Below are 57,671 nucleotides of genomic sequence, written 5' to 3' on the forward strand. Positions count from 1 at the left end.
ATGACATCGTTGTCGATGACATCGGCAGGCGTGACATCGGCGACGACGTCGTCGTGATGGGCGGCCATCGCGAGAGCAACCGGATGCGCACGCTTGATCGACGGATCAACCGTGGGTTCGGAGTGCTCGGAGGCGCCCGCACTTACGCCCGAAACGGCGTTGTCGGACTTGTCGCGACCACGTCGCTTCCGTGGGGTGCTGGAGTCTCCCCGCGACGAGTTGGACTTGGATCCGTCGTCCGGCTTGGTCTCGACCGGGAACGGATGGACGATGATTCCTCGGCCCTGGCAGTGCTCACAGTTCGTCGAGAACGCTTCCACCAGGCCAGTTCCCAGCTTCTTACGTGTCATCTGGACCAGCCCGAGCGACGTCACCTCCGACACCTGATGACGCGTCCGATCGCGCCCCAGCGCTTCGGTCAGCCGGCGGAGCACGAGGTCACGGTTCTGCTCTAGAACCATGTCGATGAAGTCGACGACGATCATTCCGCCGATGTCACGCAAGCGCATCTGCCGAACGACCTCTTCGGCAGCTTCGAGGTTGTTGCGGGTGACCGTCTCTTCGAGGTTCCCGCCTGCGCCGGTGAACTTGCCGGTGTTGACGTCGACGACGGTCATCGCCTCGGTGCGATCGATGACGAGGGTCCCGCCCGACGGCAGCCAGACCTTTCGGTCCAGTGCCTTCGCCAGTTGCTCGTCGATCCGATGCGCCTCGAAGACATCCGGCTGGCCGGGCTCCACGACGTGGCGCTGAAGCTTCGGCAGCATGTCTGCGGCAACGGTTTCGATGTAGTTCGACGTGGTCGTCCAGGCTTTCTCGCCCTCGATGACCAGCTTGACGAAGTCCTCGTTGAACAGGTCACGGATGACCTTGACGAGAAGATCGGGCTCTTCGTACAGAGTCTGTGGCTGGCTGCCCTTGCTCGACTCTGCCTTGGCCGATGCCTCTTCGATCGTCGCCCACTGTGCTTGCAGCCGAGTGACGTCGCGTGCGAGTTCCTCCTCGCTGACCCCCTCGGCGGCGGTGCGAATGATGACCCCGGCCTCCGCAGGCACGATCTCGCGCAGAATTTCCTTGAGGCGCTTGCGTTCGGTGTCGGGGAGCTTGCGGCTGATGCCCGTCGAGCTGCCGCCGGGGACGTAGACGAGGTAGCGACCGGCCAGCGAGAGCTGGGTCGTCAAGCGGGCGCCCTTGTGCCCGACAGGATCCTTGCTCACCTGCACCAGAACTTGGTCACCCGGCTTGAGCGCCTGCTCGATCTTGCGCGAGTTACCGCCCAGACCTGCGGCGTCCCAGTTGACTTCACCGGCGTACAGCACGCCGTTACGACCGCGTCCGATGTCGATGAACGCCGCTTCCATGCTCGGCAGCACATTCTGCACACGTCCGAGGTACACGTTGCCGACCATGGAGGCCGACGCGCTGCTCGTGACGAAGTGCTCGACGAGAACTCCGTCTTCCAGGACAGCTACCTGGGTGGTATCGCCACCGTGGTCAGGGAACGACTTCTCGCGGACGACCATTACCCGGTCGACGGATTCACGACGAGCCAGGAACTCCGACTCGGTCAGGATCGGCGGTCGACGGCGACCGGCATCTCGCCCGTCGCGGCGACGCTGACGCTTCGCTTCCAGACGGGTCGACCCGCTGATTCCCTGAACCTCGTCTTTGGTACGTGGCTTGTTGCGGGGCTCCCGCTCGTGGACCACCGTGTTCGGCGGATCGTCCTCGGACGACGCAGCGTCGGATGAGGTCTCTCCAGAACTGCGACGACGACGCCGACGACGACGGCGACGGCTCGACCCGTCCGATTCGTCCTGGTCGTCGTCGGTATCGTCCGCGGACGCGTCCGCCGTGGAATCCTCGGCGTCCGTCTCGGCGGGCGGAGTCGACTCGTCCTCGCCCGATGAGTCGGCCGCTTTGGCTCCCCCGCGCGATCGACTGCGCCGACGCGAGCGGCGTTCGCCACTGGGCTTGTCCTCGCTACTGGACTCCGAATCGGTCGACGAATCCTCGTCGGCCGATGCTTCTTCATCCGACACCGGGGCTGCGTTTTCGGCGGACGAATCCTGGCCGTCGGAACTTGATTGGCTCTCGTCGTCGTTGTCGCCGTCCTCGGAGGTTCCATCGCTCGACTGGTCGCCGCGACCGCGACCGCGGCCACGTCGTCCTCGCCTGCGACGTCGAGGCTGTGACTGGTCGTCGTCCCCGTCGTCGTCGTGACCAGAGGAATCCGACTCGGCATCGCCGTCGTCGGTACCGGCGGGCTCGTTATCGGCACCGGTCTTCTTGTTCGCGTCGCTGGAGTCGGTCGCGCCACTGCTTCCAGCGTCGGGCGCAGCGGTGACGGTCAGGTCCGGAGCAACGCCTTCGGACTCGGCCGTTGCGCTCCCTGTCGGCTCGGACGCAGCGTCGGTCGCGCTGGTGTCGACCGCCGGGCCCGCCGCCTTCTTGCTGCGCCGACGTGCACGCGGAGCCTCGACGACAGCTTCGGGCTGCAGGAACAACGGGCCGGTGAATGCGGGTCGGTCACCGGGCGCACGCTCGGTGGTCACAGCGACGTCTTCGGTGGAAAACAACCCGGTCGGCTCGGCCACCGCCGGCTTGGATACTGCCGGCTTGGATACTGCCGGCTTGGATACTGCCGGCTTGGATTCTGCTGGCTTGTCGACAGCAGGTTCCTCGACGGCAGGCGGATCGGCTAGGACCGGTCCGGCAGCAGAGTCTTCGGGCGCCGTGAAGGCCGAGTGCACGGTCTCGGCGACGTCGCGGTTGAGGCTGGATTGTGCGCTGCGCGCTTCGATGCCGAGGTCGACGAGCTTGGCGAGCACCTGCTTACTGGTGACACCGATGATCTTTGCCAATGCGTGCACACGCAGGCGGTCGGGGAACGACGGAGTTGCCCCGGCGGACGCATCAGCGCCACCTGCAGAACTTCCCGTGTTCGAATTCTGTACATCTTCGGGCGGGGCTTGATCGGCCACGTATGTCTCCTCGGGCCCCCGGGCGCGTCCACCTACTGGGTGTGACGCGGCCACGCGAGGGCAATCCTTGTGTCCTGACGAAAGGTTTGACGTCAGTGTCGTCTGGTCTTGCTCCGCACCTGGTGCACTGTCCACGGCAAGTGGCCGGTGCGCCGAGCACGGTGCCTGGCTGGATGGCTTTTCAAGTCCTTCGAGTACGAGCGCCTGATCATCAAGCATGCCTGAGGCGGTGAGGGTGTCCCCTCGCCGTCGGCAGCGATGACGGGCATCGCACTGTCCGTCAGTCATCCGGTTGCTGTCACGAGAACGCCACTGTCGTGGCGTTCGATCGTCCTGCTGGTGTAGAAGTCCTGCGTATCTAGAGGTACTGGGCTGAATTTACTGCTGAAGCGTGTCCTTCGGTGGAACCAAACTGTGAAGCAACCTTCACGAGTATCCCACACCGGAGTGGTGGTCCCGCCATACCGCCGAAGAATGCACTATCGGCGGCGTGGCGGGCTGTGTCGTCCGAGGATCAGGACAAGCCGGGGAACCAGAGCGAGATCTCGCGTTCCGCAGACTCGACCGAGTCGGATCCGTGCACGAGGTTCTGCTGCCCGTCGAGCGCGAGGTCGGCGCGGATCGTGCCCGGCACTGCTTTCCCTACCGGATCGGTACCGCCCGCGATCTGCCGGAACGCCGCGATGGCACGCGGGCCTTCCAGCACCGCCGCTACGACCGGACCCGAGGTGATGAACTCGAGCAGGTCAGGGAAGAACGGCTTGCTCTCGTGTTCGGCGTAGTGGGCACTGGCCAATTCGCGCGGAACGGACTTGAGCTCGAGTGCTGCGATGCTCAGTCCCTTCTTCTCGATGCGGCCAAGGATTTCTCCCACGTAGCGGCGGGCAACTCCGTCGGGCTTGATAAGTACAAGGGTGCGCTCAGTCACGACAACAGACAGTAGTGGACGGTCGGTAAGCGTCGCTCGTCAGTATCACTCTCGCTGGCCATCACTCTCGCTGGCCATCACTCTCGCTGTCCGTACAGCTGGCCACGCTCGATCCGACGGGTGATGTCCCGGCGCAAGTAGAGAAGGTACAGCCACACGGCCCCGAAGATCAGCCCGACAATTCCGATCGACAGGTGGATGAACACCCCGAGCAACACGAGCACCTGAAGTGCGAGATTGATCTGCATGCCTTGCCTGCGGCGCTGCATACCGCTGGCCAGGACCATCAACACAGCAAGCCCGACGATGTAGAGCGTGGAGAACCAGCTCAGGCCGCCACCGACCGTCGCCACGACCGGCAACGCCAGCAACACGACGATCATCTCGAGGATGAGGGTGCCCGCGCAGACACCCCGAAATCCCTTCCACGGATCGTTGGTGGGGGGTTTGAACCTGGGCGCGTCGGTATCCGAGCCGTCCTGACTCATACGGGTTCCTTTCCGAACAGACTTCTCGCAGCACCGGCCGTCACGACCGAGCCGGTCACGATCACTCCAGCACCCGATACAGCCTCGCCGGGATCCCCCACTTCTTCGGCCAGCCCGATGGCCGTCTCCACGGCATCGGCGAGCGTCGGAGACACAACGACACGTTCGTCGCCGAACTTGGCCACCGCGATGTTCGCCAGCTCTTCGACATCCATGGCTCGCGGTGATCCGTTGTGCGTGACCACGATCTCGTCGAACACCGGTTCGAGGAGGGTGAGCATGGCATCGACGTCCTTGTCACCCATGACACTGACGACGCCGACAAGCTTGCGAAAGTCGAACTCCGCAGCCAGGGTTGCGGCGAGTGCTCGCGCCCCGTGAGGATTGTGGGCCGCGTCGACGAACACCGTCGGCGCGTTGCGGACCCGTTCCAATCGTCCAGGATTGACGATGGATGCGAAAGCTGCCTGCACGATCTCCACATCGAGTTGCCTGTCTGCGCCGGCACCGAAGAACGCTTCGACAGCAGCGAGCGCCAGGGACGCATTGTGCGCCTGGTGCTCACCGTGCAGCGGCAGAAAGATGTCGGTATAGACACCGCCGAGACCCTGCAGTTCCAGTTGCTGGCCGCCCACCGCGATTCTGCGGGCGAGCACCCGGAACTCCGATCCCTGCCGAGCGACTGCAGCATCGGCCTCGACGGCAGCGCGAAGGAGCACCTCGGCGACCTCAGGCTTCTGCTCGGCGATGATCGCGACGGTGTCGCGGGGCACCAGTCGTTCGGGAGCCTTCTTGATGATCCCGGCTTTCTCCGCCGCGATGCCGGCGAGATCCGAGCCGAGAAACTCGACGTGGTCGACGTCGATCGGAGTGATCACCGCGACTTCGCCGTCGACCACGTTGGTCGCGTCCCAACGTCCGCCCAATCCGACCTCGACGACGGCCACCTCGACGGGAGCCTCGGCGAACGCCGCGAAGGCCATCGCCGTGGTCACCTCGAACTTGCTCATCCTCGGTCCGCCCGCGGCCTCGGACTTCGCATCGATCATGTCTACGAACGGGGCGATCTCGTTGTACGTGTCGACGTAGAGCCGAGGAGAAATCGGTGTGCCGTCGATACTGATGCGTTCGGTCGCCAGCTGGAGGTGCGGACTCGTCGTTCGACCCGTCCGACGGTGGAAGTGCGTCAGCAAGGCATCGATCATGCGTGTCACGGAAGTCTTGCCGTTGGTACCTGCGACGTGAATCGACGGATACGCCTTCTGCGGCGAACCGAGCAGGTCCATCAATGCTGCGATCCGCGAGATGCTCGGCTCGATCTTCGTCTCGGGCCAACGCTTGTCGAGTTCCGCTTCGACGAGCGCCATCTCGGCGAGGTCGACCGGGCCCGGATCGACGCTCGGTGTGTCGAATTCGCTCACGACTGTCCCATCGCTTCGAGACGGGCTTGAATGCGCGCGATCTCCTCGGTGGCGATCTGCTGGCGAGAACGGATCTTGTCGACGACGGCATCCGGCGCCTTGGCGAGGAACGCCTCGTTTCCGAGCTTGCCGGTCGTCTGGGCGAGCTCCTTCTCCGCCGCCGCGAGATCCTTGACCAGCCTTGCCCGTTCGGCGACGAGATCGACCGTTCCCGAGGTGTCGAGTTCCACCGTCACGGTTGCCTGCGACAGACGGACTTCGACCGACGCCGTTGCATTGAAATCGTCAGCGGGTTCGGTGAGTTTCGCGAGCGCACGGGTTGCGGGAACCTGTGCGAGGAGGTCGGCCGCCTCGATCCCGATGAGCGCGGCGGCGACCTTCTGCGACGGTTTGAGTCCCTGGTCGCTACGGAACCGGCGGATCTCCGTGATGAGCTTCTGCATGTCGGAAACGCGTTGTGCGGCAATCGCATCAGCTTCGATCTCGGATGCGGTCGGCCAGGATGCGACCACGATGGACTCTCCCCCGGTCAACACCTTCCACAGCGTTTCGGTGACGAAAGGAATGACCGGATGCAGCAGCCGCAGCAGTGCGTCGAGCACGTTTCCGAGCACCGCCCGAGTCGATGCCGCCTGCCCCTCGTCCGAGAACTGCACCTTCGCGATTTCGAGGTACCAGTCGCACACCTCGTCCCAAGCGAAGTGATAGAGGGCCTCGCATGCCTTGCTGAACTCGTATCGCTCGAAAGCAGTATCGACCTCTGCCCGAACGTGTTCGAGACGATCAAGTATCCACCGGTCGGCGTCGGTCAGCTCCTCGCGCGCCGGAAGCTGCGCCGGCGCAGCGCCGTTCATGAGCGCAAACTTCGTCGCGTTGAACAGCTTGTTGGCGAAGTTGCGGGAGGACTGCGCATGATCCTCGCCGACCGACAGGTCCGCTCCGGGATTGGCTCCGCGGGCGAGGGTGAATCGCAGCGCGTCCGCACCGAAGCGGTCCACCCAGTCCAGTGGATCGATGCCGTTGCCGCGTGACTTGGACATCTTCTTGCCGTGCTGATCTCGGACGAGGCCGTGCAAGAAGATGTCTGTGAACGGAACCTGACCGCCCCTCTCCCCGGCGGTGACCGACGCGTCGGAGGACACGTAGGTACCGAACATCATCATCCGAGCCACCCAGAAGAACAGGATGTCGTATCCGGTGACGAGAACCGACGTCGGATAGAACTTCGCGAGGTCGTCGGTGGCGTGCGGCCATCCCATCGTCGAGAATGGCCACAGACCGGACGAGAACCACGTATCGAGGACGTCTGGGTCCTGTTCCCACCCTTCCGGAGCAGTCTCGTCCGGGCCGAGGCAGACGGTTTCACCGTCGGGTCCGTACCAGATCGGAATGCGGTGTCCCCACCACAGCTGGCGTGAGATGCACCAATCGTGCATGTTGTCGACCCAGGCGAACCAACGCGGTTCCTGACTTGCCGGGTGAATGACTGTGTCGCCGTTGCGAACCGCGTCGCCCGCGGCCTTGGCCAGACCGTCGACCTTGACCCACCACTGCAGCGAGAGTCTGGGTTCGATCGACTCACCGCTTCGCTCGGAGTGGCCGACACTGTGCAGGTACGGACGCTTCTCCGCCACGACCCGGCCCTGCTCGGCGAGAGCTTCGCGGACCTTCACGCGAGCCTCGAAGCGATCGAGACCGTCGAATTCGGTTCCGGTGTCGGCGATTCGGCCGGCCTTGTCCATGATCGTCGGCATCGGCAGGTTGTGCCGCACGCCCATCTCGAAGTCGTTCGGATCGTGCGCAGGGGTGATCTTGACTGCGCCGGTACCGAACTCGGGGTCGACGTAGTCGTCGGCGATGATCGGGATCTGTCTGCCTGTGAACGGGTGCGCGAGGGTCGTGCCGACGAGATGGCGGTATCGCTCGTCATCCGGGTGCACCGCCACGGCCGTGTCGCCGAGCATGGTCTCCACTCGAGTGGTGGCGACGATGACGTGCGGCTCGTCGTCGTTCAGCGATCCGTAGCGAAGCGAGACGAGCTCGCCTTCGACGTCCTCGAACTTGACTTCGATGTCGGAGATCGCCGTCTGCAACACCGGGGACCAGTTGACGAGCCGCTCGGCCCGGTAGATGAGACCGTCGTCGTACATCCGTTTGAACATGGTCTGCACGGCCTGGGACAATCCGTCGTCCATGGTGAAGCGCTCGCGGTTCCAGTCGACACCGTCACCGATGCGACGCATCTGGCCCAGAATCGTTCCACCCGACTCGTGCTTCCAATCCCAGACCTTGTCGATGAACAGTTCGCGGCCGAAGTCCTCTTTGGTCTTGCCGTCCACCGCGAGCTGCTTCTCGACGATGGTCTGCGTCGCGATGCCCGCGTGATCCATTCCGGGAAGCCAGAGCACCTCGAAGCCGAGCATCCTCTTACGGCGGCTCAGCGCATCCATCAAGGTGTGGTCGAGCGCGTGGCCCATATGCAAACTGCCCGTGACGTTGGGGGGCGGCAGGACGATCGAGTAGGCAGGCTTGGTGCTGGCGGGATCGGCCTCGAAGTAGCCGGCGTCGACCCAGCCCTGATACAGCTTCGCCTCTACCTCGCTGGGGTCCCAGCTCTTGGGTAAGCGGTCTGCTGGGTTGGCTGGGGTCTCTGGCGCTGAACTGGTCACCGGTCGATTCTAGTGGTCGCGTCCGACCGCTCCGACACGCCCTTTTCACCGCCGACTCAGCCCAGCGCCTCCGGCAATGCCACGGGCTCGCCCAGAACGTGTTCGGCCAGGAACGAAAACACGACTTCGTACCAGATCTTCGCGTGCTGCGGCGTCAGCACCCAGTGGTTCTCGGTGGGGAAGTAGAGCAGACGATGGTCGGTCCTACCCTCGTCGTCGGCGGGGATACCCGACTCGCTGAGCAGTTCGTACCAGAGCCGAAGACCCTCACCGACAGGAACTCGATAGTCCTTGTCACCATGGATGACGAGCATCGGAGTGGTGATATCCGCGACATAGAGGTGCGGCGAATTCTCGACGGCCATTTCCGGCGACATTTCTCGGCCCCAGTAGTACGCCACGTCCGTGGTCGGCCCGAACTGATCGAGTGCCCACAGACCGGCATGGGTGACGATCGCGTCGAATCTGTCGGTGTGCCCGGCGATCCAATTGGCCATGTACCCGCCGAACGAGCCCCCCATGGCCGCGGTCTTCGTCGCATCGATCTCCGGCAGTTCGACGGCTGCGTCGGTGATCGCCATCAGGTCGGTGAACGGCTCCTTGCCCCATCTCCCCCAGCCTCGTTGTACGAAGTCCTGGCCGTATCCGGTGGACAACGCGGGGTCAGGCAGCAACACCGCATACCCCTTCGCGACGAGCAGCCAGGGGTTCCACCGCCACGACCAGGTATTCCACGATGCCAACGGACCGCCGTGCACCCAGAGAATCAGTGGCGCCTTCGCTGCATCGCCTGCACCGGCCGGAAGCGCGAGCCATGCCCGGATCCGTCCTCCGTCTGCAGCGGAAGCCTCGATCTCGGTGAGAGTTCCCGGCAGTTCCGGACGCTCGCCGGCGAGGCGAAGTCGGCGGACGCTTCCCGTGGACAGGTCGATGCGCACCGGATGCGGCGGCTGCAGGTACGACGCCTCGAGCGCGAAGATCGAGCCGTCGGCGCAGGCGTGGACGTGGGTGTACGCGGCATCGGTGTCGGTGACGCGTGTGGGTACACCGTCGCGCACGAGGAATATCGGGGCGCGGCCGTTCTCGTCGGCTACGACGAGTACTCCGCTGCCGTCGGCCAGCCAGACCGGATTCGTGGGCCACCGGTCCCATCCGGGAGCGGCGTCGACGACCGAACCGGTGGCGATGTCGAGTTGCTGCAGTGTCATGCGCAGCGCCTGCTCCGGAGTGGACAGTGTCTCCCTGACGAACGCGACGCGACGGCCGTCGGGTGAGATCGCGGGCGATCCGAGGTCGGCACCGTCGTCGTCGACCAGCACGGTCTGCTCACCGGTGGCGACGTCGATCCTGACCAGCACAGTCCTGGACGTAGCGAGCGCACCGGGCACCGTCCAGGTGGACACTACGAACGTGCCGTCGGAACTGATGTCGTACGACGCCTCCCGCAGCGCACCCCCGGCGTCGGCCGTGATTCGGCGGACCGCATCGGTTTCGGTCGGATCGGCAGCGGCAGCGAACACGTCGGCGGCAAACAGATGCGGAGAGGCGGGACCGAGGTCGTGGTCCCAGTACCGAATCGGGTAGCCCGAGTGCAGAATCGCCGAGACCTTACCGTCCTTGCGCAGCAGTCGGATTCGGTTGTCGTCGTCCTCCGTGTCGGCGGACGGGTGGACGTCGGACACGGCCACGAACGTGCGCGCGTGCGCGGCCGCTCGAATTCCGGAGAAGCCGGCCCCGCGCGAGACGAGGACGCGCGCCTCTCCGCCGTTCCTCGACAGCGACCAGACTGCACTGGACTCGTCGTCGCCGGATGCACGCCGCAGGAAGAGCAGATCGCCCGTCGAGTCGAATGCGGGGCCGCTCGCCCCGCCCTCGTCGAAGGTGAGCCGGCGCGCCGAATCGACGCCTGCCACATCGATGTCCCACAATGCGGCGACGTACTTCGTTCCGTCGGAGTTCGACTCGGCGATCGCAACGACCGCCCTCGAGCCGTCCTCCGACACAGCGAAATCGTCCACCCGCGGCAAGGACACATACCTGTCGAGGTCGTCGAAAATCCCTGTTGGCTTCTCTGACACTGGCGTTGCTCCTGGGATGAGAAGAGTCCGACGTTCGCTGTCGCGAATGCTACGGCGGACCGGCTCTCCTCGGTCAGCTCGGCCCGAGGTCTTCCCGCAACTGCACCAACGTGCGCGCCAGAATCCGGGACACGTGCATTTGCGAGATGCCCATCCGGTCGGCGATCTGCGTCTGTGTCATCGACCCGAAGAACCGCAGAATCACGATCTGACGTTCACGCTCCGGCAGCTTCTCGAGCGCAGGGCGAACGGTCAGGTAGCTCTCCATCTTCTCGAGCTCCGGATCGTCCGCGCCGAGGGTATCCATCAGCGGGAGTCGGTCGTCACTGACCACCGAATCGACCGACACGGTCTGATAGGCGCTCCGCGCGAGCAACGCCTGCGAGGCTTCCTTGACGTCGATGTCGAGCTCGGCCGCGATTTCGCTGGCCGTCGGTGCACGACCGAGCTTCTGCGACAGCGTCCCCACGGCGCCGGATATCATCGAGTTCAGCTCTTTCATCCGTCGCGGCACCCGCACCGACCATCCGGCGTCTCGGAAGTAGCGTCGCGCCTCACCCATGATCGTGGGTACGGCGAACGACACGAAGTCCGATCCGCGCTCGATGTCGAAGCGATCGACGGCATTGACGAGGCCTAGTCTCGCTACCTGCAGAAGATCTTCGTGCGCTTCACCGCGGCCCCCGAACCGCCGGGCAATGTGTTCGGCGAGCGGCAGACAACGAGTGATGATGCGATCCCGCAACACCTGTCGCTGCGGTGAACCGACCTCCAATGCCTGCATCTGCTGGATGAGGGGTACAACTTCGCTGTAGTCGTCCGATTGACGCCGCGTTGGTTTTTCGTACGGCACGGGCACTAGACGTTGCTCCTCCGCTTGACCGCGTCGACTACCACGGCCGATCCGCCGTCGACCGACGATGCACTCAGTGAGATCGAGTCGGTCAACGTGTTCAACACGTGCCATCCGAAGCTGTCCGACTTCGGAACGCGACCAGTCTGTACCACCGATGTCGTGGTGATCCGCATACCTGCGTCACCGACGACGAACGAACAGCTCAGCTCGGCGCCCTCGACCGCGCCTGCGATCAACTCCGAGCACACCTCGTCCACCACGAGCTTGATGTCTGCAATGTCGTCGAGCGTGAAGTCCCCCAGTACTGCGAGTGTCTCTGCTACCGCGCGCACTACCGGCAACTGATCGGCGTCCGCGACCACTCGCAGCTCGACCGGTGCGCCGGAATTTCTTTCCAGCTCTTCGATCTTGCCAACGCCAGTCATTCGCGCTCCCTATCCGTTGTCTCGACTTTCCTCGTGGTTCACGCGTTCGTGCACCACACTGCACTCAAAATTTCAGGTCCGGTAGCTAGTGAGCCACCATGACCGCGATCAGACTACCCGGGGCCGTCGAAGTTCAATCCCAGCTGTCACCAGCGGTAAGCCGCTCGCGCTACTTGTCGGCCGGGCCTGCCTTCGCCGCCCGTAACTCCTGCAAGTGACGTGAGCGAGCGCGCCTGGCACGATCACTGGAGTGACCTACACTTCGCAACTGCGCGAGCTTGCTGGAAAATGTGGCGTGTCGACGTCGTACCGCGGATGGGACCACACCGAACACGAAGTGTCCGATTCGACGCTTCACCACATTCTCGCCGCCCGCGGGATCGGCGCCGACACCGAGGACGACGTCGCCGCCTCGCTACGCGATCTCGACGAAGCGCCGTGGCGACGTACGCTACCACCGGTCGTCGTCATCGTCCAAGGTGAGACTCATCGAGTGGAAGTCCATGTCCCGCATGGCGATCCCGTGTCGGTTCATGTCACGACGGAGCTCGGGGAGCATGTCCCGCTCACACAGATTCAGGTGTGGGTCGATCCTCGCGAGATCGACGGAGCCCTGGTAGGGCGCGCGACGTTCGGTCTGCCCGCCGATCTGCCGACTGGTTGGCACACCGTGACTGCGGACAGCGAGATCGACTCCGCACATCGGACTCGCGCTCAATGCCCCCTCGTCGTCACGCCGAGGCGCCTGTCCGCCAACGATGCACTGCTCGGCGAGCAGCGGAGCGGTCTCGCGGCGCAGCTGTACTCGATCCGATCGGACAGATCGTGGGGAGTCGGTGACTACGCCGACCTCGCCGACCTGTCCACGATCGCAGGCGGAACCCACGGGTTCGACTACGTCCTCGTCAATCCGCTTCACGCTCAGCGTCCCGAACCCCCGGTCGAGGCATCGCCGTACCTGCCGACGACGAGACGGTTTTTCGATCCGATGTACATCAGGGTCGAGGACATACCGGAGACCGCGTACCTGCCCCGTGACCAGTACGCCAAGGTGCGCGAGTCCGCGCGCCGCTTCTCGAAGGCGAACAAGCGCACGAGAAAGATCGATCGAGACCCGTCGTTTCGCGCCAAACTTCGCGCACTGTCGAGGATTCACCGCGTCACGTTGTCTGCCACCAGGCAAGCAGAATTCGACGCCTTCTGCGAACGGGAAGGACACGGGCTCGACGATTTCGCCCTGTGGTGCGCTCTCGCCGAGAAGTTCGGCCCCGAAGACAAGATCTGGCAAGCAGAAGCAGCGCATCCCGGCACCGACTTCGCCACTGAGTTTCGCTCGACCGCTGCCGATCGGATCGCGTTTCACAAGTGGCTGCAGTGGACCTGCGACCAGCAACTCGAGCGTGCCCAGCTGGCAGCGCGGCGCTCGGGCATGGACATCGGAATCATGCACGATCTCGCAGTCGGTGTGCATCGACACGGCGCCGATGCGTGGACGCTCGGGGACGCGCTCACCGCTGGGGTGACAGTCGGCGCGCCGCCGGACAATTTCAACCAGCAGGGCCAGAATTGGAACCAGCCGCCATGGAATCCGGATCGGTTGCGCGAGTTGGGATACGGACCCTATCGCGACATGCTGCGCACGATTCTGCGGCACGCAGGAGGCGTACGCGTCGACCATATCCTTGGACTGTTCCGGCTGTGGTGGATCCCGCAAGCGGCTCGGACACCGGGCGAGGGCGCCTACGTCGAGTACGACCACGAAGCGCTCATCGGCATCCTGGTGCTCGAGGCCGAGCGGGCCGGAGCTGTCGTGGTGGGAGAAGACCTCGGCGTGTTCGAGCCGCGAGTTCAGGAGTACCTCGGGCAACGCGGCGTGTTCGGAACGTCGATTCTGTGGTTCGAGAACGACGGCGACTCGCCCATTCCGCCCGAGAACTATCGGGAACTGTGCCTGACGTCGGTGACCACCCACGATCTACCACCGACGGTCGGATACCTGCGCGGCGAGCACATCGCGCTGCGGTCGCGCCTCGGATTGCTCGAACGAGATGTGGAAGCCGAAACCGCGCAGGACGCGGCCGGTCGCGAAGCAGTGCTCGACCTCGCGCGGACCCGGGGACTGCTGTCGGCGGACGCGTCGGAGAAGGAAACCGTCGAGGCGCTGTACCGATTGATCGCGCGGAGCCCCTCGAACCTGCTCGGCGTGGCGCTCGTGGATGCAGTGGGCGAGAACCGGATTCAGAATCAGCCGGGAACCGACGAGACCCAGTACCAGAATTGGCGGATACCGTTGGCCGACCACAAGGGTCGAGCGGTGTGGGTCGACGATCTCGTCGATCATCCGCGGATGGTGTCGTTGGTCGAGGCCCTGAACGAGGCGGCCCTGAAAGCGGGATTGTCGCCCGTGAGTGACTAGGTCCGTCGGGCGGGCAGAGATCGCGCGTGGAGGGAGAGGCGCATAATCGAGTCATGGGACGAATCACCGCTCGGCGTCCGGTCGTCAGAATCCGTGGACCACACGAGACGTCTCGACCGGACACCCTCGTCGTCGAGGAACCACTCGAGATCCGAGTGAACGGATCGGCGCTCGCCGTGACGATGCGGACTCCAGGCCACGACGTCGAACTTGCGCACGGGTTCCTGCTCACCGAGGGCGTCATCGGCGGGCGTGAGGACATCTCGGCGGCCAGGTACTGCGACGGCGTCGACGACGCCGGCCAAAATACCTACAACGTCCTCGACGTCACTCTTGCACCTGGAGTGGCGCCGCCGGAGCCGGGCGTCGAACGCAATTTCTATACGACGTCGTCGTGCGGAGTGTGTGGCAAAGGCTCACTCGATGCGGTTCGACTGAAAACTCGGCACTCCCCCGCAGCCGACCAGACCGAGGTCAAAGCCTCGGTGTTGACCACCTTGCCGGGCACACTGCGCGGGTCGCAGAAGGCGTTCGACTCCACCGGCGGGTTGCATGCCGCTGCGCTGTTCGACGCCGACGGCACGATGCTCGTCTCCCGCGAGGATGTCGGACGGCACAATGCCGTGGACAAGGTAGTCGGGTGGGCGACGGGCGACAGTCGAGTTCCGCTCGTCGGCACGGTTCTGATGGTCAGCGGCCGTGCCTCGTTCGAGCTGGCTCAGAAAGCCGTCATGGCCGGCATCCCAATTCTTGCGGCTGTATCGGCACCGTCCTCGCTTGCCGTCGATCTTGCCGAGGAATCAGGATTGACCGTCGTCGGATTCCTGCGCGGCGAGGACATGAATCTGTACTCGCACACGCACAGAATCACACGGTGAGTGTGGCGCCTGTCGCCGCTACTACCTGCTCCACGGTGATGCCGGGTGCGGTCTCGACCAATCTGAGGCCGTGTTCGGTCACGTCCAGAACCGCCATATCGGTGATGATGCGCTGAACACATCCGACACCGGTGAGCGGAAGGGTGCACGACTCCAGGATCTTGGGCTCCCCCTTCTTCGACACGTGTTCCATCATCACGATGACTCGACGCGCACCGTGGACCAAATCCATTGCGCCACCCATCCCTTTGACCATGTGGCCGGGAATCATCCAGTTCGCGAGGTCACCCGTCGCGCTCACCTGCATGGCACCGAGTACGGCGACGTCGACCTGCCCACCGCGGATCATGCCGAACGACTGCGAGGAATCGAAGTACGAGGCGCCGGGCAGAACCGTGATCGTCTCTTTACCTGCGTTGATGACCTCGGGATCGAGCTCGTCCTCGGTCGGGTACGGCCCTACGCCCAACACACCGTTCTCCGAATGAAGAATCACGGTGATATCGGTCGGCAGGTAATTGGGTACGAGAGTCGGCATACCGATACCGAGGTTGACGTATTCACCGTCGCCCAGTTCCAACGCAACCCGCGCAGCCATCTGCTCTCGCGTCAGCTTCGTGATGTTCTCGCTCATGCTCGCACCGTCCGCTGCTCGATTCCTACGGTCACCTTGCCGACGTGCACCACTCGCTGCACGTGGATCCCCGGCGTATGTACGTCGTCGGGTCCGATCTCTCCGGGTTCGACCAAGTGCTCGACCTGAGCAATGGTGATTCGCCCCGACGCAGCGGCGGGGGGATTGAAATTACGTGCGCTGGCATGGAATACGAGGTTTCCGTGCCGGTCGCCCTTCCACGCATGAACGAGCGCGTAGTCCGCGACGATTCCACGCTCCATCACGTAGGTGGTTCCGTCGAATTCGCGCGTCTCCTTCGGTGGGCTCGCCAGCGCAATGCCACCGTGGCCGTCGTAGCGCAGTGGTAAGCCGCCGTCGGCCACCTGAGTTCCGACACCCGCAGGTGTGAAGAAGGCCGGGATACCCGCGCCGCCGGCACGAAGCCTTTCGGCAAGTGTGCCTTGCGGGGTCAGCTCGACCTCGAGTTCGCCGGCGAGGTACTGCCGCGCGAATTCCTTGTTCGACCCGACGTAAGAGCTGATCGTTCGGCGGATTCGACGCTTCTCCAGAAGCACGCCGAGACCGAAACCGTCGGTTCCGCAGTTGTTGCTGACGATCTCGAGATCGGTTGCACCCTGATGCAGCACCGCATCGATCAGGATTTCCGGAACACCGACAAGGCCGAAGCCACCGACCGCGACGGAAGCCCCGTCCGGCAGGTCGGCCACTGCTTCGGCAGCACTCGTCATCACTTTGTCCATCATGTCGACAACCCTACCGAACATTGTGCGTAATGTGAACATATCGCCGCTATACGAACATTTTGGCCGATTCCATTGCCTGAGGCCCGTCGTGAACGTAAAGTGGTTCGGATAGCGGCCGAGTGTCCACATGGCGAACACTCAGAATGCGAATACACGTAACTCCAACGTGAGGAACAACCGATGCTCCAACTACCGCCCGACTTCACCGTCACCGGCGAAGCGAACCGGCCGTACCGCGACCAGTCCGGCGTCAACGCACCCCGCGACTTCGCCGAGTACCGCACCACCACGCTCAGGCACCCGAAGCAGCCGCTCACGCTTCTACCTCAGCGCCTGACCGAGATCACCGGCCCCGTTCTCGGCGAAGGCCGTGTCACCGCGGCGGATGCAGACCTCACGCTCGCGAACGGCGGTGAAGCCCAGGGCCAGCGCATCATCGTCCATGGGCGCGTCCTCGACAGTGACGGGCGAGCAGTACCGAACACACTCGTCGAGGTGTGGCAGGCGAACGCGGGCGGACGGTACCGCCACGCAGGCGACACCTGGCCCGCGCCACTGGATCCGCACTTCGACGGCGTCGGCCGAGTACTCACCGACGCCACGGGCAACTACCGATTCACGACGATCAAACCCGGCGCGTACCCGTGGGGCAATCACCACAACGCGTGGCGACCGGCGCACATTCACTTCTCGCTCTTCGGTCAGGCGTTCACGCAACGCCTCGTCACGCAGATGTACTTCCCGGAAGACCCGATGTTCTTCCAGGATCCCATCTTCAACTCGGCCCCCGAAGAGGCAAGGGGTCGCATGATCAGCGCGTTCGACTACGAAACCACACAGGACAACTGGGCCCTGGGCTTCCGCTTCGACATCGTCCTGCGCGGCCGCAACGCAACTCCGTTCGAAGGTGACGACCACGATGACTGACTTCGCTCCGAGATACCCCGTCACCCCGGGGATCGACTTCACGAAGGTGGCGTTCGGGCAGACACCATCGCAGACCGTCGGACCGTACCTCCACATCGGACTGCCCTGGCCCGACGGCCCTGATGTGGTACCCAGCGGAACAGAAGGTTCCATCGACATCACTGTCACCGTCTACGACGGACATCGAACCCCCATTGCCGACGCCATGATCGAGACCTGGCAAGCCGACGCTGCCGGACGTTTCGACCACCCGAACGACCCGCGGGGCCGTGCGGAACCGACGCCGGCGCGCTTCCGTGGATTCGGCCGCGCAGTGGCGGATTCCACCGGAACCTCGACCGTGCACACCGTCAAACCCGGCCCGCTCCCCGCCGAGGACGGATCGATCGAGGCCCCGCATATCGATGTCGGCATCTTCGCCCGCGGCATGCTGGAGCGGCTGGTCACCCGGATCTACTTTCCCGACGAGACCGAACGGAACTTCTCGGACCCAGTGCTGTCCGGAATGGACCCGCGGCAACGCGAGAAGCTGATCGCACGCGCAACACCCACCGGCTACCACCTCGATGTGGTAGTCCAGGACAGTGACCCGAACGGCGACGAAACTCCGTTCTTCGATCTGTGACGAACGAAAGCGATCGATGACGAACACCCGCGGATCCCTGTTCGACCCCACGTTCGGCAGCGGCGACGCTGCAGCACTCCTATCCGATCAGGCCTGGGTCACGGCGATGCTCGACGTGGAGGCCGCGTTGTCACGGGCTGCGGCACACCACGGTCTGGTCGACGCAGCGCATGCCGAGATCGTCTCCACTGTGTCATCCGAGCTCGGCATGCCTGGCGTCGTCGATCTCGCCGAGCTGGGCGCACGCTCGGCTGTCGGCGGGAACCCCGTCATCCCACTCGTGGACATCCTTCGACGAGCGGTCGCGCCACGTGGCGTCCCAGGCAACGCCGTCCACCCGGGGGCGACGAGTCAGGACATCGTCGACTCCGCGCTGATGCTCCTCACACAGAGATCGCTGACGGCGATTCGATCCTCGATCGGCGGCGCGATCACTGCGGGCGCGCACCTCGCTCGGGTGCACCGGGACACCCCGATTGCCGGGCGCACCCTCGGTCAACAAGCTCTGCCGACGACATTCGGTGCCGTCGTGGCCGGCTGGGTGGCAGGCTTGGCGCGAGCCGACGATATGCTCGCACGGGCAGAGGGTTCGCTCGCGATTCAGTTCGGCGGCGCCGCAGGGACTTCGGCGGTTCTGTTCCCCTACGGCCCGAAGGTTGCCGACACGCTGGCGGATGAACTGGGCCTTGCACATCAGGGGGTTCCCTGGCACACCGAGCGCACCCGGATGGGCGAGGTCGCAGGCGCCCTCGGCGTAGTGGCCGGAGCAATCGCAAAGCCCGCCCTCGACATCACTCTCCTGGCCTCGACCGAAGTCGGCGAAGTCGAAGAAGCCGCCCCCGGCGGATCCTCGGCTATGCCACACAAACGAAACCCGGTCGCGGCCATCACTGCACGCGCCGCCGTCAAGCGCGTCCCCGGTCTCGTCGCCACCATGCTGAGCTCGATGGAGCACGAGCACCAACGTGCGGCAGGCGCGTGGCATGCGGAGTGGGAAACCCTCACCGATCTACTCCGACTCGTCGCCGGTGGCGCCCACCAGGTGGCCGTCAGCATCGCCGGGCTGAAGGTGCATGTCGACGCCATGGCCCGAAATCTCGACATCACCCACGGACTCCTGCTGGCCGAGCGCGTCACCACCGCACTGTCCGATCACACCGACTCCGCCCGCGAGATCGTCACGGTCGCATGTGCATCGGGTTCCCCTCTCGACGAGGACCCCTCGATCACCGAGTTTCTCGATCCCGACGTGGTTCGGGAACTTCTCGATCCCGCACAGTATCTGGGCCACGCAGGCGACATCGTCGACCGCGTAGTTGCCGACGTCCACGCTCGAAGCGAAGGAAGATCATGACCGTCGAACTGTCCTACGACCTGGTACCCGGCCCCTCGGGTGACACCACCGTCGTGCTGATCGGATCGCTCGGGTCGGAACGCTCGATGTGGGATCCACAAATCCCGGGACTCTCCGACGTAGCGGATGTCATCGCGGTCGATCTACGCGGGCATGGAAAATCACCGGTTCCGCAAGGCCCGTACTCCGTAGCGGACATGGCCGAAGACGTTCTTGCCGTGCTCGACTCGCTCGGTCGCGATCGCGTGCACCTCGTCGGACTTTCGCTCGGCGGCGCGATCGCTCAGTGGATCGCCGTGCATCGACCTGCCCGCGCACTCACACTCACGCTGCTGTGCACGTCGGCTCGCTTCGGCGAATCGCAGGCATGGCTCGACCGCGCTGCAGCGGTCCGCGCCGACGGCACCGAATCGCTGGCCGATGCCGTTCTCTCCCGCTGGTTCACGCCCGAACTGATATCGCGCGACACCGAACTCGCGGCGCGACACCGGGCGATGATCAGCGCGACTCCCGACGAGGGCTATGCCGCGTCGTGTGAAGCGTTGTCGCAGTGGGACAACAGAGCCGACCTGGGCCGAATCAGCGTTCCGACTCTGGTCGTCGCCGGCGAGCAGGATCCTGCAACGACGCCCGCCGACATGGCAATCATTGCCGACGGTATCGCGAGGTCACGCTTTCACGTTCTGCCCGAGGCCGCACATCTCGCCAACGTCGAACAGGCAGGTCGCATCACCGAGCTCATCGTCGAGATGATCACGGGCAGTGTGTACGACGCAGGTCGACAGGCCGCACACGATGCGGGCATGGCCGTACGTCGGTCGGTACTCGGCGACGCCCACGTCGAGCGCAGCATCGCGCGCACTACTGAGTTCACCGCACCGTTCCAGGATTTCATCACGCGGACGGCCTGGGGTGACGTGTGGACCCGCGAAGGACTCGATCACCGCACCCGACGATTGCTCACCCTGGCGATTCTGACCGCGGTAGGCAACCAGCACGAACTGGACATGCATATACGTGCAGCTCTGCGAGCGGGACTGGACCCCAACGAGATGGCCGAGGTGTTCCTCCATACCGCTGTGTACGCGGGTGTCCCCAACAGCAATGCCGCGTTCGCGATGGCCGACGTCGCCCTGACCGAAACCCTGCCAACCGAGACCGTGCGATCGGAGACCTCATGAGCGAACGGCTCGCACCCGACCAGCGGGACCCGTCACCTGACTATGTCCAGTCGTTGGCACGCGGTCTCGCGGTCATCAGGGCCTTCGACGCCGAACACCCCCGTCGAACGCTCTCCGACGTTGCCAAGACGACCGATCTGACCCGCGCGACTGCACGACGCTTCCTGCTGACGTTGGTCGAACTCGGGTACGTCCGAAGCGACGGATCCATGTTCTGGTTGACTCCACGTGTCCTCGAACTCGGCTACAGCTACCTGTCGTCCCTGACCCTGCCGGATGTCGCAGGTCCACACCTCGAATCCCTGGCGGAACAGGTCCGCGAGTCGTCTTCGGTGTCGATCCTCGACGGCGACGACGTCGTGTACGTCGCGCGAGTTCCTGTCAGCAGAATCATGACCGTGGCAATCACCATCGGAACTCGGTTCCCGGCGTACGCGACGTCGATGGGACGCGTTCTGCTTGCAGGGTTGTCCCCGGAGAAGCTCGAGGACTACCTCGGCCGCGTCGAGCTCGCAGCCCTCACCGGGAAGACGATCACCGACCCGGCATCGCTTCGCTCGGAACTGGATGACGTACGCGCACAGGGATACTGCCTCGTAGACCAAGAACTCGAGGAGGGGCTGAGATCGATCGCGGCCCCGATTCGCGACCACACGGGCGAGGTCGTGGCCGCCGCCAACGTGTCGACGCAGGCCGCGCGGCACAGTGCCGACGCGGTGCGCGAACATCTGCTGCCCGCGCTTCTGCGGGCGAGCAGCGCAATCGAAACGGACCTCGATCGCGTGCACTCGCAATCGACCGACCACAAAGGAAGTCTCCATGCCTGACGCCGTCATCTGTGAGCCGCTACGGACGCCTATCGGGCGTTTCGGCGGGGTGTTCCGCGACATCACGCCCGAGGCGCTCGCCGCAACCGTCATCACCGAACTCGTTGCACGCACCGGAATTTCCAGTTCCGACATCGACGACGTCATCCTCGGCCAGGCGTCACCGAACGGCGACGCGCCCGCCATCGGCCGCGTCGCTGCCCTCGACGCCGGTCTCGGCGTCGAAGTGCCGGGCCAACAGATCGATCGTCGCTGCGGGTCCGGCCTGCAGGCGGTGCTCCAAGCATGCATGCAGGTGCAGTCCGGCGGCAACGACCTGGTTCTGGCCGGTGGTGTCGAAAGCATGAGTCAGGCCGAGTTCTACGCAACCGGAATGCGCTGGGGCGTCAAGGCCGAGGCCGTCGCGCTGTCGGATCGCCTCGCTCGCGCCCGAGTCACCGCCGGCGGCAAGAACTATCCGGTACCCGGCGGCATGATCGAGACCGCGGAGAACCTGCGCGCCGAGTTCTCCATCAGCCGGGCCGATCAAGACGCGCTCGCAGTCCAGTCCCACCAGAAAGCCGTGACGGCCCAGAAAAACGGTGTTTTCGCCGAGGAGATCGTCGGCGTCTCGGTCCCCCAGCGCAGATCCGACCCTCTGATCATCGACACCGACGAACACCCCCGAGCCGACACCAGCGTCGACACCCTGTCGAAGCTGCGGGCTATTCGCGCGAAGATCGATCCCGAGTCCACGGTCACCGCCGGCAATGCCAGCGGACAGAACGACGGCGCGGCTCTGGCGATCGTGACTACTCCCGAAAAGGCAGCCGAACTCGGATTGCGACCGATCGCCAAGCTCGTCAGCTGGGCAGTTGCCGGCGTTCCGCCACGCACCATGGGTATCGGACCGGTCCCCGCGAGCGAGAAAGCGCTCGGTCGCGCCGGCCTCACACTCACCGACATGGACGTCATCGAACTCAACGAGGCGTTCGCTGCTCAGACTCTCGCGGTGCTGCGCACGTGGGGCATCGACCCCGACGATTCTCGTCTGAACCCCAACGGCTCCGGGATCTCGCTGGGACACCCGGTCGGAGCCACCGGCGGCCGGATACTCGCGACGCTGCTGCGCGAAATGAGGCGTCGGGACGCGCGCTATGGATTGGAAACGATGTGCATCGGCGGTGGCCAGGGACTCGCTGCCGTCTTCGAAAACCTAGGCAGCGGAACGACCTAGCGAGATCCGCACTAGGTCGTGCGGTCGACGTGGCCGAGATCGCGCTCCGGCGCGACTCGGTCACGTACCAGCTGCTTCAACACGGTGATCTCGGGAAAGCCGCCGCGCTGCTTGCGGTCCCAGATCATCTCACCGTCGACCTCGATGCGGAAGACGCCTCCCGTGCCCGGGATCAACGCGACTTCGGACAACTCCTGTCCGAACGTGTTGAGCAGTTCCTGAGCCATCCATCCTGCTCGCAGCAGCCACTGGCATTGCGTGCAGTACTCGATGGTGATGCGGTTCGGCGAGGTCATAGTCCGAGATTCTGCCCGGTGTTCGCGACGCTCGCGCTACGGCTGCAGCTGGGCCGCAAGCCGAACGGCCGAGTTCACCTCGCCGTAGCCGAAGTATCCGCCGCGCCTCTCGCACACCTCGAAGAACAGGTCCTGCCCCACCACAGGTGTGAAGAAGTGCAGAAATTCCCCGCCGGACCCGTCTGCGTCGTAGAGAATTCCGTAGGTCTTCAGCAACGCGAGTAGTCCGACATCCAGATCGAACCGCGCTGCCAGGTCGTCGTAGTAGTTCGACGAAATCTCCAGCGGACGGAATCCGCGTGCAACCATTCGTTTCGCCGCAGCGACGATGTCCGCACATCCGAACGCCACATGGCTGACGCCGCCGCGCCTGGCTGCCGGGAGCGGATCAGTCCCGGACGAGCGGCCGGGAACCATGTTGAGCGAGATTCTGATCGTGCCGTGCCCGGTCGCCAGTGTCAGCGCCTGGCTTCGTATCGAGCCCACGGCGTCGACGACATCCTGACCTTCGTGCGGAGTCATTCCGAACACCGACCGCAGCAACAGCATGATGCCGTCCCAACTGTCTGCGGGTACCGCGAGCGCGATGTGATCGACGGCGCCGACTATCGGACTCTCTGTCGGGAGGTCACTCCGGGGAACCAGGTCGAAGGCGGACTGCCATGCACCCGCGCTCGCCCGCGTACGGAGATCCAACGACGTCGCGTCGGTCACGTTCATCCTGACCACGTCGTGCCGACTGTCCTGGACTCCCGGCATCGATACCGAGTCCGCCGGGACCCCGAAAGCCCGTGCACGCGTCTGCCATTGCTCTGGGTCGTCGCTGCGCACGCCGATCTGCGCGAGGGCCGGCAGATGAGCCGGAACTCCGGGTGCCGTCCACAAGCTGTCGACGGTCGTGTCCACGGCGATCGCGAGTGGGCCCTGGGTGTAGAGCTGCAGACCGTGTTCGCTGTGCGCGGCGGTCATCTCGAATCCGAGGTGTCGCACCGTCTGTCCCAGCTCGTGGGCGCGAGAGGGGCCTGCCGCGATCCGAAGCGAGACGATGTTCTCGATGGGTCCGGGCGCCGGGGCCTCGAACAGAGTCTCAGGTCGGTCCGACTGCCGCACCGAGACCTGCTCCTGGAGGTACAGCAGCGATCGGTGCGCATCGGCGGCGGTCCTTCCCGTTGCCGACTCACGGAAGACGTCGTTGAAGATTTCCAGTGACCACGGGCCGTCGTATCCCGATTCGACGACGTGCGCACCGAATGCGGTCAGATCGAAGTTGCCTTGACCGGGAAAGCAACGATGGTGCCGGGACCACTGCAGCACATCCATGACGAGATGCGGGGCGTCGGCGAGTTGAAGGAAGAAGATCTTCTCACCGGGGATCTTCGCGATGCCCGACGGATCGTCACCGCGCGAGAGTATGTGGAAGCTGTCGAGGCAGGTTCCGAACGATGGGTGGCCGACCTGCTCGACGATTTCCCACGCGTGCCGGTAGGTCGAGACATGCGTGCCCCATGCCAACGCTTCGTAGGCCAACCGCATACCGCGTGACTGCGCAAGTTCAGCGGCTCCGGACATCTGCTGCACCAGACGATCGTCGTCGGTCACGGCCCCGTGCAACGGTGAGGAGCACACGAGCAGCAGGTCGCACCCGAGGCTCTCCATGACGTCGAATTTGCGTTGCAAGCGAACGAGATTGCGCTGATAGCGGGATTCGTCGGCGCTGTCGAGATCACGAAACGGCTGATACAGATCGATGGACAGACCAAGATCCGCGGCCTGCGCGGCAATGTCCGAAGGCCGGTACGGAGAACTGACAAGGTCCGGTTCGAAGAGTTCGAAACCGTCGAATCCGGCCTCGGAAATCGCCGTCATCTTCTCCCGAAGCGATCCGCTCAACGAGACCGTCGCCACCGACGTCCGAATCACGAGAGTGCACCGGCGAGGGAAGTCGTGTCCTCGCGACCGATCAACTCCTGCATATGCGCCGACATGCGGACCGCGTCGGCCGGCCGACCGGTGAATATCTCGAAGGCGTCCGCGGCCTGGTGCACGGCCATTCCCGTTCCGCTCAACGTCCGGCACCCACGGGATTCGGCCGCGCTCAACAGTTCCGTCTTCGCCGGTCGGTACACGACCTCAGCGACCCAGGTCTGGGGTCGAAGCAACGACGGGTCGAATGCAACACCCGGATGCGCGATCATCCCGACCGGTGTTGCGTGTACGACTCCGTCGGCCGCGGCAAGCACACCGGCGATATCGGCCGGACCCGCCGCCGCGAACTCGGTGGCCGGAAACATCGATTCGAGGCTGCGCGCGGCCGACCGTGCCCGGCCTGGGTCGGCATCGATGACGGTCAGCGTGCGAACGCCCTTGCTGGCCAGCGCATATGCCACTGCGGCTCCGGCTCCGCCCGCCCCGATCTGAACGACCTGTTCCATCCGGACACCTGCCAACCCGAGCTCGAAGCTTCGTCCGAAGCCGGACCAGTCGGTGTTGTGGCCGATCTTCTTCCCCCGGTCGAACAACACGGTGTTGACCGCTCCGAGCTTGGCAGCGTCATCCGACAGCTCGTCGAGAACGTCGATGACCGATTGCTTGAAGGGGTGCGTGATGTTGAGGCCGCGGAACCCGAGGTCAGCTGCAGTGTCCACCAACCGAGGAAGATCGTCCACCGTCAGCGCCAGCGCCTCGATGTCGACGATCCGATACACGTAGCGCAGTCCCTGAGCAGCACCTTCTCGCTCGTGCATAGCCGGGGTCAGTGACTTTCCGATGCCTGTGCCGATCAGGCCGCAGACCAACGATTCGTCCACGCAGGACTCCCTCTGTGTGCTGTGAATTCACAATGTACGAACTAGTGAGTTAGTGCACAGTACCTCGCGGGAGCCGTTCACCCAACCGTTTCCAACGTCCGATCCGCAGATAGAGTGCTGTTTCATGACACGCCCGCGTCCTCAGAAGCCGTCCGAGCAGGGCGGCAACACCGAGGACACCGGCAAGCGCCGACGCAACAGCGATCTCACCCGCCACAACATCCTCGAAGTGGCGACGAGCGAGTTCGCCGACAAGGGGTACTCCGGCGCCAGGGTCGACGAAATCGCCGCGCGAACCCACACCACCAAGCGAATGATCTACTACTACTTCACCGACAAAGAAGGGCTGTACCAGGCAGTTCTCGAACGCTCGTACAGCCAGATTCGCGATCGTGAACGCGAGCTCGACACGGAGGGGCTGACCCCCACCGAGGCGATACGGGCGATCGCCTCGCTGACGTTCGACCACCACGAGCACAACCCGGACTTCATCCGCCTCGTCTCCACCGAGAACATCCTCCGCGGTGAGCACATCCGCAAATCCGAGGCCCTGAGCAACCTCGGCAACCCCGCCGCGGAACTGCTCGAATCCATTCTGACCCGAGGACAAGCCGAAGGGCTGTTCCGCACGGACGTAGACGCCCTCGACGTTCACATGGCCATCAGCAGCTTCTGCGTCTTCCGCCTATCCAATCGCTACACCTTTCAAGCACTGTTCGGGCGCGACCTGACCGACCCCGCACACCGGGAGCACCTTCGGACGATGTTGGGCGAGATGATCATCGCGTTTCTGACGTCGACCGCTCCCCTGCCTTCCTGACACGTCACCTTCCCGACGCGCCACCGTCCTGACGGACCGGTGTCCCGACGCGTGGTTGCCCGGTGGCCGGAACCCAGCGCGCCGAAGAAATTGTCGACTGGACCTCTTTGGGGCTTGACACGTGGCCCCGGTCACGTTCAATATCTACTCACACCGCGTTTTAACCATTTAGTACATTACGGTCCGGCCCGAGATCACCTCGGCTCGTCGACCTGGTGTCCACCTCCCCGATCACGCGAAGAGAGATCCGAAGATGACCGATCCTGCGACGCCCCAGCCGCACCACAACGGTGCACGGGCCACCGCCAATCCGAAGCGCGCCGCAACGGCAGCCTGGGTCGGCAGTGCGCTCGAGTACTACGACTTCTTCATCTACGGAACAGCGGCAGCCCTCGTCTTCGGTCGGGTGTTCTTCCCTGGATCCAACGCTGCGACCGGCACCCTCCTGGCGCTCGCGACGTTCGGTGTCGGCTACCTTGCGCGCCCGCTCGGCGCGCTGGTACTCGGCCACATCGGCGATCAATACGGGCGCAAGAGAGTGCTCGTCGCGACAGTTCTCCTGATGGGCGTCGCGACACTCGGCGTCGGACTACTGCCCTCGTACGACAGCATCGGAATCGCCGCGCCGATCATTCTCGTCTTTCTGCGCCTCTGCCAGGGCTTCTCGGCAGGCGGAGAGCAAGCGGGCGCCAATTCCATGACGCTCGAACACAGCCCGGACAACCGTCGCGCGTTCTTCACCAGCTTCACCCTCAGCGGAACCCAGGGCGGTCAGATCCTGGCGACCGCAGTCTTCCTTCCTGTTGCCATGCTTCCCGAAGAGCAGCTACTGACATGGGGCTGGCGAATTCCGTTCTTCCTCAGTGCATTCGTCGTTCTCGCCGCATTCCTCATTCGCCGCTCGCTCGACGAGACCCCGGTTTTCGAGGAAGAACTCGCCGCGGGAGAGCAGCCGAAGATGCCCCTGTCGACTCTGCTCACCGATCATTGGCGTTCGGTGCTCCGCGTCGTGTTCGCAGCCGTGATCGCCTCGGTCAGCACGATATTCAGCGTCTATGCTCTGTCCTACGCAGTCAATACCGTCGGCTTGGATCGCACTCCGATGCTGTGGGTCGGCGTTCTCGCCAACGTGGCCGCACTCTTCGCGCTTCCGTTCTTCGGTGCCCTGTCCGATCGCATCGGTCGCAAGCCGGTCTTCATCTTCGGCTCCACCGGATGTGCACTTCTGATGTTCGGTTACCTGTGGTCCATCTCGACGGGCAACTACCTTCTGATCTTCGCTTTCGGCATCGTCATGTTCGGTATCGTCCACAGCGCGACGGGCGGCGTCTGGCCGGCGTTCTACGGCGAGATGTTCCCTGCCAAGGTCCGACTGTCAGGCACTGCCATCGGAACGCAGATCGGTTTCGCCATAGCCGGATTCGCTCCCACCATCGCCAGCGCCATCGCCGGTGACGGCATCGGAGCATGGTTTCCCGTGGCGATCATCACCGCAGTGTTCTGTGCCATCAACATCACGATCGTCGCCACCTCACGTGAAACGTTCCGCGTTCCGACCGAAAAGCTAGGGCTCACCAAGAAGGAAGAAGCGGCCGTTCGTGCGACGGTCTGACACCCCAACATGACGGACAACCACACCGTTCCGACGGCGGCCGCGATCCGGCCGCCGTCGGATGAGTGCTTCACGGTCTACGCTCTGCACTACGCATCTCGAACAGCGAAGCGCGAGCAGCACTTCCACTACTGCGACGGACGCGGACACGAACCTCACCCCACCGCCTACTACGTGTGGCTGGCGGTGTCGAAGACCCACACCGTGTTGATCGATGCCGGTCTCGCCCCTGATACAGCCGCGAACATGGACGGTCTCGAGTATCACGGATCTCCCACGGAACTCATTGCGGCTCTTGGCATCTCTCCGGAGCAGATCGACCTTGCAGTCCTGACCCACCTCCACTACGACCACACCGGAATTGTCGCCGACCTCCCCCGTGCACAGTACGTTGTCCAAGCCGAGGAGCTACGCTACTGGACCGGGCCCCTCGCTCGCCGGAACGTCAGGGAGCAGTGGCTCAGCTCGACGAAGGACGTTTCGCACATCCGGTCGGTCGGCCGCCGCCTCCGACTCGTCGAGGGCGACGAGGAGCTGTTGCCCGGTCTGTCGGTGCACCTCGTCGGCGGGCACACCGCGGGCATGCAAGTGGTGCGGATCAAGACTGTGGACGGCCACGTGGTGATCGCGTCGGACGCGAGTCACTACTACGAAAACATCGAAGACGATTCACCGTTCGCGATACTGCACGACGTTCCTGGGATGTATTTCGCGTTCGACCGGATCAACGAGCTCGCGGACGGTCCACACCTGGTGGTTCCAGGGCACGACCCCGAAGTGGCCCGTCGGCACGTCCCCGTGACAACAGTCCCCCGCGCCCACGCCATCGTGATCGCATGACTCTCGGCCGTCGACCGCAAAAAGGCCCGGTCATCGACTTCGATGACCGGGCCTTTTCGTTTTGCCTTTGTACTACGCCGACTTGTCTCGACGCTCCGGACGCTCGGGCTTCCGCGGAACGATCGTGGGCAACACGTTGTCGTTGACGGTCTCCGATGTCACGACGACCTTGGCCACGTCGTCGCGGCTCGGGATGTCGAACATCACCGGGTTGAGAACCTCTTCGAGGATCGCGCGGAGACCACGAGCACCAGTGCCACGAAGAATTGCTTGGTCGGCGATGGCCTCCAGCGCATCCTTGGTGAACTCGAGCTCGACGTTGTCCATCTCGAACAACCGGCTGTACTGCTTGACCAGTGCGTTCTTCGGTTCGGACAGGATTGTGACCAGTGATTCCTTGTCCAGATTGGTCACCGACGCGACAACCGGCAGACGACCGATGAACTCCGGGATCAGGCCGAACTTGATCAGATCTTCCGGCATGACCTCGGCAAAGTGGTCCTGCGTGTCGATTTCCGCCTTGGACCTGACCTCGGCACCGAATCCGAGCCCACGCTTGCCGACGCGATCGGACACGATCTTCTCGAGCCCGGCGAAGGCGCCGGCAACGATGAAGAGCACGTTCGTCGTGTCGATCTGGATGAACTCTTGATGCGGATGCTTACGGCCACCCTGAGGCGGGACGCTTGCCTGGGTGCCTTCGAGAATCTTCAGCAGCGCCTGCTGTACACCCTCACCGGAGACGTCGCGGGTGATGGACGGGTTCTCGCTCTTGCGAGCGATCTTGTCGACCTCGTCGATGTAGATGATGCCGGTTTCGGCGCGCTTGACGTCGTAGTCCGCAGCTTGAATGAGCTTCAGAAGGATGTTCTCGACGTCCTCACCGACATACCCGGCCTCGGTCAACGCGGTGGCGTCGGCGATCGCGAACGGGACGTTGAGCATCTTGGCCAGCGTCTGCGCGAGGTAGGTCTTGCCGCAACCGGTCGGTCCGAGCATAAGGATGTTCGACTTCGCGAGCTCGACGGTTTCCCCGCGGGCGTCCCGTGCCTTGTCCCCTGCTTGAATGCGCTTGTAATGGTTGTAGACGGCCACGGCCAGCGTCCGCTTGGCGGTGTCCTGCCCGATCACGTAGTTCTCGAGAAAATCCCTGATCTCGGACGGCTTCGGCAGATCGTCGAGTTTGACCTCGCTCGACTCCGCGAGCTCCTCCTCGATGATCTCGTTGCACAGGTCGATGCACTCGTCGCAGATGTACACACCTGGACCTGCAATGAGCTTCTTCACCTGCTTTTGGCTCTTGCCGCAGAACGAGCACTTCAGCAGATCGCCACCGTCACCGATGCGTGCCATGTTCGAGGTTCCTACTTCCTTGTCCGCGTCTGGTCGACGGACACCCTGCAGATGCCAATACAACCGTGAGCAACTTCTCGATCGACAGCGTTCGAGTCCTGATGCGACCGTACCCGTGTTCCGCAGAACCGGGCGAGTTGTTTCCGGTGATTCGCCGCCCGAATTCTTGACTATTCGAGCCCGGTCACCGAACTACGCCGCCATGGTCGCTCCGATGGCCTCGAAACGGTGCGGCTGTCCGCGTCCGAAGGTGTCGAGCGCCGGCGTGCGCCGCCTCTCGACACCTTCGAGCGGTCCTGCGAAGATACCCGCTTGGGCTACTTCTGTGCCGACAACTTGCGGTACTCGAAGACAGTATCGATGATTCCGTAGTCTTTTGCCTGTTCGGCAGTCAGGATCTTGTCGCGATCGGTGTCCTTGCGGATGACTGCGGGGTCCTTACCGGTGTGGCGTCCCAGCGTCGTCTCCATGAGTCGACGCATACGCTCGATCTCGGCCGCCTGGATCTCGAGGTCGGACACCTGGCCCTGAATTCCACCGCTGGACGGCTGGTGAATCAGCACTCGAGCGTTGGGCAGAGCGGCGCGCTTGCCGGGGGTACCGGCCGCGAGCAGAACAGCTGCAGCCGATGCAGCCTGTCCGAGGCAGACGGTCGCGACGTCGGCGCGGACGTACTGCATCGTGTCGTAGATAGCCATCAGCGAGGTGAACGATCCGCCGGGCGAATTGATGTACATCGTGATGTCGCGATCGGGGTCGAGCCCCTCCAGCACGAGCAGCTGAGCCATCACATCGTTGGCGGACGCGTCGTCGACCTGCACACCGAGGAAGATGATGCGCTCCTCGAACAGCTTGTTGTACGGGTTCGACTCCTTGACGCCGTAGCTGGAGTGCTCGACGAAGGACGGCAGGATGTACCGCGAGGACGGCATCTGATTCGGTTCGAACAAGTTTGTCATCGTTTCTCCAAGAAGTGGGTTTTCGAGGTTCGGATACCGGGCGATCTAGTCGCCGATGCCGCCTGCCTGCCGTGCCCGCGACACCACGTGGTCGACGAAGCCGTATTCCTTGGCCGCTGCTGCCGTGAACCACCGGTCACGATCGGAATCCTCGGTGATCTGCTCCACCGTCTGACCGGTGTGCAGGGCGATGAGTTCGGCCATCTCGCGCTTGGTGTGCGCGAACTGCTCCGCCATGATCGCGATGTCGCTTGCGCTGCCACCGATACCCGCGGACGGCTGGTGCATCATGATGCGCGCGTGCGGCAGCGCATAGCGCTTGCCCTTGGCACCTGCCGAGAGCAAGAACTGCCCCATCGATGCTGCGAGGCCCATTCCATAGGTCGCGATGTCGCACTCCGCGAACTCCATGGTGTCGAAGATGGCCATGCCCGCGGTGACCGAGCCACCGGGTGAGTTGATGTACAGCGAGATGTCCCGGGTGGGATCCTCGGCGGAGAGCAGAAGAATCTGTGCGCAGAGCTTGTTCGCGATGTCATCGTCGACCTGAGTACCGAGGAAGATGATGCGCTCGCGAAGCAGACGCTCGTACACGGAGTCACTGAGATTCAAGCCGGAAGCGGCCGAAGTCATGACGGGACTCTGCTGGTGCGAAGCCGCCGGATTCTGAACAGTCACGGTACCTGCCTTTTCCATACGATCGTTGGTTCCTGATACAGACACTAACGAAAGACGGCGGCCCCGGAGTCCCGGAACCGCCGTCGTTCGCTGTCAGCGTTACTTCTCTTGTTCACCCTCGGCAGAATCGCCTGCTGCAGGCTCTTCCGTGTCTGAGGGACTACCGAAAAGCTCGGACGTGTCGACGGCTGCACCGGTGGAGTCGGTGACGTTCACGCGGTCGACGACCGAGGCAAGTGCCTTGCCGCGACGCACGTCTGCGAACACCGCACCGAGCTGGTTGGCCTGCTGCACCTGCTGGATGAACTCTTCCGGCGAGATGCCGTAGCGCTGCGCCTGGAAGATGATCCGCTCGGTGAGCTCGTCCTGGCCGACCTGGGTGCCCTCGGCCTCGGCGATAGCGTCGAGGAGCAGCTGCGTGCGCACCGACTTCTCGGCCGTGTCCTTGATGTCCTTGTCGAACTCTTCACGGCTGGAGCCCTGCGACTCGAGCAGCTCAGCAAGCTTGGCCTCGTCGTGGTCGAGACCGTGAATCGCCTCGTGAATCTGCGAGTCGACCTCGGCCTTGACGACGGCCTCGGGAGCCGGAATCTCGAGGGTCTCGAGCAACGTCTCGAGCACCTTGTCGCGAATCTGGCCGGCCTGCTCGACCTTCTTCACACGCTCGACACGCGTCTTCAGATCAGCGAGAAGCTCGTCGATCGTGTCGAACTCGCTTGCAAGTTGCGCGAACTCGTCGTCGGCCTCGGGCAGCTCGCGCTCCTTCACGGAGACGACCTTGACGGTGACGACCGCTTCCTTGCCCGCGAACTCGCCTGCAACGAGGGTGGAGGTGAAGTCCTTCGACTCGTCGACGGATACACCGACGATGGCGTCGTCGAGTCCTTCGATGAGCTGACCCGATCCGACCTCGTGCGAGAGCCCGTTGGCGGACGCTTCTTCGACGGTTTCACCGTCGACGGTGGCGGACAGGTCGATCGAAACGAAGTCCCCGTCCTGAACCGGACGGTCGACACCCGTGAGGGTTCCGAACCGCTGACGCAGAGACTGAAGCTGCTCGTCCACTGCCTCGTCGGTGATCTCGAGGGGATCGACGGTGACGTCGATGGTCGAGTAGTCGGGAAGCGCGATCTCGGGACGAATGTCGACCTCGGCGGTGAACGTGAGTTCTTCGCCGTCCTCGATCTTGGTGATCTCGATGTCGGGCTGACCGATCACCTTGATCTTCTCGTTGGAGACAGCCTCGGAGTAGCGCGTGGGAAGGGCATCGTTGACGACCTGCTCGAGCACTGCGCCGCGTCCGACGCGGGCCTCAAGAAGCTTGGCCGGTGCCTTGCCCGGACGGAAGCCAGGCAGACGGATCTGCTGCGCGAGTGCCTTGTAGGCGCGGTCGAAATCAGGCTTGAGCTCCTCGAAGGGCACCTCAACGTTGATACGGACTCGCGTCGGGCTGAGCTGCTCGACGGTGCTCTTCACGGGACATGCTCCTTCTGGTGGTCGTGCCTTGCTGTCGGTCCGATTCACTCGTCACTCGCGGCAAGCCGTAGGGCGACCGTCGGCGAATCCGTGGCGAAGTGAATCCTTCGCACGAAGCCGGACCCGATGGATCCGGCTTCGTTCTTTTGTCGGGGTGACAGGAATTGAACCTGCGACCCTCCGCTCCCAAAGCGGATGCGCTACCAAGCTGCGCCACACCCCGTCTTACCGACGCCATTCAACGTACATGTCCCATTGAACAGCAGACACCAGCGGTACCCGCAGCCGGGCCACCGCTTCCGTCTTCGAAGACTGTACATGCAGGCAATTTGTAATCCCGAACCGAGGTTATGTAGAGTTTCGAACTGCACGCGGCGCTGATGGCGATCCCATCGTTGTCGCGGGCATGCCGATGTAGCTCAATGGTAGAGCCCCTGTCTTCCAAACAGGCTACGCGAGTTCGATTCTCGTCATCGGCTCACTACAAAGCCCGCCCCGCAACGCGGAGGCGGGCTTTGTGCTGTGGTGGGTGCTCGGTGCGCTCGGCCCGCCGGTGACCGAATGTCTGTTTCGGTCCCAACCCAGCCTGACCGCGCACCTTCCAGCGAACGCGCACGTTGCAACCTGCGCAGCCGCTGAAACCTGCGCGCGCCGCGCTCGCGCCCAAGTGACCGAAAGGCTCATTCGGTCCCAACCAAGACCCTCAGATCCGAACCCCGTCGTACAGCGCCTCTGCTACCGACGCGTCGCCGACGACGTCGAGGACAGCGAGCGGACGCCTTCGCCACACCGCGAGCAGCAGGTTCTGGGCGGACCCCCGCAACGCCACGTCACCCTTGCGGTGTTCACGCGTCACCGAAATCTCGGACCCCCCGAAGTCCAGGAACAGCTCCATGCCGGTTCCGTCGTCGGTATGCAGGTGGACCGTTCGCCCGGCTAGTTGCGGGAGTTGTTCGAGTGGCACCCTCGCCAGGAACGACTCCGCCCACTCGGCGACGCCGTCCGCAGCACCGACCGGGTCAGCAGGGTCCGGTTCGGCACCTCCCCGTGCGTGCACTGCATCCTGCGCGTCGAAACGGTGGACGGTGACTTCGTGGAGCTGCCGACGAATCCAGTAGTCCGCCGTTCCCACTCCTGCCCACGTCGCAACTTCCTGCGCGTAGTCGACCACCGAGTAGGCGTCGAGCATGGCGGCGGCGGATTCGCGATAGTCGTCGAACGCGCGAGGACCACGCTCCGGCCTCTGCACTCCTGCAATCACTTTCGCCATCCCATCGGTTGCGGGCGTGTCCAGTGCTGCCAGCGCCATGCGGTGCACGAACGTGACGTGGCGAATCAACTTCTCGACCGTCCAGTCCGGCATCGACGGAACCGGACTACTGGCATCGTCGAGGGTGAGGGAGCTCATCAGATTGCATTCGGCGGACAGAAGCGGCAACTGCTCGTCGGGAGTCATACCCGCGATCTTGCACCTGCCGAGCCTGGTTCACCGACTGATCGGACGCGTATCGTGGATCTGTGTCCGAATTGTCCGCAGATCGGACATATCGGAAGTCGAGAATCTCGAAACGCGTCCGAAGGAAGCGGTAACCAGTGGAAGCTCTCTTACTCGTCGTCATCGTCGTTGCTGCGGTTGTATTTCTGGTCGTTCGTAGCCAGAAGAACAACGCGGCCAGATCCGCAAGCTCTGTGGAGGACGCAAAGGCGGATGCGCGCCAATCCATCGAGCGCCTCGCCGGTCAGATCTACAACCTATCCGGCACCGACACGCCCTCGAAGCAAGCACTCGCCGACGCGTCGGAACGCAACATCGCCGCCGGGTCGCAGATCGATCAGGCAAAGACCGTCGAACAGGCACGGTTGGCCAAGCAGACTGCGCTGGAGGGCCTGTACTACATTCGCGCCGCACGCCTGGCAATGGGGATGGACCCAGGACCGGAGATCCAGGGCATCGCCGGCCAGAAGTCGGCCGGTCACGTCACCGAGGACCGCAAGGTCGATTTCGAAGGCCGACAGGTCGAGGCATCACCGAATCCTTCGGACCGCACCCCCAACTACTACCCCGGCGGACGGGTCGCAGGCAGACCGGTGCCTGCCGGGTGGTACTCCGAGCCTTGGTGGCGCCCAGCGCTTGTCGCAGGTGCGTGGGGTGTGGGTTCGATGTTCCTGTTCTCGGCGATGTTCTCCGGCATGGCCGGCGTCGGGTACGGCGAACAGGAATTCGCCAGCGGATCCGGTGACGGTTCCGAAGGCGGCGACGCAGGCGGCGACATGGGCGGCGGCGACGCAGGTAGCGACGGCGGCGGCGACATGGGCGGCGGCGAGGAATACGGCGCCATGGGTGACAGCGGCGGCGACTGGGGCGGCGGAGGAGACTTCGGCGGCGGCGGAGACTTCGGAGGCTTCTAGGTCGCCTGACAGACAGGACACCAGAACAGATTCCTCGCCTGCATCACCGAATGCAGGATCTCGGTTCCACAGACGCGACATGGACGCCCCGCCCTGCGGTACACGTAGGTGCGGGGTCGTCTCGCTCCGTAACTCCCGTCACCGTGATCGTCCTCCGGGCGAATGGTGATGATCTTTCCCTTACGGACGCCGATCTTCATCAGGTCGACCAGATCGAGCCATAGTGCATCCCATTCCGCGTGGTCGAGGTCTTTGCCTGGGCGCATCGGGTTGATCTCGTGCCGAAACAAGATCTCGGCGCGGTACACATTCCCCACACCCGCGAGCACCTTCTGATCCATAAGGAGGGTACCGATAGGTGTGCGCGACTTGCTGATTCGCTTCCACGCCTGTTCCGGGTCGGCGTCTTTACGAATCGGATCGGGGCCGAGCCGCGCAAGAAGAGAATCGACCTGCTGGTCGGTGTAGATCTCGCACGCGGTGGGCCCACGTAGATCGGTCCCGTACTTCTCCCCGACCATCCGCAGACGCACTGCGCCGACGGGGTCGTCCATCGGGACAGTCTGATCCGAGAACTTCCCATACAGCCCAAGATGGATGTGGACGATCAGATCCGACTCGTAGCGGTGCAGCAGATGCTTTCCCCACGCCTCGGCCCGTTCGAGCACCAGGCCGTCGATCAGCGCGGCGCCGGAGGTGAACCGTCCCTGCGGACTGCTCACCTCTACCGGCGCCCCGCCGAACCGTCGTTGATGAAGACCCGCCAGTCGGTGCAGCGTGTGTCCCTCTGGCAAGGTCAGGCAGGCTTCACGGAATTGTCGAAGGCTTCGCCGCCGGGAACTGCCGGAGCCTCACCGCTGCGCTCGTACTCGGACAGGATGTCGATGCGACGCTGATGGCGTTCCTCCCCGGAGAAGGCAGTGCCAAGGAAAGCGTCGACGATGGCGAGAGCCTCGGGAAGCGTATGCATGCGCCCGCCGATTCCGATCAGCTGCGCGTCGTTGTGCTCTCGGGCGAGCTTGGCCGTTTCCACGCTCCATGCAAGAGCACATCGGGCACCCGGCACCTTGTTCGCGGCGATCTGCTCTCCGTTGCCCGAGCCCCCGAGGACGAGGCCGCGGCTGCCTGGATCGGCGACGACGCGGCGGGCGGCATCGATGCAGAACGCGGGGTAGTCGTCGACGGGGTCGTAATCGAAGGCCCCACAGTCGACGGGCTCGTGCCCGGTGGCCGTGAGGTGTTCGATGATCTGATTCTTGAACTCGAGACCGGCATGGTCTGCACCCAGGTATACGCGCATGCATAGAGTCTGACAGGTGAGTTCGCGCACGGAAAATACGGTGGCCGGAGTCGACGGCGCGAAGGGCAAGTGGGTGATCGCTCGGTTCGACGGCGATCGGGTGGACTGGACGGTCGAGCACGATGCCGAGTCGGTTCTTGCCGCGACTGCGTCGTGCACAACAGTTGGCGTCGATATGCCCCTGACGATGCCGACCAAGGGATACCGGGCCAGCGAAGTCGAAGCCAAGATATTTCTCGGACCTGCCCGGTCGTCGATCTTCCACACCCCGGTTCACGCCGCAGTCGAGGCGACGTCCTACGCCGACGCCTGTGTGATCTCACGCGACATCACCGGCAAGGCGATCAGCATGCAGACATGGCATCTGATGCCCGCAATTCGTTCCTGGCAGTCGATCTCGTTCGACACTGAACGCGTGGTCGAGGTTCATCCAGAGTGCTCGTTCCGGCTGATGGCGCCCGATGTCACATTCGCGTCCAAGAAGTCGGGACGCGGAGCAGGACAGCGAATGGCGGCACTGAGCCGGTGGGTCGACCCGCACAACCTCGCCGATGGGTTGGCGCGACTTCCCGTTGGCCCAGCTCTCGACGACGCACTCGACGCGGCCGCAGCAGCATGGTCGGCATGGCGATTCAGCCGCGGCGAACATCGCTCATTCGGAACGACGGACAGCTCGGATCGAATCGTCGCCTGACGGTCGACTCCGCCTCCAGTGGCGCGGTTAGGTGCACTGCAATGCACTTGACCGCGCCACTGGCGAGGATCGCCTAGTCGAACTGAGGCTCTTCGTTACGGGTGCGCTTGAGCTCGAAGAAGTGCGGATACGACGCGAAGATGACCGACGCATCCCACAGCTTGCCGGCCTCTTCGCCACGCGGGATACGTGAGAGGACCGGACCGAAGAACGCGACGCCGTTGACGTGGATGGTCGGCGTGCCGACGTCGGGGCCGACCTTGTCCATGCCCGCGTGGTGGCTCGTTCGGAGTGCCTCGTCGTATTCCGAGCTGTCGGCGGCCTTGGCAAGTTCGGCGGGCAGAGAGAGTTCGGCGAGCGCCTGCTCGATGACCTCGGGAAAATCCTTGTTGCCCTCGTTGTGAATACGTGTACCGAGCGCGGTGTACAGCGGTGGCAGGATCTTGTCGCCCTCGGACTGTGCGGCTGCGATCGCGACGCGCACCGGGCCCCACGCCGTCTTCATCATTTCCGCGTAGTTCTCGGGCAGGTCACGGCCCTCGTTCAGAACCGCGAGAGACATCACGTGGAAGTTGACGTCGATATCGCGGACCTTCTCCACCTCGAGAATCCACCGTGAGGTGATCCAGCACCATGGGCAGAGGGGGTCGAACCAGAAATCCGCAGTGTCCTTCTGCGCGCTGCCACTCACGTGAGGCTCCTTCGTATTCGAGCGAATAGGTCCTGTCCGCACACTCAACCGCAGACACCGCCGAAGCATTCCACGGCCTCCCTTGTCCGGCATGCCGAACCCACGACGTGATGGGATGGTGGCATCAAACGTTTCCTACTGGAGAAGGTGCTTGACTGACGTGGTTGCTCCCAACCTGACTCGCGATGACGCTGCAGCACGATCCGCCGTGCTCGGCAATCCCACCTATTCGATCGTTCTGGACCTGACCGACGGGTCCGGTGAACCGAGTGTGAAGACCTTCCTGTCGACGACGACCATCACGTTCACGGCGACACCCGGGGCCTCGACATTCGTCGACATCGTCGCCGACAGCATCACGTCAGCCGTTCTCAACGGAGCCGAACTCGACGTCTCAGGGTACGACGAAGAGACCGGTATCACGCTCGAGAACCTCGCTGAGAACAACGAGCTGACTGTCGTCGCCGATTGCCTCTACTCGCACACCGGCGAGGGACTGCACCGTTTCGTCGATCCGTCGGACGGTTCGGTCTACCTGTACTCGCAGTTCGAAACTGCCGACGCCAAGCGCATGTTCGCCTGCTTCGACCAGCCGGACCTGAAGGCGACGTTCGACCTGAAGGTGACTGCTCCCGACAGCTGGAAAGTCATTTCCAACTCGGCACATGCAACGGAACCCGTTGCGGGTGAACACGTCTTCTCCACGACTCCGCTGATGAGCACCTACCTCGTCGCGTTGATCGCCGGTCCGTACGCAGAGTGGACCGACTCGTATTCCGACGATCACGGCACGATCCCCCTCGGCATCTACTGCCGCGCATCGCTTGCCGACTACATGGACGCCGAGCGTCTCTTCACCGAAACCAAGCAGGGTTTCGGCTTCTACCACGCAAACTTCGGCACACCGTATGCATTCGGGAAGTACGACCAGCTCTTCGTGCCCGAGTTCAATGCAGGCGCGATGGAAAACGCCGGCGCGGTCACCTACTTGGAGGACTACGTCTTCCGTTCCAAGGTGACTCGCTACTCGTACGAACGCCGCGCCGAGACCGTTCTCCACGAGATGGCGCACATGTGGTTCGGCGACCTGGTGACCATGACGTGGTGGGACGACCTGTGGCTCAACGAATCGTTTGCGACGTTCGCCTCGGTGCTGTGCCAGTCGGAGGCAACGGAATACAGCAACGCATGGACGACGTTCGCCAACGTCGAGAAGGCGTGGGCGTACCGTCAGGACCAGCTACCCTCCACTCATCCGATCGCCGCGGACATCCCCGATCTCGCAGCAGTGGAGGTCAACTTCGACGGCATCACCTATGCGAAGGGCGCGAGCGTTCTCAAACAGCTCGTGGCGTACGTCGGTAAGGAAGACTTCCTCGCCGGACTCCGCAGCTACTTCGTCGACCATGCTTTCGGAAACGCTACCTTCTCGGATCTTCTTACAGCACTGGAGAAGTCATCGGGCCGCGATCTTTCGGACTGGGGAACCCAGTGGTTGCGCACCACCGGCTTGAACACGCTGAGCCCGGACTTCGACGTCGACACCGACGGCAAGTTCACCCGGTTCGCGGTCAAGCAGAGCGGCGCGGCCCCGGGTGCAGGCGAGCATCGAGTGCACCGGATCGCCGTCGGAATCTACGACGACGAGGGCGGCAAGCTCGTGCGCACCGAACGCGTCGAACTCGATCTGGACGCGGCCGAGAGCACCGATGTTCCCGCTCTGGTCGGTGTCCCGCGCGGCAAGCTGGTTCTCGTCAACGACGATGATCTCACCTACTGCGCCGTTCGGCTCGATCCCGACTCGCTGTCGGTGCTCGTCGCGCGGATCGGTGATATCGCCGAGTCCCTCCCCCGCACCCTTGCGTGGTCGGCGGCGTGGGAGATGACCCGGCAGGCAGAGATGAAGGCTCGTGATTTCGTCGCTCTCGTTCAGCGCGGGATCGGAGCCGAGACCGAGGTCGGCGTCGTTCAGCGACTTCTGTTGCAGGCCCAGACGGCGATCACCAGCTACGCCGAGCCCGGCTGGGCCGCCGAGCACGGCCAGCCCGAGTTCGCCGACACGCTGCTCGAATGCGCTCGCGCCGCGGAGTCCGGTTCCGATCATCAGCTGGCGTTCGTCAACGCACTGGCAGGTTCGGCATTGTCGGACCGTCACGTGACCGTCCTGCAGGCGCTGCTCGAAGGTGACGCCGCTCGGCAGAGACTCGACGGTCTCGACGTCGACACCGATCTGCGGTGGCGGCTGGTGTCCGCTCTCGCGGCAGCCGGTGCCATCGACAGCGACGGTATCGACTCCCCCGTCATCGACGCCGAGGCCGCTCGGGACAACACCGCGGCGGGCGCCCGTTCCGCCGCAGCGGCACGGGCAATACGACCGGACAGCGCGGTCAAGGAACAAGCGTGGACGACGGTGGTCGACGACGACTCTGTTCCCAACATCACGGCCCGTTCGATCGTCGGCGGTTTCGCCGGCCCCGGCCAGACGGAACTACTGGAACCGTACGTGGACCGCTATTTCGCCGCGATCGAAAAGGTCTGGGCTCGGCGGTCCAGTGAAGTCGCGCAAACCGTGGTGATCGGCCTGTACCCATCGTGGTCGATCGACGCCGATTCCGTCGCTGTCGCGGACAGGTTCCTGGAGAAGGATCTGGCGCCTGCGCTACGTCGTCTGGTGATCGAGGGCCGCGCGGGAATCGTGCGTGCGCTCGCGGCGCGGGAGTTCGACGCGAGCTGACCTACTGCAGAAACAAGAAATGCGCCGTTCGAATGAACGGCGCATTTCTTGTGAATCGGTGTGAGTTCCTATGGACTGACGATCGCCGCAGCCATGACACGTACCGAGCTGACCAGCCCGTCGATCAGGTTTCCGTCACGGAAGGGCCCGACGGCGGCAGTGATGCCCAGCTGCGCGACACGATCGGTCGCGCGATCGGACACTCGACGACCGGTGCGGATCTCGATTGCCTTGTTGTTGGGATCCACTGCGATCAGAATCGAGCGGATCGCGTCCGGTGTACCCGGGAACACATCGTTGGCACCGGCCACGACATCGTCGCCGAGATCACCGACGTACACATTGAAGCGAATCTGCGTCGCACGCGTCGCTTCAGCGAGGGCGTCGTCGAGGGCAACGAGATCTTGCGTCGCGAACGGAAGATGCGTCGGATTCGCGGTTCCGAACTCGTGCGCAGCCGACACTCGTCCGCTCGAGGTCAAGGCAGACCCGTACGGCAGGTCGTCGACATCGACGTGACTCTTGACCAGTTCACCACTTGCCACTTGCCGACCCTCCGATCGAATCCGCGGTGGATGCGTGCGAACCGCCGTGCCCACCGTGCGGTGTCACCTCGTCGGTCGCGCTCCACAGCAATGGTTCACGTGTCCACTTCTCCGACAGCGTGTACGGCGTGACGCTCATGCCGGGCTGCCTGTCGGCGACGAAGGACAGTGCGCCGATGATGCCGACCAACGCGGCCGGTATCACGCCGAATAACAGCAGTGTCTCGAGAATGCTCACAGGGTGTGACGTTAGCCGACTTTTGGCCGCAGAGCGACGCCGGGTCACGTTCCAGGGCGAAGTACACCGACCGCGCCCCGCAACGGACAAACCAGGCACCTACCAAAACTGACCCCGCCGACCTGGATCAGGCCGCACCTTCACCCAGGTAGGCCAACCACGACGGATCGAGTTCCTTGTTGCTCGCCAGCAACCGCCAGTGCGGACCCTTCGGCGGAACGAGTTGCGCGCGGAGCGCCCAACCCAGCTCACTGAGCATCTTGTCGGCTTTGCGGTGATTGCACGGCGCACAACACGCGACACAGTTTTCCCATGAATGCTCACCACCTCGACTACGCGGAACGACGTGGTCCACGGTCTCCGCCTTGGCGCCGCAGTACGCGCATCGGAACCGATCGCGATGCATGAGCGCGGCCCGGGTCATCGGGACTCTCGCGCGGTACGGCACACGGACAAAGGTTCTCAGTCGGATCACAGAGGGCACCTGGACCGAGAAGTCGGCCGAGCGGATATAGGGCCCGGACGGGTCGTCGTGGACGACGTCGGCCTTGTTGCATACGAGCAAAACCACTGCGCGACGCATCGGCAGGGCGGTCAGCGGCTCGAAGGTGGCATTCAGAAGCAGCACCCGGCGCTTGACCCAGGCGGGAACGACGTCCTCACCAGGAGATACAACATGTAGTGGAGAAGCCCCCGATATCCGTTCCCGCTGGTCTGCGGTGTCGTGAACATCGGTGGGCAGGAGTTGTCGATGACGGTGTTGCTTGTTCTTCATGGGTGTTCTCCCGAAAGAGGTCGGCGTCCGCGCATGGCTTGCGTGGAACACGTGAGACAGTGGAACACGAAAACACCGCTTCTGCACACCCCTTTCCGTCATAATCCCGTTTGCCGAACCGTGAACTTCGGGCCAACGGAGCATCCTTCGTCACGAAGGTGGCGAAACTGCGCGTCGTCCGTAGACTTTGGAAGTGTCTGTTCTTGCTTCGAGCCCACCCGTCCACCTGTCATCACTCGCCCTCGACACACGGGCATTCGAACTGACCGAAACGGGTCGAGACTGGTTGGTGGACAGACCTTTACAGATTGCCGGCTACGTCGTCCTCGCGATCGTGCTCCGAGTAGTTCTGCACCGACTGATCGCTCGCTTCACCCGGCGAACTGTCGTCGAATCCGGCAAACCACCTCTGCTGCGCCCCTTGCGCGAACGTGCACCGTCGTCGATGCGGGGTTCGATTCTGTCGGAGCGGCGCAGACAACGCGCCGAAACAATCGGTTCGGTCCTGAAGTCCGGCGTATCCGTCGTCATCCTTACGTGGTTCATCCTGTCAGTGCTTGCAGTGGTCGGGGTCAATGTGACCCCGTTCATCGCCTCGGCGGGAATCGTCGGCGTCGCGCTCGGCTTCGGTGCGCAGAATCTCGTCCGCGACTTCTTGTCGGGAATATTCATGCTTCTGGAAGACCAGTACGGGGTCGGCGATGTCGTCGACCTGGGGGAAGCAATCGGCACAGTGGAAAGCGTCGGATTGCGTGTGACGACCATCCGCGACGTCAACGGCACAGTCTGGTACTGCCGCAACGGCGAGGTTCTTCGAGTGGGAAACATGAGCCAGGGGTTCGCCGTCGCCGTGCTCGATCTACCGGTGGCCCACACAGCCAATCTCGACGACGCCTGCGAGGTCGCCGAGAAGACCGCACTCGACGTCGTCGCATCCGGTGCATTCAAGGACGACCTGTTGGGCGACCCGGAGATGCTGGGCGTCAACGCCGTGAGTTCGGATACCGTCACCATACGAATTACAGTCAAGACCAGGCCGGGCGTGCAGTGGTCGGTACAGCGGCGACTGCATCGCGAAATTCTCCAGGCGTTCGACGACGCTGGAATCAAGGCGCCGTATCCACAAGGCCGACAAGGTGGCGCCGTGGCCGACCTGGCAAAGTAAGACTGCTCGTACCGGCCGTGTAGTTCCCTGTTCGACAATTGCGACTGGAGAGAAAAGACGATGACCGAACCGCAGCAGACCTTCTACGACGCGGTCGGCGGCGCGGACACGTTCCACAAGCTCACGGCCAAGTTCTACGAAGAAGTGGCCAAGGACGAGATAGTTCGACCGCTGTATCCGGAGGAAGACCTCGCACCCGCCGAGAGGCGAATGCGGATGTTCCTCGAGCAGTACTGGGGCGGTCCGCGCACGTACTCCGACGAGCGCGGACACCCCCGACTCCGCATGCGGCACGCGGGCTTTCGGATCGGTCCGATCGAGCGCGACGCGTGGTTGCGATGCATGCACATTGCCATCGCGTCGATCGATGACTCGGTACTGGACGAGACTCACCGCGCACAGCTGGTCGACTACATGGAGATGGCAGCGAATTCGATGGTGAATTCGGCGATCTGAGCGTCAGAGGCCTGACGACACCGGTTCTATCCGTCCGAGCCCCCTGGCCCGACGAAGTGCGCCGCGCACGTTGCCGGCGAACTTCAGAGCGAGCAGTAGGGAGGGCGGAAGATGCTGGCGGAGTATTGCGTGTTTGCGCACATAGTCTTCGACGTGCCACTCCGACCACGTACCCGCACGAAACAGGGCCGCGTCACCCGCAACAAGCGTCCGCGCAGGAAGCTCGTCCGACGACACGGTCACCGAGCCGTCCATGATGTGCACGATTTCGTCGACGGCGAAGAACCACCGGAAACGGCCCGCTGTGCAATCCCAGACGTTCGTTGTGGTCGTTCCGTCCGCGCTGCGTGACCACTCGGCCATGCGGGCCTCCGGTGTGCCATCGAGGATCCAGTCCGGGTTGATGGGACTCGGCTGCAGCATCACTTCACTCAGGCGTACTGCCTCGATCGACTGTTCGGTCATTGTGTGTCGTACCCCTCGCTCCGGTTTCGTCCGAAACGGTACCTCATATTTCGGACAAAGAGACTGTTTTACCGTACAAAACCGGCAATACGGTGTGTAATTGCGCACGTTCCAGCACATGCGCACGTTGCAACCTGCGCAGCCGCTGCAACCTGCGCGTTCGTCGCTCGAGGTGACCGAATGAGTCGTTCGGTGCGGCCGGGGTCCCACACACACCGTCCAGCGCACGGGAACGCCGACGCCGCTCCGCACATCCGTTGGGCGTGACGAACACGAACCCCCTCCCTCATCGAGGCACAGCGTGATCGTTTGGCAGACTTGCCCACTGTGACCGATCGACTCGAGACCGAACCGTGGTGGAAGGATGCCGTCTTCTACCAGATCTATCCGCGTTCGTTTGCAGATTCCAACGGTGACGGTGTCGGTGACCTCGGCGGTGTACGCGACAAACTCGGATACCTGGAGTTGCTCGGTATCGATGCGATCTGGTTGAGCCCTGTCATGCGCTCACCCATGGCCGACCACGGCTACGACGTCTCGGATCCACGCGCGATCGATCCACTGTTCGGCGACCTCGATGTCATGGACGCACTGATCGAGGAAGCACATGCACGGGACATCAAGGTCACGATGGACCTGGTGCCGAACCACAGCAGCGACCAGCACCCGTGGTTCGTGGCCGCGCTCGCAGCGGCACCGGGTAGCCCCGAACGCGCGCGGTACATCTTTCGCGACGGCACAGGCCCCGACGGCGGCGAGCCCCCGAACAACTGGCCGAGCATCTTCGGTGGTCCGGCGTGGACACAGGTGCGCGCGTCCGACGGGTCCCCGGGGCAGTGGTACCTGCACATCTTCACCGCCGAGCAGCCCGACCTGAACTGGGACAATCCGGAAGTATTCGAGGATCTGTCCAAGACACTTCGATTCTGGCTCGATCGGGGCATCGACGGTTTTCGCATCGACGTCGCTCACGGGATGGCCAAACCTGCGGGCCTACCCGACATGAATCTCGAACTCAATGCTCTGATGAGGAACGACGACGACGATCCGCGGTTCAACAACGACGCCGTACACGATATTCACCGCGGAATTCGGAAAGTGATGAACGAGTACGAGCACTCGACAACTGTCGGTGAGATCTGGGTACAGGACAACGAGAAGTTCAGCGAGTACATCCGACCCGACGAGTTGCATCTCGGCTTCAACTTCCGCTTGGCAGAGGCAGCATTCGACGCCACCGCAATACGCGACGCGGTGTCCAACTCGCTCGACGCAGTGTCGCGGGTCGATGGGACGCCGACGTGGACGCTCTCCAACCACGACGTCGTGCGTGAAGTCACCCGCTACGGCGGTGGCAAGCGCGGAACGGCCAGAGCGCGGGCAATGATCCTGCTCGAATTGGCGCTTCCGGGTGCAGTATTCGTCTACAACGGCGCCGAGCTCGGTCTGCCGAACGCCGATCTGCCCGACTCCGCACTGCAGGATCCGGTCTGGGAGCGCTCGGATCGCACCGAACGCGGCCGTGACGGTTGCCGAGTGCCGCTTCCGTGGGAGGGATCGACGCCTCCGTTCGGCTTCAGCACTTCGGACGACACTTGGCTGCCGATGCCCGCGGAATGGGCGTCGCTGACGGTCGAGGAGCAACTGGAAGACGTCGATTCGATGCTCAGCCTGTATCGGTCGGCGTTCGAACTTCGTGCGTTGCGTCCGGAGTTCGCCGGCCCAGGCCTCGATTGGTACGGGAGCCCTCCCGGATGTCTTGCGTTCCGTCGACGCGGCGGACTGATCTGCGCACTCAACGCGACCGACGTGCCCATACCGCTGCCCCCTGGCGAACTGCTGATGGCGAGCGCTCCCGTGGTGGACGGACAGTTGCCGCCCGACGCCGCAGCGTGGCTGGTCTGAGCCCTCAGCGCTCGACAGTCAACGACAGAGGGTTCCCACGTCGGCTGAACACCGAACCGTAGCGAGCGTCCAGGCGCAACCACACCTTGGTTGCTCGTACCCGCACGATTTCGCTGCCCTCGATTCGGGCGAGATCGACGGTCGCCGTCAACGGGTCCTGACCCGTGTACGGAACGAATCCCATTGCGGTGAGCGCGAATACCGTCCTCATCGTGATCGACACACCGTCGGCACCACCGTCGACGTGTAGGACCTCCTGGTCGAGCAGCGACACCGGCGGCCCATGACTACTTCCGTGTTCCTTGGCCAGCACTGCGCCACGTTGCGCCAGATCGATCAGCACCCGGGCGGGCACATCATCGATGTGTTCGAAACCGTGCTCGGGCGGAAGTGCGCCACGCCATGCAGAATCCATGGAAAAGCCCGGATCCACCGCACCGTCGTCGACGGATTCGAGCGCCGCGAGCAACTGATCGGCGGCCGCGGACGTGTCGTCGGGTGCAATCGAGCCCGAGACGACCCGAACGGCGAGCGCGTCGAACCCGGTCGATGCCCACACCGCAAGTCTGCCGTCCGATCTCGTTCGCATCCGCACGACCGCAGCATCGTCGAGCCGCAACGCCTTGCTCAGGAAGGCAGTCAGGTTTTCGCGTTCGACCGCGTCGGGAACGGTGAGTACTCGTTCAAACACGCTGCCAGCTCTGAAGATATTCGCGTTCTTCTGCGGTGAGTCGCCGCAGCCGCTGCGCGTCGATGTCGAATGCGGCGATCTGTGTCGACGCGACGATGGCCGCGGGCGTATCCAACGATTTTCCTTTCGCACGAACCTCGTACCCGGCGACGAAGTCGACTGCCCGCACCTTGTCGACCCACATGAACACGTCCAGCGGCCCGTCCTCATGACGAAGCTGCCCGCGATACTTCACGTGTAGGTCGGCGATCACCGCACCATGGCGCAAGTTCGCGGTCGGCTTGCCGTCGATCAGGAGCCACGGTATCCGAGCCTCCTCCAGCAGCGTCACCATGCGTGCATGGTTGATGTGCTGGTAGACGTCCATGTCCGACCAACGCACTTCGACGCTGGTGTGAAATCCGATGCGGCTCTCCGGATCTCGTTTGTCGGACAAGTGGTTGATAGGGACACTCACTGCAGTTGTCTTCTTTCGTTCGCGGTCAGGTTTTTCAGAACTCTAGGGCACCATGCTGCGAACCTGGCGCGCGGCGACGGACAGCGTCGCCAGATCCAGGGTGCCGGAATCGGCGATCTCGCGCAGCGCCGCACGAGCGCGTGCCAGCCTCGACGCATTGGTCGTTTCCCATTCCGCGATCTTCTCTGCCGCGCTCTCGTGCGGTTCACCTCCGAGTAGAACTTCTTTGGTGATCGCGCGCAACGACGAGTACAGGTCGTCGCGCAACGCCAGACGCGCCAACGAATGCCAGCGATCTCCTCGCGCGAGTCCGGATACCGAGGTCAACAGCCAGTCGACACCGATGTGCGCATCGAGTGCGAAGTACAGTTCCGCGACTTCGTCCGGTTCGTGATCGGTGATGTCCGCGACGTCGATGACGTCGAGAAGGCAGAACACGTCGAGCAGCCGATACACCTTCGTTGCAAGCGCTCTCGGCGCACCCCTGCCGACCGCGGATTCGACGCGGACGTCGAGATCTCGTGCTTGGTGACCGTCGATCCATCCACCGACCAGTCCACTGAGCACGGCGACCTTGCCTGCGTACCTGCTGATTTCGGCGCCCACCGCCAGCGGCTGCGGCCGGTTGGTCAGCAGCCAACGTGCCACGCGATCGAGAACCCTCCTGGATTCGAGGAGAAGTTCGTCCGACGACGCCGTGGGGATACCCGCCGATCGTATGTCTTCCCACAGGTTGTCGAGATCGAAGATCGCCGTCGCAGCAGCGAAGGCGCGTACGGCGTCGGTACCGGTGGCTCCGGCGTCCTCCGCCAATCGGTAGACGTAGGTGATCCCACCTCGGTCGACGGTTTCGTTCGTGAGCGTGGTCGCCACCAGTTGCCGGCGAAGCGCGTGTGAGGTGATCGCGTCGCGGAACGGCTCGCGTAGTGGCGCCGGGAAGTACTTCGGCAACCTCGGCGCGAACGCGTCACTGTCGGGAAGCTCACTGGCCAGCAGATCGCTCTCCAGACTGAGCTTCACATGCGCCATCAGAGTTGCAAGTTCGGGGGACGTCAGCCCGCGGCCCTCGCCCTTCCGCTTGCGGATTTCGGTCTTGCTCGGCAGAGCCTCGAGCTCGCGGTCCAATCCACGACGAGTTTCCAGGTCGTCGATGACGCGGCCGTGGACGGTGAGCAACGACGGTGCGTCGAATCGCGATGTGCCGAGCAGTTCGTTCTGCATGAAATTGTCACGAAGCACCAAGCGTCCGACCTCGTCGGTCATCGACGCGAGCAGCTCATCGCGATCGCCGCGATCGAGCGTACCGTCGGCGATTGCTGCTTCCAACAGAATCTTGATGTTGACCTCGTGGTCCGAGCAGTCGACGCCGGCCGAGTTGTCGACGGCGTCGGTGTTGATTCGCCCGCCGGACATGTCGTACTCGATTCGGCCGAGTGCGGTGGCGCCCAGATTGCCACCCTCGCCCACCACCGTCGCTCTGATCTCGTTGCCGTTGACCCGAACAGCATCGTTCGACTTGTCCCCCACCTCGGCGTTCGATTCGCTCGACGCTTTGATGTAGGTCCCGATCCCGCCGTTCCACAGCAGGTCGGCAGGTGCCATCAGAATGGCTCGGACAAGTGCCGGCGGCGACAATGATGTGACGTCCTCGTCCAGCCCGAGGGACGCCCGCGCCTGGGGACTGATCGGAATCGACTTGACGGTCTTGTCCCACACCCCGCCGCCGGTGGAGATCAGCGAGGAGTCGTAGTCCGCCCACGACGACCGGGGCAGGGCGAACAACCGCTCACGTTCGGCGTATGCACTGGGCCGGTTCGGGTTCGGGTCCAGAAAGATGTGTCGATGATCGAATGCCGCGACGAGCCCGATGTGCCTGCTCAGCAGCATTCCGTTACCGAAGACATCGCCACTCATGTCGCCGACACCGACAACGGTGAAGTCCTGGGTCTGCGTGTCGACACCGATCTCGCGGAAGTGGCGCTTGACGCTCTCCCATGCGCCCTTGGCGGTGATCCCCATCGCTTTGTGGTCGTAGCCTGCTGATCCACCGGACGCGAAGGCGTCGCCCAGCCAGAAACCGTATTCTGCGGCAACCGAATTGGCCAGGTCCGAGAATGTCGCGGTGCCCTTGTCTGCCGCGACGACGAGATAGGTGTCGTCACCGTCACGGCGAACGACCCGTGGGGGCGGCATGACGGACCCGCTTGCTCGATCCAAATTGTCGGTCACGTCCAACAGACCGGCGATGAACAACCGGTAGCAGGCCTGGCCTTCCTGCGCCGTCGCGCTCCGATCGACGGCCGCATCGCCCGTCACCGCCGGAGGCCGCTTGACGACGAATCCGCCCTTGGCCCCCACCGGCACGATGACGGCATTCTTGACCATCTGTGCCTTGGCCAATCCGAGGACTTCTGTTCGGAAATCCTCACGACGGTCGGACCATCGCAGTCCGCCTCGAGCGACCTCGCCGAAGCGCAGGTGCACGCCCTCGACTCGAGGCGAGTACACGAAGATCTCGAATGTCGGTTTGGGCTTGGGTAATTCGGCAATTTGCTGCGGATCGAGCTTGAGCGAGAGGAACTCGCGGCCGACACCGGAACTGTCGACGACGTAGTAGTTGGTCCTCAGGGTTGCGCGGATCAGTTCGAAGATCGCGCGCAGAATCCGATCTGCATCGAGGCTGATCACCTCGTCTATCAGGGACCTCAACTCACCGTCGAGTACCGCCGACAGTTCGACGGAGGAGTGCTCCGGGTCGAATTGCGCTTCGAACAATCCCACCAACAGCCGCGAGGTGCGTGGATGGGCCAACAACACCCCTTCGATGTTGAACTGACTGTAAGGAAAAGCTGCCTGCCGCAAGTACTTTGCGTATGCTCGCAGAATCTGCGCCTGGCGCCAATCCAAGCCGGCACGCATGACGAGCTCGTTGAATCTGTCGGCCTCGGCGCGCCCCTCCCACACCGCAGTGAACGCGTCGGTGAATCGAAGTTGTACGCGCGACTCGCGATCCGCCGAACCTGCGGCCTGCAACTCCGAATCCAGGTCTCCGTCGATCGCCGCCAACAGCATCTCGCGTGATGCCGAGACTCCGAAATCGTATATCCAGCACTGCATTCCGTCCGGACGAACAACCGGGTACGGCCGCTCGTCGTCCACCTCGACCCCGAGGCTCTGCAGAACCGGAAGGACCTGACTCAGCGATACACCACGTCCTCCGATGTACAGGCTGAACCGCCAACTTCCGACGTCCGAGTCGACATTTCGGTACAGCTGCATGTCGATGGCGCCGTCCGACAGCTTCTCGAAACGCGCGATGTCGGACACGGCGCGCTCGGGGCCGAAATCCTGCTTGTAGGCCTCCGGTAGCGCTTCTGCGTACCGCGAGGCGACGACGGAGTCGATGGCCGCATTCTGTGAGACTGCTTCGGCGAGACCGTCTTCCCAAGTCCTGATCGTCTCGGTGAGCAGCGATTCGATCCGCGCAATGTTGTCCCGCGAGAGATCCACCGTAGCCGAACGGTCCTGGTCTCGTCGCACCGTCACATGCAGCAGAGCAAGGTCCGATTCGGTCACGCGGGCGGTGTAGTCGAGTCCCGAACCGTGCAGTTCGGCCAGCAGGCGATTCTGGACTGCCAGCCGTACACGCGTCGTGTACCGGTCGCGGGGCAGATACACCAACGCCGACACGAACGCCCCGCCGGAATCTTCTCGGAGAAATATCTTCACCCTGCGCTTACGGCCCAGCGCCAACACGGCGGTTGCAGTCTCGTAGAGCGCGTCGACGCCGGTGGCGAACAGTTCCGAGCGCGGCATCGACTGAAGAACTTCGAGCATCGCCTGGCCGGAGAACGACCCGAGGTCGTAGCCGGCGCGATCGATCGCCGACCGTACCCGACGTTCGATGACCGGTATGTCGAGGACGTTCTCGTGCAATGCCGTCACGGTGAATACCCCGACGAAGCGGTGCTCTCCCAGTTCGGGCGCAGCGGAGTCGAACAGTGTCACGAAGTATGGGTAGACCGCGCGATGTACGGTTGCCGGGCTCGATCCCTGGGTGAGGGTGACAAGTTCGGTGTGATCGTCCAAAGTCCACGAATCCGAGACTCCCTGACGATTCTGCCTCAGGACGCCGAGACCGCTGCCCTCCTCGGGCGTTGCCTTGACGGCGCCGTCCGAGGACCTCGTCACGGTGTAGCGGCGATAGCCGAGCAATGTGTAGTGGCCGTCGGCGAGCCACCTCAGCAGGTCGGCCGCATCGTGAAGTTCGGCGGCGGCGGTCCCCTCGCGCTCGATTGCCGCGTTCTCGAGAGTGTGCGCGACGGCCGTCTGGTTCTCGCGCATCGCCTCGGTGTCCTCGACGACTTCGCGCACGTCGGTCAGCACTCGGGAAATCGCGGCTTCGATGGTGTCGCGAACAGCGTCAGGCACCACAGGATTGAGTTGCAGGTGCATCCAGGATTCAGGGACGGTTCCGGGCGTCGTACGTCCGTTCCCCGGCCCGACGTTCAGGAGCTTGCCATTCGCATCTCGTGAGACGGACAGGATCGGGTGAACGATCTCGTTGACGTCGACACCGAGTCTCGACAGCTGTGACACGACCGACTCGACGAGTAACGGCATGTCGTCGGTGACGATCTGCAGCGCCAACCCCGCCGATGCATTCGCACCGTCACTATCGGGGACATGCAGCCGCACGTTGGCCTGGCCTGGCTGCCGCATCGCACCGAGTTGGAGGTGCAATCGAAACATCGTCTGTTCGGGCTCGATGACCGTGCTGTCGAGATCAGCAAGGTCGACGTGCGCAAAGTACGCCGATCTCACCTCCGACAACTTCGAGGAGAGCTCCCCCGGCAGTTCGTTCGTCCAGTCGATGTCCGTCGTACCCGCCGAGTTCGGCATGTGTTGAACCACTCCCTTGTGAGGATGATCGCGCCTGGTGTGTGTTCCGCAGGCTCCTGACGACGAGACTAACGCCGGAACTGCTTCAGAGGTGACCAGGTGGGCTATCTGGTTGTCGCCGTCAGGACTTCCCGGTGTCGGGGTACTCGGCAAGAACTGTCTTTTCCCGCTCGGTGAGCGGGCGAGACGCCTGCGCATCGAGATCGAACGCCACCATCACGGCCGATGCGTCGGCGCACAACGAGCCGCTGTTGTCGCGCACGCGATGTCGAACGTCGAACGACGTTCTTCCGATACGAGAGACCGCCACCTCTATGAGCAAGGGGCCCGACTCGTCGAAAATGGGACGCAGGAAGTCGACGGTCATCTTTCGGACCACCGTCGCTCCCCTGTTGCCCTCTGCTTCCATCAAGACTTGCGTGATGAAGAGTGCGCGCGCTTCCTGCAGATATTCGACGAATCGGGTGTTGTTCACGTGCCCGAGTCGGTCCGAGTCACTCCATCGAACTTGGAGTCGATGCTCGAATTTCTTGTCGGTCAAGGATGTCAGTCCCTGGTCAGCTTGCGGTGCGTGACGCGGTGTGGCCGAGCAGCGTCAGGTCCGAGCCGCTCCACCTTGTTGGCCTCGTAGCCTTCGAAGTTTCCTTCGTACCAGTACCAAGCCGCTTCGTTGTCGCCGAAGCCGCCCTCCCACGCCAGGATGTGAGTACAAGTCCGGTCGAGGAACCACCGGTCGTGTGAGATCACCACGGCGCAACCGGGGAACTCTTCCAGTGCATTCTCGAGCGATCCGAGTGTCTCGACGTCGAGGTCGTTGGTCGGCTCGTCGAGCAGGATCAAGTTTCCGCCCTGCTTGAGCGTCATCGCCAGGTTGAGGCGGTTGCGCTCACCACCGGACAGCACTCCGGCCGGCTTCTGCTGGTCGTGGCCCTTGAATCCGAACGAGCTTATGTAGGCGCGAGAGGGGAACTCGGAGGTTCCGACGGTGATGAAGTCGAGTCCGTCGGAGACGGTCTCCCACACGGTCTTCTTCGGGTCGATTCCGGAGCGGTTCTGGTCGACGTAGCTGAGCTTGACCGTCTGCCCGATCTTGACCTCGCCGCTATCCGGTTCTTCGAGACCGACGATGGTCTTGAAGAGCGTCGTCTTGCCGACACCGTTGGGGCCGATGACACCGACGATGCCATTGCGAGGAAGGGTGAAAGAGAGGTCCTTGATGAGGACCCGGCCGTCGTAGCCCTTGTCGAGATGCTTGACCTCGACGACGACATCGCCGAGCCGCGGTGGGTTGGGGATCTGAATCTCGTCGAAATCGAGTTTCCTGGTCTTCTCGGCCTCGGCGACCATCTCGTCATAGCGGGCCAGACGCGACTTGCTCTTCGCCTGGCGGGCTTTTGCACCGGAGCGAACCCAGGCGAGTTCGTCCTTGAGGCGCTTCTGCAGCTTCTGATCCTTCTTGCCCGAGACCTCGAGGCGCTCTGCCTTCTTCTCCAGGTACGTGGAGTAGTTGCCCTCGTAGGGGTACAGGTGCCCGCGGTCCACCTCGGCGATCCACTGCGCGACGTGGTCGAGGAAGTACCTATCGTGGGTCACGGCGAGAATCGCGCCGGCGTATGCAGCGAGGTGCTGCTCGAGCCACAGGACGCTTTCGGCGTCGAGGTGGTTGGTGGGCTCGTCGAGAAGGAGCAGGTCGGGCTTGCTGAGCAGCAGCTTGCACAGCGCGACGCGTCGCTTCTCACCACCGGAGAGGTTCGTGACGGGTGACTCGGGTGGCGGGCAGCGAAGCGCATCCATGGCCTGCTCGAGCTGGGAGTCGATTTCCCACGCGTCGGAGTGATCGAGCTTTTCCTGGAGTTCGCCCATCTCCTCCATGAGTTCGTCGGAGTAGTCGGTAGCCATCAACTCGGCGATTTCGTTGTATCGCTTGAGCTGAACCATCGTCTCGCCGAGGCCGTCCTCGACGTTCTCACGGACGGTCTTGGTGTCGTCGAGCACCGGTTCCTGCATAAGGATTCCGACCGAGGCACCGGGCGCGAGAAAGGCTTCGCCGTTTCCCGGCTGGTCGATCCCGGCCATGATCTTGAGGATGCTGGACTTGCCGGCGCCGTTGGGGCCGACGACACCGATCTTGGCTCCTGGGTAGAAGCTCATCGTGACGTCGTCGAGTATGACCTTGTCGCCGTGCGCCTTGCGCACCTTCTTCATGGTGTAAATGAATTCCGCCATGCGGGCCAGCTTATCCGTCAGCGGCCCCGCCGACACCATCGCCCGAATCGCGGGCGGACGCCCCTGTCCTCGAGGTCGGTCCGCCCAGCTTTCGACCTGACCCCTAGCCCGGTGCGATCGGGTCGAGCAGACGGTGGACGAACGGTGTGGAGTCCACGGTGGACGCAATCATCGTCCCCTCGTGACCGACGAATTCACCGTCCGAGAACAGGTAGGGGTTATAGGTGACGTCTTGACCGTTGTGGAGCAGACCGGCCAGCAGCGGCACCGACAGAGGTGACGGCACCATCGTGTCGATGACGCCTTGCCCGATGAAGATCGGCCGGTCGTAGCCGTCGGTCGGCACCGCGAGGTACCGCGTCAACGCGTCGAACATCTCGGTTCCGGCTATCGGGCGTGCGAGTAGTGCGCCCACCGACCCGTGATGCGTGCGCAGGTCACCTGGGCAGGTGTTCTCGACCGTGTCCACCTCCGACCGGCCGAGTGGGGTCAGATAGCTGTCGACGTCCAGGTCCGGCCGCGCTTCGCGAAGTCCTGCCAATACATAGGTCGCGAACACGTCGAGACCGTCCAGTCCGAGATCCGGAAGCAATGGCCCACCCAACTGGAACGCGTACTCGAGGTTGGACGGTGCGCCGGTGGCCACGGCACCGCGATAGTCGAGTTCCGGCGCATAGCTCGTCGCGATGTGCGCGGCGTGGAGAACTGCATGCCCACCTTGAGATTGACCGATCGCCAGCCATCGATCCGCCAGTGTGGGTTCGACCGCACGCGCAGCGCGGACCATATCGATCACGTTGCGGGACGCCGAAGACTTCTCGAGATACGCGTGTGGGCCGGGGGTGCCCAGCCCGGCGTAGTCGGTAGCGACGACGGCATATCCCTCGGACAGCCAATGGGCGAGGTAGTCACGGGTGCGACCCTCGTACGGGGTACGCGACGGCGCGCACTGATCTCCGACACCGACTGTTCCGTGCGCCCATGACACGACCGGCCAGCCACCTATTGGAGGTTCACCGGCCGGGACGAACATGGCTCCGGAGCTGAGCGCAGGTTGCTCGGTGGGCCCGGCCGACCAGTAGGTGATTCGGTGCGCCCGAGCGGTTCCGGGCAGACCGAAATCGGACGCGAGCGGTTCCGTCGACACGACGTTCCCCGGCACCGTGTCGAGAGAGTCAGGCTGTTCCGCGGAGCCAACGCCGCCGGTAGGGATGCCGATGATGAGCGCCATCGCCAGAATCGCCCATGCACGTGCTCCGCCTCGCATGCGACCACGCTAACGATGCGCAAGGAGCGATGCCGAACCCGACATGCCGTCGTTCGGGTCCGGCATACTCGCGAAGCCTCCTACACGGCCACGCCGACGGTCTCGGCGGTTTCGGATTCGGTGATGTCGTCCGTGTGATCGAACACGTCGTTCTCGTCGTCCATCTGATCGGTCGAATCCACCTGCGAGACCGGCACAGGACGCGCACGTTCGAGCTTGACGATGCAGCGAGCAAGGTCCGGTCCGATCGCACTCGCTGTCATCTCCACTCCGGAGCGTTCGACACCTTCTCGCGTCGTGTACTCGTTGGTCTTCAATTGCCCGTAGGCGATGACCGGGTCGCCTTTCATCAGCGAACCGCCGACGCCCTTGACCAGTCTGCGCCAGCACGTCACTGTCAGGAACAGCGTTCCGCCATCCGTCCATTCGCCCGTGTTGCGGTCCTGGCGGCGAGCATTGCTCGCCATCCGGAAGTTCAGTACTTCCTCGCCGGACGGCGTCTGCCGCTTGATCGGATTGGTGATGACGGTCCCTACTACTGCACATTGTGCTTCGTACATGTTCTGCCCCCTGGCCGTTGGGTGATACGAGTCATTCGGTGATACGGGCCGGCATCGCCGATCCGATGAGCCAAGTGTCTCGTGAAACGGCAGCCCGAAAAGGCGTCGATCGACATCTGTGGATGAACCGGTTCGCTGTGGATAACCCTGTTCCGGAGGCAGTTTCGAGCGCGAATGCGTCGGTGGACCGTGCTAGGGCGGACGCTACGCCGCGACCCGATCTGTCGTCGCGTTCGCTTCCGACGCCCGAATCAGCTCGACGTAGTACCCGTCGGACGCCATCAACTCGTCGTGGGTTCCGGTTTCGAGGACTCGACCGTTGCCGAGAACTGCGATTCTGTCCGCCGATCGCACAGTCGAGAGCCGGTGTGCGATGAGGATTGTCGTGCGGCCGGCCATGAGTTCGTCGAGTGCATCCTGCAGTGCACGCTCGGTCCGATTGTCCAACGCACTGGTTGCCTCGTCGAGTACGAGAACCGGCGGATTGCGCAGGACCGTCCTGGCGATCGCGAGCCGTTGCTTCTCGCCGCCGGAGAAACGGTAGCCGCGCTCCCCCACAAGCGTGTCGTATCCGTCGTCCAACGCCATCACGAAGTCGTGGATCTGTGCGATTCGCGCAGCATTCTCGATCTCCGCATCCGTCGCATCCGGTTTGGCGAATCTCAGGTTCTCGCGGATCGTTGCGTGAAAGAGGTAG

At 63.6% G+C, this 57,671-nt stretch carries 50 protein-coding genes and 2 tRNA genes (2 of these 52 cut by a window edge); 18 read left to right on the forward strand and 34 right to left on the reverse strand.

What is annotated here, in order from left to right; genetic code table 11:
* From ACODSO_RS02975 to ACODSO_RS03010, 8 genes are all read right to left on the reverse strand, one after another.
* On the reverse strand, positions 1-2,984 hold the 5' portion of the coding sequence (locus ACODSO_RS02975) for a translation initiation factor IF-2 N-terminal domain-containing protein (RefSeq protein WP_489034914.1). The gene continues 721 nt to the left of window position 1, outside the view; only the first 2,984 of its 3,705 coding nucleotides appear in the window; the start codon lies at positions 2,982-2,984; its stop codon lies off the left edge, out of view.
* Between the two features lie 514 nt (positions 2,985-3,498).
* Positions 3,499-3,912, reverse strand: coding sequence for a nucleoside-diphosphate kinase (ndk, locus tag ACODSO_RS02980; RefSeq protein WP_338891173.1), 414 nt, complete (start codon positions 3,910-3,912; stop codon positions 3,499-3,501).
* Positions 3,913-3,989: 77 nt separating this feature from the next.
* The gene (locus ACODSO_RS02985; RefSeq protein WP_068378598.1) at positions 3,990-4,400 is read right to left on the reverse strand and encodes a DUF4233 domain-containing protein; all 411 of its coding nucleotides are present in this window, start codon (positions 4,398-4,400) and stop codon (positions 3,990-3,992) included.
* Positions 4,397-5,821 carry a bifunctional tetrahydrofolate synthase/dihydrofolate synthase gene (gene folC / locus ACODSO_RS02990; RefSeq protein WP_489034916.1) on the reverse strand — a complete coding sequence of 475 codons (1,425 nt, stop codon included), beginning with the start codon at positions 5,819-5,821 and terminating at the stop codon, positions 4,397-4,399. Before folC ends, ACODSO_RS02985 begins: the two co-directional genes overlap by 4 nt.
* Positions 5,818-8,490 carry a valine--tRNA ligase gene (locus ACODSO_RS02995; RefSeq protein ID WP_489034918.1) on the reverse strand — a complete coding sequence of 891 codons (2,673 nt, stop codon included), beginning with the start codon at positions 8,488-8,490 and terminating at the stop codon, positions 5,818-5,820. The genes folC and ACODSO_RS02995 overlap by 4 nt, the downstream gene beginning before the upstream one ends.
* 56 nt (positions 8,491-8,546) lie before the next feature.
* The gene (locus ACODSO_RS03000; RefSeq protein ID WP_489034920.1) at positions 8,547-10,568 is read right to left on the reverse strand and encodes a S9 family peptidase; all 2,022 of its coding nucleotides are present in this window, start codon (positions 10,566-10,568) and stop codon (positions 8,547-8,549) included.
* A 73-nt stretch (positions 10,569-10,641) separates the two neighbouring features.
* Positions 10,642-11,352, reverse strand: coding sequence for a SigB/SigF/SigG family RNA polymerase sigma factor (locus ACODSO_RS03005; RefSeq protein WP_489034922.1), 711 nt, complete (start codon positions 11,350-11,352; stop codon positions 10,642-10,644).
* Between the two features lie 74 nt (positions 11,353-11,426).
* Complete coding sequence (locus ACODSO_RS03010; protein WP_068378587.1) at positions 11,427-11,849, reverse strand: anti-sigma factor; 423 nt, start codon at positions 11,847-11,849, stop codon at positions 11,427-11,429.
* Positions 11,850-12,099: 250 nt separating this feature from the next.
* Here ACODSO_RS03010 and malQ point away from each other — a divergent pair, with 250 nt between their 5' ends.
* The gene (gene malQ, locus ACODSO_RS03015; RefSeq protein ID WP_489034923.1) at positions 12,100-14,265 is read left to right on the forward strand and encodes a 4-alpha-glucanotransferase; all 2,166 of its coding nucleotides are present in this window, start codon (positions 12,100-12,102) and stop codon (positions 14,263-14,265) included.
* Positions 14,266-14,318: 53 nt separating this feature from the next.
* Positions 14,319-15,143 carry a formate dehydrogenase accessory sulfurtransferase FdhD gene (fdhD, locus tag ACODSO_RS03020; RefSeq protein ID WP_489034925.1) on the forward strand — a complete coding sequence of 275 codons (825 nt, stop codon included), beginning with the start codon at positions 14,319-14,321 and terminating at the stop codon, positions 15,141-15,143.
* Here the strand turns inward: fdhD and ACODSO_RS03025 are convergent.
* Positions 15,133-15,777, reverse strand: coding sequence for a CoA transferase subunit B (locus ACODSO_RS03025; RefSeq protein ID WP_489034927.1), 645 nt, complete (start codon positions 15,775-15,777; stop codon positions 15,133-15,135). The two genes, fdhD and ACODSO_RS03025, sit on opposite strands and share 11 nt — an antisense overlap.
* Entirely contained in the window at positions 15,774-16,520 is a 747-nt protein-coding gene (locus ACODSO_RS03030) for a CoA transferase subunit A (RefSeq protein ID WP_489035108.1), read from the reverse strand. Before ACODSO_RS03030 ends, ACODSO_RS03025 begins: the two co-directional genes overlap by 4 nt.
* 183 nt (positions 16,521-16,703) lie before the next feature.
* On the opposite strand from ACODSO_RS03030, the gene pcaH reads away from it, so the two are divergent.
* From pcaH to ACODSO_RS03060, 6 genes are read left to right on the forward strand one after another with little or no spacing between them, the layout of a single operon-like run.
* Entirely contained in the window at positions 16,704-17,450 is a 747-nt protein-coding gene (gene pcaH / locus ACODSO_RS03035; protein WP_489034929.1) for a protocatechuate 3,4-dioxygenase subunit beta, read from the forward strand.
* On the forward strand, positions 17,443-18,075 hold the full coding sequence (pcaG, locus tag ACODSO_RS03040; protein ID WP_489034931.1) for a protocatechuate 3,4-dioxygenase subunit alpha: 633 nt from the start codon (positions 17,443-17,445) through the stop codon (positions 18,073-18,075). The genes pcaH and pcaG overlap by 8 nt, the downstream gene beginning before the upstream one ends.
* Before the next feature lie 16 nt (positions 18,076-18,091).
* A complete protein-coding gene (locus ACODSO_RS03045) occupies positions 18,092-19,429 on the forward strand; it encodes a class-II fumarase/aspartase family protein (RefSeq protein ID WP_489034932.1) in 1,338 nt (445 codons plus the stop codon).
* On the forward strand, positions 19,426-20,610 hold the full coding sequence (pcaDC, locus tag ACODSO_RS03050; RefSeq protein WP_489034934.1) for a bifunctional 3-oxoadipate enol-lactonase/4-carboxymuconolactone decarboxylase PcaDC: 1,185 nt from the start codon (positions 19,426-19,428) through the stop codon (positions 20,608-20,610). Before ACODSO_RS03045 ends, pcaDC begins: the two co-directional genes overlap by 4 nt.
* Positions 20,607-21,437, forward strand: coding sequence for an IclR family transcriptional regulator (locus ACODSO_RS03055; protein WP_489034936.1), 831 nt, complete (start codon positions 20,607-20,609; stop codon positions 21,435-21,437). The genes pcaDC and ACODSO_RS03055 overlap by 4 nt, the downstream gene beginning before the upstream one ends.
* Positions 21,430-22,653, forward strand: a complete 1,224-nt coding sequence (locus tag ACODSO_RS03060) for an acetyl-CoA C-acetyltransferase (RefSeq protein WP_489034937.1) — start codon at positions 21,430-21,432, stop codon at positions 22,651-22,653. Before ACODSO_RS03055 ends, ACODSO_RS03060 begins: the two co-directional genes overlap by 8 nt.
* A gap of 11 nt (positions 22,654-22,664) precedes the next feature.
* On the opposite strand, the gene ACODSO_RS03065 is transcribed toward ACODSO_RS03060, so the two are convergent.
* From ACODSO_RS03065 to ACODSO_RS03075, 3 genes are read right to left on the reverse strand one after another with little or no spacing between them, the layout of a single operon-like run.
* Positions 22,665-22,949, reverse strand: a complete 285-nt coding sequence (locus tag ACODSO_RS03065) for an Rdx family protein (RefSeq protein WP_489034939.1) — start codon at positions 22,947-22,949, stop codon at positions 22,665-22,667.
* A gap of 36 nt (positions 22,950-22,985) precedes the next feature.
* Positions 22,986-24,815 (reverse strand): sugar phosphate isomerase/epimerase and 4-hydroxyphenylpyruvate domain-containing protein, encoded by a 1,830-nt coding sequence (locus ACODSO_RS03070; RefSeq protein WP_489035109.1) that lies wholly within the window; start codon positions 24,813-24,815, stop codon positions 22,986-22,988.
* A 50-nt stretch (positions 24,816-24,865) separates the two neighbouring features.
* On the reverse strand, positions 24,866-25,756 hold the full coding sequence (locus ACODSO_RS03075; protein WP_489034941.1) for a shikimate dehydrogenase: 891 nt from the start codon (positions 25,754-25,756) through the stop codon (positions 24,866-24,868).
* A gap of 124 nt (positions 25,757-25,880) precedes the next feature.
* Between ACODSO_RS03075 and ACODSO_RS03080 the strand changes: the two genes are divergently transcribed.
* The 3 genes from ACODSO_RS03080 (at position 25,881) to ACODSO_RS03090 (ending at position 29,028) form a co-directional block, all read left to right on the forward strand.
* Positions 25,881-26,576 (forward strand): TetR/AcrR family transcriptional regulator, encoded by a 696-nt coding sequence (locus ACODSO_RS03080; RefSeq protein ID WP_489034943.1) that lies wholly within the window; start codon positions 25,881-25,883, stop codon positions 26,574-26,576.
* 253 nt (positions 26,577-26,829) lie between these two features.
* Positions 26,830-28,188 carry an MFS transporter gene (locus ACODSO_RS03085; protein ID WP_489034945.1) on the forward strand — a complete coding sequence of 453 codons (1,359 nt, stop codon included), beginning with the start codon at positions 26,830-26,832 and terminating at the stop codon, positions 28,186-28,188.
* 9 nt (positions 28,189-28,197) lie between these two features.
* On the forward strand, positions 28,198-29,028 hold the full coding sequence (locus tag ACODSO_RS03090) for an N-acyl homoserine lactonase family protein (protein ID WP_489034946.1): 831 nt from the start codon (positions 28,198-28,200) through the stop codon (positions 29,026-29,028).
* Between the two features lie 72 nt (positions 29,029-29,100).
* On the opposite strand, the gene clpX is transcribed toward ACODSO_RS03090, so the two are convergent.
* The 5 genes from clpX to ACODSO_RS03115 form a co-directional block, all read right to left on the reverse strand.
* Complete coding sequence (gene clpX, locus ACODSO_RS03095; RefSeq protein WP_068378592.1) at positions 29,101-30,381, reverse strand: ATP-dependent Clp protease ATP-binding subunit ClpX; 1,281 nt, start codon at positions 30,379-30,381, stop codon at positions 29,101-29,103.
* A gap of 317 nt (positions 30,382-30,698) precedes the next feature.
* On the reverse strand, positions 30,699-31,340 hold the full coding sequence (locus ACODSO_RS03100; RefSeq protein ID WP_068378558.1) for an ATP-dependent Clp protease proteolytic subunit: 642 nt from the start codon (positions 31,338-31,340) through the stop codon (positions 30,699-30,701).
* A 45-nt stretch (positions 31,341-31,385) separates the two neighbouring features.
* A complete protein-coding gene (locus ACODSO_RS03105) occupies positions 31,386-32,036 on the reverse strand; it encodes an ATP-dependent Clp protease proteolytic subunit (protein WP_082898031.1) in 651 nt (216 codons plus the stop codon).
* Positions 32,037-32,117: 81 nt separating this feature from the next.
* Positions 32,118-33,494 (reverse strand): trigger factor, encoded by a 1,377-nt coding sequence (gene tig, locus ACODSO_RS03110; RefSeq protein ID WP_338891147.1) that lies wholly within the window; start codon positions 33,492-33,494, stop codon positions 32,118-32,120.
* A 149-nt stretch (positions 33,495-33,643) separates the two neighbouring features.
* A tRNA-Pro gene (locus ACODSO_RS03115) sits at positions 33,644-33,717 on the reverse strand.
* 185 nt (positions 33,718-33,902) lie between these two features.
* On the opposite strand from ACODSO_RS03115, the gene ACODSO_RS03120 reads away from it, so the two are divergent.
* Positions 33,903-33,973 (forward strand) — tRNA-Gly (locus ACODSO_RS03120).
* 224 nt (positions 33,974-34,197) lie between these two features.
* Here ACODSO_RS03120 and ACODSO_RS03125 read toward each other — a convergent pair.
* Complete coding sequence (locus ACODSO_RS03125; protein ID WP_489034950.1) at positions 34,198-34,950, reverse strand: maleylpyruvate isomerase N-terminal domain-containing protein; 753 nt, start codon at positions 34,948-34,950, stop codon at positions 34,198-34,200.
* Positions 34,951-35,087: 137 nt separating this feature from the next.
* Between ACODSO_RS03125 and ACODSO_RS03130 the strand changes: the two genes are divergently transcribed.
* Positions 35,088-35,903, forward strand: coding sequence for a DUF1542 domain-containing protein (locus ACODSO_RS03130; protein ID WP_489034952.1), 816 nt, complete (start codon positions 35,088-35,090; stop codon positions 35,901-35,903).
* Here ACODSO_RS03130 and ACODSO_RS03135 read toward each other — a convergent pair.
* Together ACODSO_RS03135 and ACODSO_RS03140 are read right to left on the reverse strand one after the other, a co-directional pair.
* Positions 35,900-36,697, reverse strand: coding sequence for an Fpg/Nei family DNA glycosylase (locus ACODSO_RS03135; RefSeq protein ID WP_489034953.1), 798 nt, complete (start codon positions 36,695-36,697; stop codon positions 35,900-35,902). The two genes, ACODSO_RS03130 and ACODSO_RS03135, sit on opposite strands and share 4 nt — an antisense overlap.
* Before the next feature lie 2 nt (positions 36,698-36,699).
* Positions 36,700-37,203: a ribose-5-phosphate isomerase gene (locus tag ACODSO_RS03140; RefSeq protein WP_489034955.1), complete on the reverse strand. Its 504-nt coding sequence runs from the start codon at positions 37,201-37,203 to the stop codon at positions 36,700-36,702.
* 16 nt (positions 37,204-37,219) lie between these two features.
* Here ACODSO_RS03140 and ACODSO_RS03145 point away from each other — a divergent pair, with 16 nt between their 5' ends.
* Complete coding sequence (locus tag ACODSO_RS03145) at positions 37,220-37,897, forward strand: DUF429 domain-containing protein (RefSeq protein ID WP_489034956.1); 678 nt, start codon at positions 37,220-37,222, stop codon at positions 37,895-37,897.
* Positions 37,898-37,970: 73 nt separating this feature from the next.
* Here ACODSO_RS03145 and ACODSO_RS03150 read toward each other — a convergent pair whose 3' ends face one another.
* Positions 37,971-38,588: a mycothiol-dependent nitroreductase Rv2466c family protein gene (locus ACODSO_RS03150; RefSeq protein WP_068378547.1), complete on the reverse strand. Its 618-nt coding sequence runs from the start codon at positions 38,586-38,588 to the stop codon at positions 37,971-37,973.
* 160 nt (positions 38,589-38,748) lie between these two features.
* Here ACODSO_RS03150 and pepN point away from each other — a divergent pair, with 160 nt between their 5' ends.
* A complete protein-coding gene (gene pepN, locus ACODSO_RS03155; RefSeq protein WP_489034957.1) occupies positions 38,749-41,322 on the forward strand; it encodes an aminopeptidase N in 2,574 nt (857 codons plus the stop codon).
* Between the two features lie 68 nt (positions 41,323-41,390).
* On the opposite strand, the gene ACODSO_RS03160 is transcribed toward pepN, so the two are convergent.
* From ACODSO_RS03160 to ACODSO_RS03170, 3 genes are all read right to left on the reverse strand, one after another.
* Positions 41,391-41,867 (reverse strand): DUF5130 family protein, encoded by a 477-nt coding sequence (locus ACODSO_RS03160; protein WP_489034959.1) that lies wholly within the window; start codon positions 41,865-41,867, stop codon positions 41,391-41,393.
* Entirely contained in the window at positions 41,854-42,105 is a 252-nt protein-coding gene (gene ctaJ / locus ACODSO_RS03165; RefSeq protein ID WP_489034961.1) for an aa3-type cytochrome oxidase subunit CtaJ, read from the reverse strand. The genes ACODSO_RS03160 and ctaJ overlap by 14 nt, the downstream gene beginning before the upstream one ends.
* A gap of 127 nt (positions 42,106-42,232) precedes the next feature.
* A complete protein-coding gene (locus ACODSO_RS03170) occupies positions 42,233-42,880 on the reverse strand; it encodes an HNH endonuclease (RefSeq protein WP_197480920.1) in 648 nt (215 codons plus the stop codon).
* A gap of 193 nt (positions 42,881-43,073) precedes the next feature.
* On the opposite strand from ACODSO_RS03170, the gene ACODSO_RS03175 reads away from it, so the two are divergent.
* Both ACODSO_RS03175 and ACODSO_RS03180 read left to right on the forward strand, forming a co-directional pair.
* Positions 43,074-44,045, forward strand: a complete 972-nt coding sequence (locus ACODSO_RS03175) for a mechanosensitive ion channel family protein (protein WP_489034962.1) — start codon at positions 43,074-43,076, stop codon at positions 44,043-44,045.
* Positions 44,046-44,105: 60 nt separating this feature from the next.
* Positions 44,106-44,501, forward strand: a complete 396-nt coding sequence (locus ACODSO_RS03180; protein ID WP_489034964.1) for a globin — start codon at positions 44,106-44,108, stop codon at positions 44,499-44,501.
* A 3-nt stretch (positions 44,502-44,504) separates the two neighbouring features.
* On the opposite strand, the gene ACODSO_RS03185 is transcribed toward ACODSO_RS03180, so the two are convergent.
* The gene (locus ACODSO_RS03185) at positions 44,505-44,966 is read right to left on the reverse strand and encodes a cupin domain-containing protein (protein WP_489034966.1); all 462 of its coding nucleotides are present in this window, start codon (positions 44,964-44,966) and stop codon (positions 44,505-44,507) included.
* A gap of 327 nt (positions 44,967-45,293) precedes the next feature.
* Here ACODSO_RS03185 and ACODSO_RS03190 point away from each other — a divergent pair, with 327 nt between their 5' ends.
* The gene (locus tag ACODSO_RS03190; protein WP_489034968.1) at positions 45,294-46,871 is read left to right on the forward strand and encodes a glycoside hydrolase family 13 protein; all 1,578 of its coding nucleotides are present in this window, start codon (positions 45,294-45,296) and stop codon (positions 46,869-46,871) included.
* A gap of 4 nt (positions 46,872-46,875) precedes the next feature.
* Here ACODSO_RS03190 and ACODSO_RS03195 read toward each other — a convergent pair whose 3' ends face one another.
* The 8 genes from ACODSO_RS03195 to ACODSO_RS03230 form a co-directional block, all read right to left on the reverse strand.
* Positions 46,876-47,562 carry a DUF8010 domain-containing protein gene (locus ACODSO_RS03195; protein ID WP_489034970.1) on the reverse strand — a complete coding sequence of 229 codons (687 nt, stop codon included), beginning with the start codon at positions 47,560-47,562 and terminating at the stop codon, positions 46,876-46,878.
* A complete protein-coding gene (locus tag ACODSO_RS03200; RefSeq protein WP_489034972.1) occupies positions 47,555-48,019 on the reverse strand; it encodes an acyl-CoA thioesterase in 465 nt (154 codons plus the stop codon). Before ACODSO_RS03200 ends, ACODSO_RS03195 begins: the two co-directional genes overlap by 8 nt.
* Before the next feature lie 42 nt (positions 48,020-48,061).
* Positions 48,062-52,921: an NAD-glutamate dehydrogenase gene (locus ACODSO_RS03205; RefSeq protein WP_489034974.1), complete on the reverse strand. Its 4,860-nt coding sequence runs from the start codon at positions 52,919-52,921 to the stop codon at positions 48,062-48,064.
* A gap of 121 nt (positions 52,922-53,042) precedes the next feature.
* Positions 53,043-53,462, reverse strand: a complete 420-nt coding sequence (locus ACODSO_RS03210; RefSeq protein WP_489034976.1) for an acyl-CoA thioesterase — start codon at positions 53,460-53,462, stop codon at positions 53,043-53,045.
* Between the two features lie 5 nt (positions 53,463-53,467).
* On the reverse strand, positions 53,468-55,147 hold the full coding sequence (ettA, locus tag ACODSO_RS03215) for an energy-dependent translational throttle protein EttA (protein WP_068378524.1): 1,680 nt from the start codon (positions 55,145-55,147) through the stop codon (positions 53,468-53,470).
* A gap of 103 nt (positions 55,148-55,250) precedes the next feature.
* Positions 55,251-56,414 carry a lipase family protein gene (locus ACODSO_RS03220; protein WP_489034978.1) on the reverse strand — a complete coding sequence of 388 codons (1,164 nt, stop codon included), beginning with the start codon at positions 56,412-56,414 and terminating at the stop codon, positions 55,251-55,253.
* An 80-nt stretch (positions 56,415-56,494) separates the two neighbouring features.
* Entirely contained in the window at positions 56,495-56,974 is a 480-nt protein-coding gene (ssb, locus tag ACODSO_RS03225; protein WP_489034980.1) for a single-stranded DNA-binding protein, read from the reverse strand.
* Between the two features lie 204 nt (positions 56,975-57,178).
* Positions 57,179-57,671 carry the 3' end of an ABC transporter ATP-binding protein gene (locus ACODSO_RS03230; RefSeq protein WP_489035110.1) on the reverse strand. Its footprint extends 1,220 nt past the window's final position, so the window shows 493 of its 1,713 coding nt (coding positions 1,221-1,713); the start codon falls outside the window, past its right edge; the stop codon is at positions 57,179-57,181.

The sequence above is a fragment of the Rhodococcus sp. FG69 genome, from assembly GCF_057808915.1.

Bases quoted from the DNA above. Each gene is read 5' to 3' on its own strand.
- ACODSO_RS03030 (WP_489035108.1), bottom strand. From the start codon at position 16,520: ATGGACAAAGTGATGACGAGTGCTGCCGAAGCAGTGGCCGACCTGCCG.
- pcaDC (WP_489034934.1), top strand. From the start codon at position 19,426: ATGACCGTCGAACTGTCCTACGACCTGGTACCCGGCCCCTCGGGTGAC.
- ACODSO_RS03170 (WP_197480920.1), bottom strand. From the start codon at position 42,880: ATGAAGAACAAGCAACACCGTCATCGACAACTCCTGCCCACCGATGTT.
- ACODSO_RS03085 (WP_489034945.1), top strand. From the start codon at position 26,830: ATGACCGATCCTGCGACGCCCCAGCCGCACCACAACGGTGCACGGGCC.
- pcaG (WP_489034931.1), top strand. From the start codon at position 17,443: ATGACTGACTTCGCTCCGAGATACCCCGTCACCCCGGGGATCGACTTC.
- ACODSO_RS03185 (WP_489034966.1), bottom strand. From the start codon at position 44,966: ATGACCGAACAGTCGATCGAGGCAGTACGCCTGAGTGAAGTGATGCTG.
- ACODSO_RS03025 (WP_489034927.1), bottom strand. From the start codon at position 15,777: ATGAGCGAGAACATCACGAAGCTGACGCGAGAGCAGATGGCTGCGCGG.
- ACODSO_RS02985 (WP_068378598.1), bottom strand. From the start codon at position 4,400: ATGAGTCAGGACGGCTCGGATACCGACGCGCCCAGGTTCAAACCCCCC.
- ACODSO_RS03045 (WP_489034932.1), top strand. From the start codon at position 18,092: ATGACGAACACCCGCGGATCCCTGTTCGACCCCACGTTCGGCAGCGGC.
- ACODSO_RS03070 (WP_489035109.1), bottom strand. From the start codon at position 24,815: ATGACGGCGATTTCCGAGGCCGGATTCGACGGTTTCGAACTCTTCGAA.
- fdhD (WP_489034925.1), top strand. From the start codon at position 14,319: ATGGGACGAATCACCGCTCGGCGTCCGGTCGTCAGAATCCGTGGACCA.
- pcaH (WP_489034929.1), top strand. From the start codon at position 16,704: ATGCTCCAACTACCGCCCGACTTCACCGTCACCGGCGAAGCGAACCGG.
- ACODSO_RS03065 (WP_489034939.1), bottom strand. From the start codon at position 22,949: ATGACCTCGCCGAACCGCATCACCATCGAGTACTGCACGCAATGCCAG.
- ACODSO_RS03005 (WP_489034922.1), bottom strand. From the start codon at position 11,352: ATGCAGGCATTGGAGGTCGGTTCACCGCAGCGACAGGTGTTGCGGGAT.
- ACODSO_RS03080 (WP_489034943.1), top strand. From the start codon at position 25,881: ATGACACGCCCGCGTCCTCAGAAGCCGTCCGAGCAGGGCGGCAACACC.
- ACODSO_RS03140 (WP_489034955.1), bottom strand. From the start codon at position 37,203: ATGCGCGTATACCTGGGTGCAGACCATGCCGGTCTCGAGTTCAAGAAT.
- ACODSO_RS03100 (WP_068378558.1), bottom strand. From the start codon at position 31,340: ATGACAAACTTGTTCGAACCGAATCAGATGCCGTCCTCGCGGTACATC.
- ACODSO_RS03105 (WP_082898031.1), bottom strand. From the start codon at position 32,036: ATGGAAAAGGCAGGTACCGTGACTGTTCAGAATCCGGCGGCTTCGCAC.
- ACODSO_RS03125 (WP_489034950.1), bottom strand. From the start codon at position 34,950: ATGACTCCCGACGAGCAGTTGCCGCTTCTGTCCGCCGAATGCAATCTG.
- ACODSO_RS03055 (WP_489034936.1), top strand. From the start codon at position 20,607: ATGAGCGAACGGCTCGCACCCGACCAGCGGGACCCGTCACCTGACTAT.
- ettA (WP_068378524.1), bottom strand. From the start codon at position 55,147: ATGGCGGAATTCATTTACACCATGAAGAAGGTGCGCAAGGCGCACGGC.
- ACODSO_RS03010 (WP_068378587.1), bottom strand. From the start codon at position 11,849: ATGACTGGCGTTGGCAAGATCGAAGAGCTGGAAAGAAATTCCGGCGCA.
- clpX (WP_068378592.1), bottom strand. From the start codon at position 30,381: ATGGCACGCATCGGTGACGGTGGCGATCTGCTGAAGTGCTCGTTCTGC.
- ACODSO_RS03205 (WP_489034974.1), bottom strand. From the start codon at position 52,921: ATGCCGAACTCGGCGGGTACGACGGACATCGACTGGACGAACGAACTG.
- ACODSO_RS03060 (WP_489034937.1), top strand. From the start codon at position 21,430: ATGCCTGACGCCGTCATCTGTGAGCCGCTACGGACGCCTATCGGGCGT.
- ACODSO_RS03090 (WP_489034946.1), top strand. From the start codon at position 28,198: ATGACGGACAACCACACCGTTCCGACGGCGGCCGCGATCCGGCCGCCG.
- ACODSO_RS03180 (WP_489034964.1), top strand. From the start codon at position 44,106: ATGACCGAACCGCAGCAGACCTTCTACGACGCGGTCGGCGGCGCGGAC.
- ACODSO_RS03220 (WP_489034978.1), bottom strand. From the start codon at position 56,414: ATGCGAGGCGGAGCACGTGCATGGGCGATTCTGGCGATGGCGCTCATC.
- ssb (WP_489034980.1), bottom strand. From the start codon at position 56,974: ATGTACGAAGCACAATGTGCAGTAGTAGGGACCGTCATCACCAATCCG.